Origin of the sequence: Mycobacterium sp. E136 (genome assembly GCF_001666865.1) — a bacterium.
In the GTDB taxonomy this organism is placed as follows: Bacteria; Actinomycetota; Actinomycetes; order Mycobacteriales; family Mycobacteriaceae; genus Mycobacterium.
In genome coordinates this window covers 1-51,447 of sequence record NZ_LZJE01000243.1, presented here as the reverse complement: position 1 = coordinate 51,447, position 51,447 = coordinate 1, and the positions used below count along the sequence as shown (strand labels likewise).

Genomic DNA, 51,447 nt, shown 5'->3' with positions numbered 1-51,447 from the left:
GGCCACCGGAGGTGACGATGCGGCCGTCGACGAACACGTGCACGAACTGCGGCTGGATGTAACGCAGGATGCGGGTGTAGTGGGTGATCAACAGCACGCCGCCGTTCTCGCTCTCGGCGTACCGGTTGACACCCTCGCTGACCACCCGCAGCGCGTCGACGTCCAGGCCGGAGTCGGTCTCGTCGAGGATCGCGATCTTCGGCTTGAGCAGGGCCAGCTGCAGGATCTCGTGGCGCTTCTTCTCACCACCCGAGAAGCCCTCATTGACACTGCGTTCGGAGAAGGACGCGTCGATGTCGAGGTCGGTCATCGCGGACTTGACCTCTTTGACCCAGTGCCGCAGCTTCGGCGCCTCACCACGCACGGCTGTCGCGGCGGTGCGCAGGAAGTTCGACATCGAGACGCCGGGCACCTCGACCGGGTACTGCATCGCGAGGAACAGGCCCGCGCGGGCGCGCTCGTCGATGCTCATCTCCAGCACATCCTGCCCGTCGAGCGTGATCGAACCGGACGTCACCGTGTACTTGGGGTGACCGGCGATCGCGTAGGACAGCGTCGACTTGCCGGAACCGTTCGGCCCCATCACCGCGTGGGTCTCCCCCGACTTCACGGTCAGGTCGACACCCTTGAGGATCGGGATCTCGGTCTGCTCGGGAGTCTGCACCGAGACGTGCAGGCCTTTGATTTCCAGTGTGGTCATGATTGGGCTGTTCTCGATTCCGTGATCGCTAGTTCTCGTTCAATTGCTTCGGTCAGGCGCTCGCGCACCGCGGGCACGGCGATCTTGGCGATGATCTCGTTGAAGAATCCGCGCACCACCAGGCGTCGCGCCTGATCCTCGGGGATTCCGCGGGCCCGCAGATAGAACAACTGCTCGTCGTCGAAACGTCCGGTGGCACTTGCGTGCCCGGCGCCGACGATCTCGCCCGTCTCGATTTCGAGGTTGGGCACCGAGTCGGCGCGCGCGCCGTCGGTGAGCAGCAGGTTGCGGTTCACCTCGAACGTGTCGGTGCCGGTGGCCTCCGCACGGATCAGCACGTCGCCGACCCACACCGTGTGCGCATCCGGCCGGTTGGACTCCGGATCACCCTGCAGCGCACCCTTGTACAGCACGTCGGACTTGCAGTTCGGGTGGGCGTGGTCGACCAGCAACCGCGACTCGAAGTGCTGACCGTCGTCGGCGAAGTAGGTGCCGAGCAGTTTGGCGTCGCCGCCGGGCGCGGTGAAGCGCACCGTCGCCGCCGTCCGGACCACGTCCCCGCCGAGCGTCACGTTGACGTGCCCCAGCACCGCGTCCTTGCCCAGACGCGCGTGATGCGCGCTGACGTGCACCATGTCGTCGGCCCAGTCGGCGATCCAGATCACGCCGAGACCGGCCGAGTCGCCGACGATGATCTCGACGTTGTCGGCGTAGGTCCCGCTGCCGCGCAGGTCCACGACGACGATCGCGCGCGAGAGTTCCTCGACGCGGATCTGCAGATGCCCGTAGGCCACCGCGTCCTCGCCCGGGCCGGTGATGTCGATCTCGATCGGTTCGGCGATCTCTGTGTCGCGGGCGACCGTGACGATCGTCGCGCTGTCGAACGACGAATACGCCTGCGCGGCAACGCGGTCAGCGGGCACACCGCCTTGGCCGAGCCGCTCGTCGTCACGCCCGACTGTTTCCACGGTGACTCCGGGGCGTTCACTCACGGCGATCGTCGCGCTACCCGAGGCGACCGCGGAGCCGTCGTGCAGACCGCGCAGGCGCTTCAACGGCGTGAACCGCCAGATCTCGTCGCGACCGCCGGGCACCTCGAAGGCGTTCACGTCGAAGGAGGTGAAGATCTCGCCCTTGTTGAGTGCCGACCCGGCCGGTGTCCCCTCGATCGCAGTGGTTAATTCCGACGACGCCACTAGCCCACCGCGCCTTCCATCTGCAGCTCGATCAGCCGGTTGAGCTCCAGCGCGTACTCCATCGGAAGCTCCTTGGCGATCGGCTCGACGAAGCCACGCACCACCATCGCCATCGCCTCGTCCTCGGTCAGGCCGCGGCTCATCAGGTAGAACAGCTGATCCTCGCTGACCTTCGACACGGTGGCCTCATGGCCCATCGTCACGTCGTCCTCGCGGATGTCGACGTACGGGTAGGTGTCGGAGCGGCTGATCGTATCGACAAGCAGCGCATCGCATTTCACGCTCGAGCGTGATCCGTGCGCGCCCTTGTTGACCTGGACCAGGCCACGGTACGAGGCACGACCGCCGCCACGGGCGACGGACTTGGACACGATGTTGCTCGACGTGTTGGGCGCCAGGTGCAGCATCTTGGCGCCGGTGTCCTGGTGCTGGCCCTCGCCGGCGAACGCCACCGAGAGCACCTCGCCGCGGGCGTACTCACCGGTCATCCACACCGCGGGGTACTTCATCGTGACCTTGGAGCCGATGTTGCCGTCGACCCACTCCATGGTCGCGCCGGCCTCGGCCCGGGCGCGCTTGGTGACCAGGTTGTAGACGTTGCTCGACCAGTTCTGGATGGTCGTGTACCGGCAGCGCCCGCCCGCCTTGACGATGATCTCCACGACCGCCGAGTGCAGCGAGTCGCTCTTGTAGATCGGCGCCGTGCAGCCCTCGACGTAGTGCACATAGGCACCCTCGTCGACGATGATCAGCGTTCGTTCGAACTGGCCCATGTTCTCGGTGTTGATCCGGAAGTAGGCCTGCAGCGGGATGTCGACGTGCACGCCGGGCGGCACGTAGATGAACGAGCCACCCGACCACACGGCGGTGTTCAGCGCGGAGAACTTGTTGTCGCCGGCCGGGATCACCGTGCCGAAGTACTGCTTGAAAATCTCCGGATGCTCGCGCAGCGCGGTGTCCGTGTCGAGGAAGATGACGCCTTGAGCCTCCAGGTCCTCGCGGATCTGGTGGTAGACGACCTCGGACTCGTACTGAGCCGCGACACCGGAAACCAGGCGCTGCTTCTCCGCCTCGGGGATGCCCAGCTTGTCGTAGGTGTTGCGGATGTCCTCGGGCAGGTCGTCCCACGTGGCGGCCTGCTTCTCCGTCGACCGCACGAAGTACTTGATGTTGTCGAAGTCGATGCCCTCGAGGTTGGAGCCCCAGTTCGGCATCGGCTTCTTATCGAAGGTGCGCAGCGCCTTCAGCCGGATGTCGAGCATCCACTGCGGCTCGTTCTTCTTCGCGGAGATGTCTCGAACCACCGCCTCCGACAGCCCGCGCTGCGCGCTGGCGCCCGCGACGTCGGAGTCCACCCAGCCGTAGCCGTAGCGGCTCAGCGAAGCAATTGCCTCGTCCTGGCTGAGCGGCTCGCCTACCTTGTGGACCTCGGGTGTCGTCGTCATCTCGACGCTCCTTGCTTGTTAGTGGGGGCTGATTGGGCTGAAGCACTGATCTTTTCGACCAGCGGTACGTGCGTCGTGCAGGCGAAGTCGCCGTTGACGATCGTGGCGAGCCTCTGCACGTGAGTTCCCAGAATCTCGGCGAAGGCCTCCCGCTCGGTCTCGCACAACTCGGGGAACTCCTCCGCGACGTGTGAGACCGGACAGTGATGTTGACACAGCTGGATTCCGTGGATGGATCCGGCAGGTGTCACCGATGTCACAGTCGTCGCGTAGCCGGCCTTGGTCAGCGCGTCGGCGACCCGGTCGGCCTTAGATGCAACGTCATCGGGGCCTTCGGTTACTCCCGCCAGGATTCCGTCGATCCGGCGGCGCGCGAATGTCCGCACGGCGTCGTCACCGCCGATCTCGCGCAGTTGGCGGAGAGCCGCCACGGCCAGATCGTCGTAGGCGTGGCCGAGCTTGGCGCGCCCCGCCGCGGTGAGGCGGTAACGCTTCGCCGGCCTGCCCCGGCCGGTGTGCTGCCAGGCCGCCGCGGCGCTGGCCTGCGCCTCTCCGGCCTCCATCAACGCGTCGAGGTGACGACGCACGCCCGCGGCCGAGATTCCGAGCTGTTCGCCGATCTCACCGGCGGTGATGGGTCCGGATTCGAGCAGCAATTGCACGATCGCCCCACGGGTGTGGCGATCGGCTCCCGCCTCCGGACTGAATTTCACAACACTATTGTGACGGAATTCGGAAAGTGGTGTAAAGCAAGGGCACCCTTAGCGTGACAAGAGCCATAACATGGGCGGTTACGCTGCTGAGGTGGCAGCCCGCCTCCCCTCCTTCAGCACGTCGATCGCCCGTTGGCACGCCGACGAACGCCCCGTGGGCTCGCCCCTCAACGATGCCGAAGTCATCGCGCTGCGCCGGACGCGGCTCTTCGGGGCGACCGGCACCGTCCTGATGGCGATCGGCGCCCTGGGAGTCGGGGCCAGGCCGGTCGTGCAGGATCCGACGTTCGGTGTGCGGCTGCTCAACCTTCCATCGCGCATACAGACGGTGTCGTTGACCATGACCACCACAGGCGCGGTCATGATGGCGCTGGCCTGGCTGATGCTGGGGCGGTTCGCGCTCGGTGACCGGCGGATGTCGCGTAGTCAGCTGGACCGGCTGCTGTGGCTGTGGGTGTTGCCGCTGCTCCTCGCACCGCCCATGTACAGCCGCGACGTGTACTCCTACCTCGCGCAAAGCGAGATCGGCATCAAGGGTTTGGATCCGTACCGGGTCGGCCCGGCCACCGGCCTGGGCCTGGACCACGTGTTCACCCTCTCGGTGCCCAACATGTGGCGCGAGACGCCAGCACCGTACGGGCCGCTGTTCCTGTGGATCGGCCAGGGCATCTCCGCGCTGACCGGCGAGAACATCGTGGCCGCGGTGTTGTGTCACCGGCTGGTCGTGCTGCTCGGTGTGGGGTTGATCGTCTGGGCGACGCCGCGACTCGCGCGCCGCTGCGGTGTTGCCGAGGTGAGCGCGCTGTGGCTGGGCGCAGCCAACCCGCTGCTGATCATGCATCTGGTCGGTGGCATCCACAACGAGGCCCTGATGCTGGGCCTGATGCTGGCGGGCACCGAGTTCGCGCTGCGCGGCGTCAGCAAAATTTCAGCCGCCACCCCGCTCCTTCCCAGACCGTTGTCCTGGCCCCACGACCGCGAGCAGTGGGCGCGATGGTGGCCCCTGGCGATGCTGTTGGTCGGCGTGGTCTTGATCACCCTGTCCTCGCAGGTCAAGCTGCCGTCGCTGCTGGCGCTCGGCTTCGTGGCGATGGCGCTGGCCTGCCGGTGGGGCGGGACCGTCAAGGCGTTCTTCTTGGCGGTCGGGTCGCTGACGGCCGTATCCGTCGTGGTGATGGCGCTGATCGGATGGGCCAGCGGCCTCGGGTTCGGCTGGCTCAACACGCTGGGCACCGCGAACGTCGTGCGCAGTTGGATGTCGCTGCCGACCCTGTTGGCGCTGGGCACCGGGCAGGTCGGCATCCTGCTGGGGCTGGGCGACCACACCACCGCCGTGCTGGGCCTGACCCGTGCGATCGGCGTGTTCATCATCGCGATCCTGGTGACCTGGCTGTTGTTGTCGGTCCTGCGCGGGCGCCTGCATCCGGTGGGCGGGCTCGGCGTCGCGCTCGGCGTGACCGTGCTGCTGTTCCCGGTGGTCCAGCCCTGGTACGTGCTGTGGGCGGTGCTGCCGCTCGCGGCGTGGGCCACCCGGCCGGCGTTCCGCAGCACCACGATCGTCGTGACGCTGGCCGTCGGCATCTTCGGGCCGACCGCGAACGGCGACCGGTTCACGGTCTTCCAGATCCTGCTCGCGACCGCGGCGAGCACGGTCATCGTCGTCGCGCTCATCCTGCTGACCTACAACCGCTTGCCCTGGCGCAGCGTCACAAGCCCACCGCACGAGCAACCGCCGCCACCGCCGCCCCAACCGGTGCGGCCCGACGCCTACGCTGAGTCCCCGTGACCCACTCTGTATCCGGGGCGTCCCCGGCGGCCCCCGTGCGCCTGAGCGGAGTCACCAAGCGGTACGGGTCGACGGTCGCCGTCTCCGAACTCGATCTCGAGGTGCAGGCGGCCGAGGTCTTCGCGCTTCTCGGGCCGAACGGCGCAGGCAAGACCACGACCGTCGAGATGTGCGAAGGCTTCATCAGGCCCGACTCGGGAACCATCAGGATCCTCGGGCTAGACCCGTTCGGCGACAACGCCCGGTTGCGTGAACGCATCGGCGTCATGCTGCAGGGCGGCGGCGGATATCCGGCCGCCCGTGCAGGCGAGATGCTCAACCTCGTCGCCTCCTACGCGGCCAACCCGCTCGACCCCGCCTGGCTGATGGACACTCTCGGGCTGACCGAGGCGGCGCGTACGACGTACCGACGACTGTCCGGCGGCCAGCAGCAGCGGCTGGCGCTCGCGTGCGCAGTGGTCGGTCGCCCGGAGCTGGTGTTTCTCGACGAGCCCACCGCGGGCATGGACGCGCATGCGCGAATCGTGGTGTGGGAGTTGATCGATGGATTGCGGCGCGACGGCGTGACCGTGGTGCTGACGACCCATCAGCTCACCGAGGCCGAGGAGCTGGCCGACCGCATCATGATCATCGACCACGGCGTTCCGGTCGCCACCGGGACGCCCGAGGAGCTGATGCGCAGCGGCGCCGAGAACCAGCTGCGGTTCCGCGCCCCGCGCAAGCTCGACCTGTCGCTGCTCGTGTCCGCGTTGCCGGAGAGCTACAAGGCCACCGAGACCGCCCCAGGCGAATACCTGGTTGAGGGTGCGATCAACCCGCAGGTGCTGGCGACGGTGACGGCGTGGTGCGCACGTCTCGACGTCTTGGCCACCGACATGCGGGTCGAACAACGAAGCCTCGAGGACGTGTTCCTCGACCTGACCGGGCGGGAGTTGCGGTCGTGACGACGAATCGCTTTGCGCCGGGCACCTTCTCACCCGATCCGGGACCGGCCACGGTGCAGAAGATGCTCGCCGCGCAGTTCGGCCTGGAGCTGCGGCTGCTGCTGCGCAACGGCGAACAGCTGCTGCTGACGATGTTCATCCCGATCACGTTGCTGGTGGGGCTGACGCTTCTCCCCTTGGGCTCGTTCGGCGACAACCGCGCCGCCACTTTCGTCCCTGCGATCATGGCGCTGGCCGTGATCTCGACGGCCTTCACCGGGCAGGCGATCGCGGTGGCGTTCGACCGCCGCTACGGTGCGCTGAAACGGCTTGGCGCCACGGCGCTTCCGGTGTGGGGAATCATTGCGGGCAAGTCGCTGGCGGTGGTCGCGGTCGTCTTCCTGCAGTCGATCGTTCTGGGCGGCATCGGTTTCGCACTGGGCTGGCGCCCACACCTCGCGGGCCTGGCGCTCGGCGCGGCGATCATCGCGTTGGGCACAGCGGGTTTCGCCGCGCTGGGCCTACTGCTGGGCGGCACGCTTCGCGCCGAGATCGTGCTCGCGTTGGCCAACCTGCTGTGGTTCGTGTTCGCGGGGCTCGGCGCGCTGACGCTCGAGGGCGGCATGGTGCCGTCTGGGGCACAGTGGGTGGCCCGGCTGACGCCGTCGGGCGCCCTGACCGAGGCGCTGACCCAGGCGATGACGTTGTCAGTGGACTGGTTCGGCATCCTGGTGCTCGCGGTGTGGGGTGCCGTCGCCGCGTTGTGTGCGCTGCGCTGGTTCCGCTTCACGTAAGTAGCCCGCTACTACGGCTTGTAGTTGCGCTGCTCTACGATCGAGTGCGTGCGACGCGCCTTTCTGCGGCTGGTCGATCTCCTGCCGCTGCCCAGCCTGCGGGCTCAGCGCGTCATCGCCTTCCTCGTCATCCTGACTCAGGGCGGTATCGCGGTGACGGGCGCGATCGTTCGCGTCACCGCGTCGGGACTGGGTTGCCCGACGTGGCCGCAGTGCTTCCCGGGTAGCTTCACGCCGGTTCCGGTCGCCGAGGTGCCGGTCGTGCACCAGGCGGTCGAGTTCGGCAACCGCATGGTCACCTTCCTGGTCGTGCTCACCGCGGCGGCCGCGGTGCTGGCCGTGACCCGGGCCCGCCGCCGCCGCGAGGTGCTGATCTACGCGTGGTTGATGCCGGCGTCGACGGTGGTCCAGGCGGTCATCGGCGGCATCACGGTGCTGACCGGTCTGCTGTGGTGGACGGTCGCGGTCCACCTGCTGGCGTCGATGACCATGGTCTGGCTGTCGGTGCTGTTGTTCGTCAAGATCGGCGAGCCCGACGACGGGGTACCGGTCCGGCGGGCGCCGAAAGCGTTGCGGCAACTGGCCCTGCTCAGCGCCGTGGCGCTGTCCGCCGTGCTGGTGACGGGCACCCTGGTGACCGGCGCGGGCCCGCATGCCGGGGACAAGAGCGTCGACCGCACGATTCCGCGGCTGGAGGTCGAGATCACCACGCTGGTGCACACGCACTCGGCGCTGATGGTGTCCTACCTGTCGCTGCTGATCGGCCTCGGGTTCGGCCTGTTGGCCGTGCGCGCACTCCGTCCGGTGCTCCTGCGGCTCGGCGTTCTCGTCGTCCTGGTCGTGGCCCAGGGTCTGGTCGGCACGGTGCAGTTCTTCACCGGTGTGCCCGCCGCACTGGTGGCCGTGCACGTCGCGGGTGCCGCAGCCTGTACCGCCGCGACCGCCGCCCTATGGGCGTCGATGCGAGAGCGGGCCGAGCCCGAACCGGTCGAGAGCTGACTCCACGGCGACGACGAACGCGCGCTGCTGGCGTTCCCGTGTCGATTCGTCCAGTTGCATCCAGCCCAGCGACGGCTCGACGAGCTCGACCTCGAGCACCCGCGGATCGCTGCGCCCGCCGATGACGTCGACCCGCGCGTAGAGCAGCTCCTCGGTCGTCAGGTCCAGATGCGCTGAGGCTGCCGCCAACGCCGCGTGTCCGACGTCCCACACCTCGAAGTCGGGGTCCGCCGGGCTCAGCGTCTCCTGGGCGTAAGTGCCCGACGCGTCGAACCGCGGGGCCTGGCCGGGCTGCTGCAGAATCGGCCCCTTCGTGAAGGCGTGCGACTGTGCGCCGCCGATGAACACCAGCGCGGTCTCGCCGTCCTCGATGCGCGGGTCGTAGGGCTGCACCAGCACGGCGCGGCCCGCGTCCAGCAACCGGGCGGCGTGCCGCCGCGCGTCGTCGTGATCTGAAAAACGCAGCGTGTCAACCGATCCCACGCCGACGGTGGGTTTGACCACAACTCCGTCGCTGTTCGGCAGTCGCACCGTCTCCCCCGGTTCGAAGAATCGGCTCGGCACCGTCGGCACACCCGCCGCGGCCAGGTCGGCCAGATAGCGCTTGTCGGTGTTCCACGGCACCACGCGGGCCGGGTTGAGTAGATTGCGGACCCGCTGCGCCCATTCGAGGAACTCATCGAGCCGGTCGATGTAGTCCCACGTCGCCCGCAGGATCACCAGATCCGCGTCCAGCGTCGCGGGGTCGTCCCAGGACAACCAGCGTGCGTGCAACCCGTGCTTACCCAGCGCCGCGACCAGTCCGGCGTCGTCGCCGTCGCCCTCCGGCAGCGCCGGGCACCCAGCCAACACGATGCGCGGATGGAACAGGTTGGGCCGCGCGAGCTTCATAGTTGGCACGATAGAGCTATGCATGCCATCGAAGTCGCCGAGACCGGCGGACCCGAAGTCCTCACCTACGTCGAGAAGCCGCAACCGACTCCGGGCCCCGGCGAGGTGCTCATCAAGGCCGAAGCCATCGGCGTGAACTTCCTCGACACGTACTTCCGGTCCGGTCAGTACCCGCGGGAGACGCCGTTCGTCGTCGGCAACGAGGTGTGCGGCACCGTGGAGGCGGTCGGCGAAGATGTCGCCGCGTTGAAGGTCGGCGACCGCGTCGTCACCGCTCAGGCCAATGGAGCCTATGCCGAATACAGCGTCGCTCCAGCCGATTTCGTGGCCTACGTACCCGACGGCGTGAGCCCCGAGGCGGCTGCCGCATCTCTACTCAAGGGCATGACCGCGCATTACCTGATCAAGTCGCTGTACCCGGTGCAGCAGGGCGACTCGGTGCTGGTGCACGCGGGGGCGGGCGGCGTCGGGCTCATCCTCACCCAGTGGGCGACCAGCATGGCGGTGCGGGTGATCACCACGGTGTCGACGCCGGAGAAGGCCGAGTTGTCGCGCCAGGCGGGCGCGGTGCGGGTGCTCGACTACCCGACCGACGCCGCGGCGTTCGGCGCCGAGATCAAGGAGATGACGGAGGGTGGCGTCGCCGCCGTGTACGACGGCGTCGGGGCCGCCACCTTCGAGGCCAGCCTGGCCAGCCTGCGGGTGCGGGGCACGCTGGCGCTGTTCGGGGCGTCGAGCGGGCCGGTTCCGCCGTTCGACCCGCAGCGCCTCAACGCGGCGGGTTCGCTGTTCCTCACCCGGCCGACCCTGGTGCACTACACCCGCACGGCCGACGAATTCGCCTGGCGTGCGGGCGAACTTCTCGACGCGATCGCCCAGGGCTCGCTGACGATCACCGTCAGCGAGCGGTACCGCCTCGCCGACGCCGAACAGGCCCACCGGGACCTGCATGGACGCAAGACCGTCGGCTCGGTGGTGTTGGTGCCCTAGCAGCGGCTAGAAGACCGTGGGCAGCGCCAGCACGGAGTCGACGGCGAGGGCCAGGAACACGACGGCCAGGTAGTTGTTCGACTGCAGGAACAGCCGCAGCGGCTTGACCGCCTCGCCGCGGCGCACACCGTTGTAGAGCTGGTGCGCCATCACCAGGAACCATCCGCCCGCCAGCAGCGCCACGGAGGCGTACAGCCAGCCGGTGACGGGTGTGAGCGCCAGCGTCGCGGCGACCGTGAGCCACGTGTAGATCAGGATCTGCTTGGTGACCTGACGTTCGGTGGCGACGGCCGGCAGCATCGGGACGCCCGCGGCGCGGTAGTCCTCCTTGTAGCGCATCGCCAGCGCCCAGGTGTGCGGCGGCGTCCAGAAGAAGATGATCGCGAACATGACCACTGCGGGCCAGGCGATGGTTCCGGTGACCGCGGACCAGCCGATCATCACCGGCATGCAGCCGGCCGCGCCACCCCACACCACGTTCTGCGAGGTGCGGCGCTTGAGCAGCAGCGTGTAGACCAGCACGTAAAACGCGATCGTCGCGCCCGCGAGATGGGCCGACAGCATGTTCGTCGTCCACCACAGCCAGAAGAACGAACCGACGGACAGCGCCAGCCCGAAGATCAGCGCGTGGCTGCGCGGGACCGTGGCCCGCGCCAGCGGCCTGCGCTCGGTGCGCTTCATCACCTTGTCGATGTCGGCGTCGGCCACGCAGTTCAGCGCGTTCGCACCCGCCGCCGCCAATAGCCCGCCGACCAGGGTGTTCATGATGAGTAGCGGGTCGACGGAGCCGCGGCTGGCCAGCAGCATGGCCGGGATCGTCGTGACCAGAAGCAGTTCGATGACGCGCGGCTTGGTCAGTGAAACGTAACCGAGGAGGATGTCGCGGATCCGCGTCCGGAGCGGCCCCGACGACGACATCCGCTCCCCGCCGACGAGGTGGCCGTCGTCGCGAACTCTCACGCAGATACTCCTGTCGAAATCGTCCCAGCGCGGGCGCTTCTACTACAGACGATGGTAGACCGCAGGGCAACGCCGACCTAATCCCGCCCGGCATCTCGCGCCGAGCGGCCTGCATTGGACGACCATCCCGCACTAGGGTGGATGAACGTGCAGCTGAGAAGAGCTCTATGCCGACCAGGAGTGCGCCTGTGACCACACTCGAAGAAATTTCCGCGCTGACCCGCCCGAACCACCCCGACGATTGGACCGAGGTGGACTCGCTGGCGGTCGACACCGTCCGGGTGCTGGCGGCGGACGCGGTGCAGAAGGTCGGCAACGGCCACCCCGGAACCGCGATGAGCCTGGCCCCGTTGGCCTACACGCTCTTCCAGCGCCAGATGCGCCACGACCCGAGCGACGTGCACTGGCTCGGCCGGGACCGGTTCGTGCTGTCGTGCGGACACTCCAGCCTGACCCTCTACATCCAGCTGTATCTCGGTGGATTCGGGCTGGAGCTGAACGACATCGAGTCCCTGCGGACGTTCAAGTCCAAGACCCCCGGCCACCCGGAGTTCCGGCACACCAAGGGTGTCGAGATCACCACCGGCCCCCTCGGACAGGGCCTGGCATCGGCGGTCGGCATGGCGATGGCCTCGCGCTACGAGCGCGGCCTGTTCGACCCCGACACCCCCTGGGGCGAGAGCCCGTTCGACCACTACATCTACGTGATCGCCTCGGACGGCGACATCGAGGAGGGTGTCACCAGCGAGGCGTCGTCGCTGGCAGGCACCCAGCAGCTTGGCAACCTGATCGTCTTCTACGACAAGAACCAGATCTCGATCGAGCACGACACCAACATCGCGCTGTCGGAAGACGTCGCGGCCCGCTACCGCGCCTACGGCTGGCATGTGCAGGAGGTCGAGGGCGGTGAGAACGTCGTCGGTATCGAGCAGGCCATCGCCGAGGCGAAGAAGGTCACCGACAAGCCGTCATTCATCGCGCTGCGGACGATCATCGGATATCCCGCGCCGAACAAGATGAACACGGGCGGCGTGCACGGTTCGGCGCTCGGCGAGGAGGAGGTCGCGGCCACCAAGAAGATCCTCGGCTTCGACCCCGACAAGACCTTCGAGGTGCGCCCCGAGGTCATCGAGCACACCCGCAAGCTCGTGGAGCGCGGGAAGGAGGCACACGCCAAGTGGCAGACCGACTTCGACGCCTGGGCCGAGCGTGAGCCCGAGCGCAAAGAGCTGCTCGACCGACTGCTCGCCCAGAAGCTGCCCGACGGTTGGGATTCCGACCTGACCTACTGGGAGCCGGGCTCCAAGCCGCTGGCGACCCGCGCCGCGTTCGGTCAGGTGCTCAACGACATCGCACCCAAGCTGCCCGAATTGTGGGGTGGTTCAGCAGATCTCGCCGGCAGCAACAACACCACGATCAAGGGTGTGAAGTCGTTTGGCCCGCCGTCGATTTCAACGTCCGACTTCACGGCGGACTGGTACGGCCGGGTGCTGCACTTCGGTGTCCGCGAACACGCGATGGGCGCCATCCTGTCGGGCATCGTGCTGCACGGCCCGACCCGCGCGTTCGGCGGCACGTTCCTACAGTTCTCGGACTACATGCGGCCTTCGGTACGGCTCGCGTCGCTGATGGACATCGACACCATCTACATCTGGACGCACGACTCCATCGGCCTCGGCGAGGACGGCCCGACGCATCAGCCGATCGAGCATCTCGCTGCGCTGCGCGCGATTCCGAACCTGTCCGTGGTTCGCCCGGGTGACCCGAACGAAACCGCGTACGCCTGGCGCAGCATCATCGCCCGCGGCAACGGCAGCGGTCCGGTCGGCTTCATCCTGACGCGCCAGGGCATCCCGGTGCTGGAGGGCACCGACGCCGACGGCGTGGCGCGCGGCGGGTACGTGCTCGGCGGCGGCAACCCCGACGACGCCGACGTGATCATCATCGCCACGGGTTCGGAACTGCAGCTCGCGGTGGAGGCCAGGAAGCAGTTGGCGGAGAAGGACATCACGGCATACGTGGTGTCGATGCCGTGTGTGGAGTGGTTCGAGTCGCAGCCGCAGGAGTACCGCGATTCGGTTCTGCCGCCCCGTGTTTCGGCGCGTGTCGCGGTGGAGGCCGCCGTCGCGCAGAGCTGGTACAAGCTCGTCGGCGACACCGGGGAGATCGTCTCGATCGAGCACTACGGCGAGTCCGCCGACGACAAGACGTTGTTCCGCGAGTTCGGGTTCACCCCCGAGGCCGTGGTGGCCGCCGCGGAGCGATCGATAGACAACTAGTGATCGAAAGGTCTGGAAAGGCATCGGGAAAGGCACAGAAATGGCTCAGAATCCGAATCTCGCAGCGTTATCCGACGCGGGCGTGTCGGTGTGGCTCGACGACCTGTCGCGCGACCGGCTACAGACCGGCAACCTGCAGGAGCTGATCGACACCAGAAGCGTCGTCGGGGTGACCACCAACCCGTCGATCTTCCAGGCCGCGTTGTCGAAGGGCCACGCCTACGACGATCAGGTCAAGGAACTGGCCGAACGGGGTGCCGATGTTGACGCCACCATTCGCACCGTCACCACCGACGACGTCCGCAACGCCTGCGACGTGTTGGCCAAGCAGTACGAGCTCTCCGACGGTGTCGATGGCCGGGTCTCCATCGAGGTCGACCCGCGGCTGGCCCACGACACCGACAAGACCATCCTGCAGGCGATCGAGCTGTGGAAGATCGTCGACCGGCCCAACCTGCTGATCAAGATCCCCGCGACCGAGGCCGGCATCCCCGCAATCGCCTCCGTTCTCGCCGAAGGCATTTCGGTCAACGTCACCTTGATCTTCTCCGTCGAGCGCTACCGCCTCGTGATGGACGCCTACCTGCAGGGTCTGGAGAAGGCCAAGGAGGCCGGCCATGACGTGTCGAAGATCCACTCCGTCGCATCGTTCTTCGTTTCGCGCGTCGACACCGAGATCGACAAGCGGCTGGAGAAGATCGGTTCTGACGAGGCGATGAAGTTGCGGGGCAAGGCAGGTGTGGCCAACGCCCGGCTCGCCTACGCCGCCTACGAAGAGGTGTTCGTCGGCGGAAAGCGCTTCGAGGCGCTCAAGGCCTCCAGCGCCCGCGTCCAGCGTCCGCTGTGGGCGTCGACCGGCGTGAAGAACCCGGACTACTCGGACACCTTGTACGTCACCGAGTTGGTGGCTCCGAACACGGTGAACACCATGCCGGAGAAGACGATCGAGGCCGTGGCCGACCACGGCGTCATCACCGGTGACACGGTCACGGGCACGGCCGAGGAGTCGCAGGCGGTGTTCGATCAGCTCTCGTCGATCGGGATCGATCTGCCCGACGTGTTCCGGCTCCTCGAGGACGAGGGTGTGGAGAAGTTCGAGAAGTCGTGGCTCGAGTTGCTCGAGGCGACGCAGGAACAGCTCAACGCCGCCAAGAAATGACAGACTGGGTGAATCCGCTCCGCGACAAACGCGACAAGCGGATGCCCCGTATCGCGGGGCCGTGCGGGATCGTCATCTTCGGTGTCACCGGTGACCTGTCGCGCAAGAAGCTGATGCCGGCGATCTACGACCTCGCCAACCGAGGTCTGCTGCCTGCGTCGTTCTCGCTGATCGGGTTCGCCCGCAGAGACTGGGCCGACGAGGATTTCGGCCAGGTCGTCTATGAGGCGGTCAAACAGCACGCCCGCACACCGTTTCGCCAGGAGGTGTGGGACCGGCTCGCCGAGGGCTTCCGTTTCGTCCAGGGCACGTTCGACGACGATGCGGCGTTCGCCCGGCTCGCCGAGACGCTCGAGAAGCTCGATGCCGAGCGCGGGACGGGCGGCAATCACGCGTTCTACCTGTCGATTCCGCCGAAGGCCTTCCAGCAGGTGTGCGAGCAGCTGCACAAGTCGGGGCTCGCCAACCCGCAGGAGGGCCGGTGGAGCCGGGTGGTGATCGAGAAGCCGTTCGGTCACGACCTGGCGAGCGCTCGTGAGCTCAACGCCGTCGTCAACAGTGTGTTCCCCGAGGAGTCGGTGTTCCGCATCGACCACTACCTCGGTAAGGAGACCGTCCAGAACATCCTCGCGCTGCGGTTCGCCAACGAGTTGTACGAGCCGATATGGAACAACAACTACGTCGACAGCGTGCAGATCACGATGGCCGAGGACATCGGGCTCGGCGGCCGTGCAGGCTATTACGACGGCGTCGGCGCGGCGCGTGACGTCATCCAGAACCACCTGCTGCAACTGTTGGCGTTGACCGCGATGGAGGAGCCGGTCAGCTTCGGGCCCAAGGAGTTACAGGTCGAGAAGATCAAGGTGTTCTCGGCGACGCAGCCCATGCAGCCGCTGGACCAGACCACCGCTCGCGGGCAGTACGCCGCGGGGTGGCAGGGCAGCGAGAAGGTGGTCGGCCTGCTCGAGGAGGAAGGGTTCTCAAAGGACTCGACGACCGAGACCTACGCGGCCATCACCCTGGAGGTCGACACCCGGCGCTGGGCCGGGGTGCCGTTCTTCCTGCGCACCGGAAAGCGGTTGGGCCGCAGGGTGACCGAGATCGCACTGATCTTCAAGCGGGCGCCGCACCTGCCGTTCGACAAGACGATGACCGAGGAACTCGGCCAGAACGCTCTGGTGATCCGGGTGCAGCCCGACGAGGGCATCACCACCCGGTTCGGATCGAAGGTTCCCGGAAGCGCGATGGAGGTCCGCGACGTGAACATGGACTTCTCCTACGGTTCGGCGTTCGCCGAGGACTCCCCCGAGGCCTACGAGCGGCTGATCCTCGATGTGCTGCTCGGCGAGCCGTCGCTGTTTCCGGTGAACCGCGAAGTCGAATTGTCCTGGGAGATCCTCGATCCCGTGCTCGACCACTGGGCGGCCGGCGGGAAGCCCGAGGCATACGAGGCAGGGACCTGGGGTCCGACGTCCGCCGATGAGATGTTGCATCGCATGGGCCGGGAATGGAGGCGGCCGTGACGAGCGCTAGGAGGCACCACCTGTGATCGTCGATCTGCCGGATACCACCACCAACGACATCAACAAGAAGATCACCGGCCTGCGCGAAGAGGGCGGCGCGATCACGTTGAGCCGGGTGCTCACGCTCGTCATCTCCCTGCACAGCGATGAACTGCTGGAGGATTCGATCGAGGCGGCGAATTTCGCCAGCCGCGAGCACCCCTGCCGGGTGATCGTCGTCGTGCCCGGCGATCGCGATGCGGCCAAGGCCCGACTCGATGCGCAACTGCGAGTCGGCGGGGACGCGGGGGCGGGAGAAGTCGTCTCGCTACGCCTGCACGGGGAACTCGCCGACCACGCCAACAGCGTGGTGCTGCCGTTCCTACTGCCCGATACCCCGGTGGTGGCGTGGTGGCCCGCAGGCGGGCCCCCTGTCCCGGCGAAGGATCCCCTGGGGCGGTTGGCCATTCGACGGATCACCAACGCCACGCAGTGCCCGGATCCGCTGGCGGCCATCAAGAGCCGACTCGAGGGTTATACCGCGGGCGACACCGACCTCTGCTGGGCACGGATCACGTACTGGCGGGCGCTGCTGGCGGCGGCCGTCGATCAGGCCCCGCACGAACCGATCACGTCGGCGGTGGTGTCCGGCCTGCGCGACGAACCGTCGCTCGACGTTCTGGCCGGATGGCTCGCAGCCAGGATCGATGCGCCCGTGCAACGAGTGGTGGGCGATCTGAAGGTCGAGCTCATGCGAAAGAGCGAGACCATCACGCTGACACGGCCCCAGACCGGTGTCACCGCGACTCTGAGCCGCACGAGCAAGCCGGAGGCTCGGCTTCCGTTGGCGCGCAGGGAGGCCAAGGAATGTCTGGCCGAGGATCTGCGCAGGCTCGACGCCGACGAGATCTATTACGAAGCTCTCCAAGGCATCGAGAAGGTGCAGTACGCATGAGCGCGACCGTCGAGCGGTATCCGGACACCGCGGCGCTGGTTGCGGCCGCGGGTGATCGCCTGGTCGCGGCCATCGTGGAGGCGATCGGTGAGCGGGGGTCGGCGCAGATCGTCCTGACCGGCGGCGGCAGCGGTACCGGGTTGCTCAAACGGGTTGCCGAGAGCAGCGCGCGGATCGACTGGTCCAAGGTCCATTTGTATTGGGGCGACGACCGTTTCGTGCCCGAGGATGACGACGAGCGCAACTACAAGCAGGCCCGCGAGGCGCTGCTGGACCACATCGACATCCCGGCGGACAACGTGCATCCGATGGCCGCCAGCGGTGCGGAGTTCGGCGACGACCTCGATGCCGCCGCTGCGGACTACGAGCGTGTGTTGGCCGCGAACGCCGACACCGGTGAACCCGCACCGGACTTCGACGTGCATCTCCTGGGCATGGGCGGTGAGGGACACATCAACTCGCTTTTCCCCCACACTCCCGCCGTGCGCGAAACCGAACGCCTGGTCGTCGGTGTCGAGGACTCCCCCAAGCCACCTCCTCGCCGAATCACGTTGACACTGCCTGCGGTTCGACGCTCGCGGGAGGTGTGGTTCATCGTGTCCGGAGACGCGAAGGCCGACGCGGTGGCGGCGGCCATCGGAGGAGCCGATGCTGATGACGTGCCGGCTGCGGGCGCCGTGGGCCGCGAAGCGACCGTGTGGCTGCTCGACGAGGCTGCGGCAAGCAAGCTCTGAAGCTCAGGCCCCGATCCGCTGCCGAAGAGTCGGTAGCCCCGGGCCGTCGAGCGTCGACAAGAGTGGTCTGCGACCGAGGACGCTCATCAGCAATGAGGCGGCCGGACCGCGGACTTCATCGCCTCGGCCCCACGACTGTTCGATGTCGGTGGCGTGCAGGCGCAGACCCTTGAGCCGGCTGCGAGGGAGGAAGCCGTACGCCTTCGGCCCCGTCAGGAACTCGAGCGCCGGCGCGATGCGTTCGGGGGCCGGTTCGTAGGCGACGCCGAGGGGGATCTTGATGTCGCCGTCGTGCGCAAGGATGTCGGTGAGCCCGGACATGGGACCCGTCACCGGCGGACTGAGGCGATGGTGTGCGCGCCTGCGGAGGGTGTCGGCGATCTCGGCGGCCGGCTGTTGGGCTCGGCGGCGCGCCAACTCGTCGATGGCCCGGCTGATGCCGCCGCGGCGAAGCGCGGTGAGTTGAAACGTCCAGAACCCGTCGGCGAACACGCTCACGATGTGGGCTGCGACCGTCTTGACGCTCCATCCCTCACAGAGGCTGGGAGTCGCCAGCTGTGCGTCGTCGAGGCCGTCGATGAGAGCCGCGATCTGCAGTCGCTCGTCGGCCACCGCCTCGAATACGAATTCGCGGTCCACGGGCATGTCGTCCTCCCTGAGTGCGTCCGATCAGTCGTGTTTCGCCTCGTATCGCAGCAGTACCGTGCCACCGGGGAAGGTGCGATTCTCCAACAGCCGCAGCGTGATCCACGACGGCAGGCTCGGGAAGAACCGAGTGCCACCTCCCACCAGGGTGGGCGCGACGACGATCCGGTACTCGTCCACGAGTCCAGCCTGCACGACGGGTGCGGCCAGCGTCGCACCGGCCACCTCCAGGCTGCCGTCGGTCTCGGCCTTCAGCTTCCTGACCACCTCGACGGGGTCCCCGCGTTCCAGGCGGGAGTTCCAGTCGACGAACTTCAGGGTCCGCGAGAACACGACCTTGGGCATGTCGCGCCAGACGCGCGCGTAGTCGACGGTCACCGGATCGGCGTCCGGAGCTTCGTCCGCGGTCGGCCAGTACGCCGCCATCAGCTCGTACAGTCGCCGACCGTAGAACGACAGCGCGGTCTCGCGCTCGAAGTCGTTCCAGTACTGGTGCAGTTCTTGGCTCGGCTCGGACCAGTCGATGCTGCCTTGTGCGTCGGCGATGTAGCCGTCGACGGACACATTGAAGCCATAGATGAGTTTGCCCACGCGGATCAGACTGCACCCGCGAGAGAAACTCATCGCGACGCCACGCGAGGATCCGACGATCCTCAGTGCCGTTCTAAGACGAACGCCTCGATCCGCCGCTCACCGGCCCAGACTTCTTCCTTGCGCAGAGCCGGATACATGTTCACGCCCCATGCCCAGATGCTCTCTCGCTCCTCCGGTGTGGCGAGCCTGGCGGTGGCATCCCAGGTGTCGCCCGCAATCGTGATCCTCGCCTGCGGGTATGCCCTCAGGTTGTAGTACCAGCCTGGGTGTCTGCTGCCGCCGTAATTGGTCGCGACCACCGCCACGCCGTCGGGGTGCGGAATTCCCAAAAGTGCTACCGTCCGCGGCTTTCCAGATTTGGCGCCGGTGGTGGTGAGGATGACTGTGGGAAGCCCGGCCGCGATTCCGGCGAAGCTGTATCGCCCTCCGCTGATCTTGTTGACCAACAGATCGAGGCGGTGTGCCGTCGGACGAAAGACCACACGGCCGGCCTTCGTTCCGGCAACGCGGCGCAACACCCGATGGAACGGACTTGCGTCGTCGAAGGAGCCAACAGCCATACCGGAATTCTTCCGCCAGCACCGCGACGTGTCAGTGCGTCCGAGTAATATCGCACACATGTTCGAGAGCTGTGATGACGCGGCGGTGGTCGGGACCATCACCGCGGCGTCGCGCGAGCAGAGCGCAGCCTGCGGCCGCGAACTCATGGCCATCGGCGAGCTCTACGCCCGTCGTGCCCCCGAGGACGATCGCGAACGGCTGAACTGGGCCATCGACGGCCACGCGAACGTGGTGGCCGAGGTTGCGGCGGCGTTGAACATCAGTCGGGGCCGCGCGGCGGGCCGCCTTCGCTACGCGATCGACCTGCGCGAGCGCTTGCCCAAGGTCGCTGAGGTTTTCGCTAACGGGCAGATCGACTTCAGGATGATGGCCGCGCTGGTCAGCCGCAGCTCCAATGTCGAGGAGGACGACTGCCTTGCCCGCCTCGACGCGGCGTTCGCGAAATGGGCACCGAAGTGGATGAAGTTGTCCGGCCCCAAACTTCACGAACGCATCGACATGTGGGTGGAGAAGTTCGATCCGGCGGGTGTGCGCGAACCCAAGCCTGAGAGCGATGGTCGGTACGTGCACGTCGGACCGATGGGCAAGGGGATGGTCGGGGTGTGGGCGCGGCTCACCTTCGAGGAGGGTGTCGCGTTCGATACCCGCGTCGACCAGGTCGTGGCCACCGTCTGCGAAGACGACCCGCGCACCCAGGATCAGCGGCGTGTCGACGCGATGATGGCGATGTCCGAAGGCCGGATGTATCTCGTGTGCGGTTGCGGCGCCGAGAATTGCCAAAGCGGTGCCAGCGCTGAGCCGTCCACCCAGATCGTCATCAACGTGCTCGCCGAGCAGGCAACGATCGAAGGCCGGTCGAACAACCCGGGCTTTCTGCCGGGCTACGGTGCGGTGCCGGCGGCGATGCTGCGCGAACAGCTGACGACAGCCAAGTTGCGTCCGGTCACGCTTCCCGAACCCTGCGCCGAGGCTGGGTACCGGCCGTCGGCGGCGCTGGCCCGCTTCATCCGGTGGCGCGACCTGACGTGCCGGTTCCCGGGGTGCGACGTCCCCGCTGAGCAATGCCAGATCGACCACACGATCCCCTGGCCGATAGGACCGACTCACCCGTCAAACCTCAAGCTGCTGTGCGTGTTTCATCATCTGCTGAAGACGTTCTGGATCGGCGAGGGCGGCTGGAGCGACCAGCAGTTGCCCGACGGAACGGTGATCTGGCGAGCGCCGAGTGGGCGGACGTACACCACGACACCGGCCGGTGCGGAGTTCTTCCAGCAGCTGGCGGTGCCTACCGGCCAGGTCGAGATCACGCAGTCGAACCCACCGGCTTCCGGACACCGCGGAGCGATGATGCCGCTGCGTCGTCACAGCCGGGCCGAGGACAGGGCCTACCGCATCGCGCTCGAGCGGCAACACAATGCCGCGCGGATCGCCCGAAAACAACTACTCCTCTCTGAGCGCATCGCCAGGGACGACGAACCGCCGCCCTTCTGACAAATCGTCGGTGCCATCACGGAAACCCGCCTCGTAGTCCACCGAGGTAGATCGGACCGTGACGTTGCGTGGGTCCATCACGCATTGCCGAGACGTGGACGCTCTATGGCTCATATCTGTTCAGACGACGGGTTCCGCCCGGCGGTTCCACCGACTGCGGTCATAATGGCCGTCATGGCAGACAAGGGTGGTCGGCCGGTGCGCACCGGACCCGAACGGATCAGGAAGCTCGCACAGGCGGCGCTGAACGCCGACGTCACAGTCGAGCAGGTCGACACCATCCTGGAGGGGCTGAGCGAGACGCTCGAGGACCTCAACAGCTCGACGGCCAACCTCGATGCCACCCTGGAGCGCTTCAACGAGACGATCAACCAAATCAACGAGTTGGCGCCACGCCTCAACGGCGTCGTCGACCGCATGGAAGGCATCGTCAGTCGCGTCGAGCGGATCGTCGGTCTTGGCGAGTCCGTGATCTCTCCACTGGCCGCGACCGAACAGGTGGTGCGCGGCGCGGTGAACAGGGTGCGCCGGTCCGCCGGCCTCTGATCGCCGGTCTAGCCGCTGTTGCGCAGCGCGGTCGCCAAACCGCTCATCGTCAACAGAATCCCCCGCTGCACAAGTTCGTCGTCATCCCCGGATCGATAGCGACGCAACAACTCAACCTGTAGGTGGTTTAGCGGTTCGAGATACGGGAAACGATTGAACACCGAACGCGCCAGCGCCGGGTTGTCCGCCAGCAGATCGTCCTGACCGGTGATCAGCTTGTGCATCCGGATCGTCCGGTCGTGTTCGTCAACGATCTTGTCGAACACCCGCCGCCGCAGCTCCTCGTCGTCGACCAGTTCGGAATACCGCGCCGCCAGTCCGAGATCGGATTTCGCCAGCACCTGCGCCATGTTCGACAGCACGGTGCGGAAGAACGGCCACCGCCGGTACAGGTCCCGCAAGACCTCGACGCGCTCCTCCTCCGACTCGGGCCCCTCGGCGATCCACTCCTCGAAGGCCTTCCCGGTGCCGTACCACCCGGGTAGCATCACCCGCGACTGGCTCCACGCCAACACCCACGGGATCGCTCGCAGGTCCGCGATCGACGTCGTCGGCTTGCGCGACGACGGCCGGCTCCCGATGTTCAGTGCGCCGATCTCACTCACCGGCGTCGACGCCTTGAAATAGTCGACGAAACCCGGTGTCTCGTGCACCAATTCGGCGTACGCCCGCTGCGCTCGCGCAGCCAGGTCGTCGAGCACCTCATACGCCGGGCCCGCTTCGTCGCCGAGTCCCTCGACATCGAGCAGTGTGGCCTCCAACGTGGCGGCCAGGAGGGTCTCGAGGTTGCGAGACGCCACCTGCGGCTCCGCGTATTTCGCCGCGATCACCTCGCCCTGCTCGGTGAGCCGCAGCGACCCGTTCACCGCGCCGGGCGGCTGGGCCAGGATGGCGTCATAGCTGGGACCGCCGCCCCGACCCACGGTGCCACCGCGACCGTGGAAGAGCCGCAACCGGATTCCGGTCTTGCGCGCCGACTCCACCAGGTCGAGTTCGGCCCGGTACAGCGCCCAGTTGGCCGCCAGGTACCCGCCATCCTTGTTCGAGTCGGAGTAGCCGAGCATCACCTCTTGGCTCTCGCTGCGCGCCGAGACGATCGAGCGGTACACCGGAAGGTCCAGCGCCGCTTCGAGGATCGAGGAGCCGCGCTGCAGATCGTCGATGGTCTCGAACAGCGGCACGATGCCCACCGGGGCGTACGGCTTCTCCCCCGACACATCGAGCAGCCCGGCCTCCTTGAGCAGGATCGCCGCCTCCAGCATGTCCGACACCGACTCGCACATCGAGATGATGTAGTTCGGCACCGCCCGCGCACCGAGGACCCGCACCGCCCGCGCCGCCGCCGCGACGATGTCGAGTTCCTTGCGGGCCAGTTCGGACAGCTCCGCACCGTCCTTGACCAGCGGCCTACGGGTCGACAGCTCGCCGGCCAGCAGCTCGACGCGGTCGGCTTCCGTCAGCGAGCCGTAGTCGGGGTGCACGCCCGCCCAGGCCAGGAGCTCGGCGATGACTTCCTCGTGAACCTCGGAGTTCTGCCGCATGTCGAGACCGCAGAGGTGAAATCCGAAGGTGCGCACGGCCTCCCGCAGTCGGGCCACGCGATCGTCGGCCAGCACCGCGCTGCCGTTGGTCCGCAACGATTCGTCGACCACGTCCAGATCGGAAAGCAACTCCGCGGGCGACTCGTAGCGCTCGAGCCCTAGATCGAGTTCGTGCTCGGGCTGCTCGTCGAGGATTTCCTTCGCCGTCGACGTCAGCCGGGAGTGGATCACCCGCAACGCTCGGCGATACGGCTCGTCGGCCCGCGCGGGTTCCTCGCAACGCGCGGCCAACGCTTCGAGCCCCTCGCTGATCCGGACCAGCCGCGCCGACATCGACAGCTCCTCTTCCAGCGCTGTGATCTCGGCGAAGTAGTGGTCGAACGCCGTATAGGCCGCCCGGCCGGTCGCGAGCCGGACGACCTCGGCGGTGACGTTGGGGTTGCCATCCCGATCCCCGCCGATCCACGACCCGGGCCGCACGATCGGTTCGTCCAGCAGCCCGACGTCGGGCCAACGAGATTGCAACTCGGTGCGCACATCGGCGTTCACCCGAGGAATGACCTCGAAGAACGCGGCCGGGTAATACCGCAGGCCCGTTTCGATCTCGTCCTGAATCTTTAACCGCGACAACCGAACCAGTGCCGTCTGCCACATCGTCAGGATGTGGCGGCGCAGCTCGCTCTCGATGTCTCGGCCGTCGGCCTGCTCATGCCCGTGTAGCCGCAGCCGCATCAGCTCGGTGATGCGGTGCTGCGTGTCGAAGATCGTGCGTCGCCTGGTCTCGGTCGGGTGCGCGGTGATCACCGGCGACACCATCGCACCGGTGAGGGCCTCGGCAACAGTATCGGCGTCGAGGTCGACCGCGTCGAGCTTAGCGTAGGTCGCAGCGAGGGTGCTGTTTTGCGGCGGCTCCCCTGCTGCGACATGGATGGCGCGGCGCCGCTCCCGGTGGATGTCCTCGGCGACGTTCGCGAGCAGCGCGAAATGGGTGAACGCGCGGATCACCGGGATCGCCTGGCGGACCTCAATCCCGTCAAACATGTCCGCCAGCTCCGCGCGGTCGATTTCCGAGCGGCGCACCCGGAACGATTCGACGCGGGCGCGCTCGACCAGATCGAAGACCTCGTCACCGTTCTGTTCACGGACGGTGTCGCCGAGGATGGTGCCGAGGAGTCGGATGTCCTCACGCATCGGCTCGGTGGCGTCGCGACCGACCTTGGTCCGCCTGACCGCGCCTATCGGTTCGAGTCCGGCGACTTCAGCCATGAGTCAAGTATCGACGGCTCCGGGCCGGGCCGCACAGCGAGGTGCGCAGAATCAGCTGTACTTGATCAGAAGTGCGACGCCGACGATCGAGACGAGCCAGATGCCGGTCACGAACAGCGTCAACCGGTCGAGGTTCTTCTCCACGACCGTCGAGCCCGACAGGCTGGACTGAACGCCGCCGCCGAACAGCGTGGACAGGCCGCCGCCCTTGGCGCGATGCAGCAGCACCAGGAGCACAACCAAGACACTGGTCACTACCAGGGTGATCTGCAGGGCCAATTCCATGGGCGCAAGACTACCTAATCGACGACGACGCTCACTAATCGGCGCGCTACGGCAGGGGCCCGCCGGCCGCGATGGCCGACAGCGTGGCGAACTGCTCGCCGTCGAGCGACGCGCCGCCGACCAGGGCTCCGTCGATGTCCTCCTGCGCCACGATGTCGCCGACGTTCTTGGCGTTGACCGACCCGCCGTACAGCACCCGAACCCCGGCAGCCACCTGCGGCGACGCCAGCTTGCCCAGCTCGTCGCGGATCGCCTTGCAGACCTCCTGGGCGTCGGCCGCGCTGGCCACCCGGCCGGTGCCGATGGCCCACACCGGCTCGTAGGCGATCACGGCCTGCCCGATCTGCTCGGCCGTCAGGCCCGCCAGCGACCCCCGCAGCGACTCCACGTTGTGCTCGACGTGGTTACCCGCCTCACGGACCTCGAGTTGCTCACCGATGCAGATGATCGGCACCAGCCCGTGCCGGAAGGCGGCCGCCGCCTTGGCGGCCACGATCGCGTCGTCCTCGTGGTGGTAGGTGCGTCGTTCGGAGTGTCCGACGACGACGAAGGTGCATCCCAGCTTGGCCAGGAACGCGCCGCTGATGTCGCCGGTGTAAGCGCCCGAATCGTGCTGTGAGAGATCCTGCGCGCCGTACGTCAGCAGCAGCTTGTCGCCGTCGACGAGGGTCTGGACGCTGCGCAGATCGGTGAACGGCGGGATCACCGTCACGTCGACCTTGTCGAAGTACTTCGCCGGCAGGGCGAATGCGATCTTCTGTACCAGCGCGATCGCCTCGAAGTGGTTGAGGTTCATCTTCCAGTTGCCGGCGATCAGCGGCTTACGGCTCACGATTCGAGTACCTCTCACTCTTCCAAAACAGCGATACCGGGCAGTTTCTTGCCTTCAAGGTATTCCAGCGAGGCCCCGCCCCCGGTCGAAATGTGGGAGAAGCCCTCTTCGTCCAGTCCGAGCTGCCGGACCGCGGCCGCGGAATCGCCTCCGCCGACGACGCTGAAGGCGCCCTTGCCGGTCGCGGTAATGATCGCCTCGGCGACGCCCTTGGTGCCCGCTGCGAACGCCGGGAATTCGAACACGCCCATCGGGCCGTTCCAGAACACGGTCTTGGCGTTGGACAGCAGCGTGGTGAAGCGCTTTACCGAACCCGGGCCGATGTCGAGACCCATCTTGTCCTCGGGAATCTTGTCGGCGGCGACGACGTCGGCCGTCGCGTCCGCGGCGAACTTGTCGGCCACCACGATGTCGACCGGGACGTGGATCACGTCGGCGTAGGTGTCGAGCAGCTTGCGGCAGGTCTCGATCATGCCCTCTTCCAGCAGCGAGGTACCGACCGAAACACCCTGTGAGGCAAGGAATGTGAAGCACATGCCGCCGCCGATGATCAGGCTGTCCGCCTTTTCCGCCAACGACTCGATGACCGCCAGCTTGTCGGAGACCTTCGACCCGCCGAGCACCACCGCGTAAGGCTTGTCGGTCGAGGTGGTCAGCTGCTCGAGCACCTTCACCTCGGCGGCCACCAGCGTGCCCGCATAGTGCGGGAGCAGGGTCGCGACGTCGTACACCGACGCCTGCTTGCGGTGCACCACGCCGAAACCGTCGGAGACGAAAGCTCCGTCGTCGCCGACGAGTTCGACGAGCTGCTTGGCCAGCGCCAGGCGTTCGGCGTCGTCCTCGCTGGTCTCGCGGGCATCGAAGCGGATGTTCTCGAGCAGCAGGATGTCGCCGTCGGTCAGTCCTTCGGCACGGGCGAGCGCGTCGGTGCCGACGACGTCACCGGCCAGCTGAACGTGGCGACCGAGCTGCTCCCCCAACGCCTTCGCGACCGGAGCCAGCGACAGCTTCGGATCGGGCTCACCCTTGGGCCGGCCCAGGTGCGCGGTGACGATCACCTTGGCACCCGCGTCGGAAAGCGCCTTCAGCGTGGGCACCGACGCGGTGATACGACCCGGGTCGGTGATGTTGCCGTCGTCGTCGAGCGGGACGTTCAGATCCGAGCGGACCAGCACGCCGCGATCCGAAACACCTTCGCCGAGAAGGTCTTCCAGAGTCTTGATGCCCACGGCGTCAGAGCGACTTGCCGACAAGCGCGACCAGGTCGACCAGCCGGTTGGAGTAACCCCACTCGTTGTCGTACCAGGACACGGTCTTGGCCTGGTTGTCGATCACCTTGGTCAGGCCGGCATCGAAGATCGAGCTGTGCGGATCGGTGACGATGTCGCTGGAGACGATGGGTGCGTCGTAGTACTTGAGAATGCCCTTGAGCGGACCGTCCGCAGCCGCCTTGAACGCCGCGTTGATCTCATCGGCCGTGGCCGACTTCGACAGCTCGGCGGTCAGGTCGGTGCACGAACCCGTGGGGATCGGCACGCGCAGCGCGTAGCCGTCGAGCTTGCCCTTGAGTTCGGGGAGCACCAAGCCGATCGCCTTGGCGGCGCCGGTGGAGGTCGGGACGATGTTCAGGGCGGCGGCGCGAGCGCGGCGCAGGTCCTTGTGCGGACCGTCCTGCAGGTTCTGGTCCTGGGTGTAGGCGTGGACCGTCGTCATCAAGCCCTTGACGATGCCGAACTCGTCGTTGAGCACCTTGGCCAGCGGGCCGAGGCAGTTCGTGGTGCACGAGGCGTTGGAGATGATGTTCTGGCTGCCGTCGTACTTGTCGTCGTTGACGCCGAGAACGATCGTGATGTCCTCATCGGTGGCGGGCGCGGAGATGATGACCTTCTTGGCGCCGGCGTCCAGGTGGCCCTGCGCCTTGTCGCGCTTGGTGAAGATGCCGGTCGACTCGACGACCACGTCGACCCCGAGATCGCCCCAGGGCAGGGCCGACGGGCCTTCCTTGACCTCGAGCGCCTTGATCTTCTGATCGCCGATGACGATGGTGTCGTCGCCCTCGAGGCTGATCTCGGCGGGGAACCGGCCGAGGATCGAGTCGAATTTCAGCAGGTGCGCCAAGCTGGCGTTGTCGGTGAGGTCGTTGACGGCAACGATCTCGATGTCGGTGCTCTTGCCCTCGGCCTTCTGCGCGGCGAGCGCCCGGTAGAAGTTGCGCCCGATGCGGCCGAAGCCGTTAACGCCAACCCGGATGGTCACTGGTCTCTCCCTTAGTTGCCTCAGCGTGTAGTGCTCGACCGCCAGCCTAGTGGTGTGATAGCGGCCACGTGCCACTTGGTCAGCCATGATCAGCGGGCGCTCGGTACCGGGGACCTCTGCGGGGTGCATTTGTGACCTTCGTCCCTGCCCGCTGGGCACGCGACACTCGGATATTTTCTCTATGACGGTCGATGACCAGCGCTCTCTCGGCGACGACGCTAAAGCGGCAGCCGCCAAACGCGCGGCGGAACTTCGCGACCTCAACGCCCGATTGGCGGTGGGCCGGCGAGTCGACGCGGCCGACGTGGAACACGCCACCTTGCGCGCCCACGAAGCCCACGCCCGCGCACGCATGGCGCATCTCGCCGCTGCCGAGCGTCACCGACTCGCGGCTGAGGCCCATGAGCGTGCCGCCCAAGTGCACCGACGTGCTGCAGCGAAGGGGATCGGCGACGTCGCCACCCATCTGAAGGCCGTCGCGATCCATGAAGCCGCCCGCGACGCTGACTATGAGGGCGCCGAGGTGGCCATGCGAATGGCACGCGGGGAGTAGACGCCGACGGTCACAGCACCGCGAGGTTCTGGTCTGCGTATGGGTTGCCGAGCCATTTCCGACGAATTCGCTGGAGGGTCCCGTCGGCCTCCAGTTCGGCCTGCGCGACGGTGAGCCGCCCGAGCAGCGCCTGATCCCCGAGCGAAACCGCGATGGCGATGTCCTCGACGGTGATGCCGCGCTGGACCACCTCGACACCTGGAATCGATCTCGCCAGCTCGGTCAGCACCGGCGCGAGCTTCATCACGGCGTCGCAGTCACCGCTGGACAGGTCGGTCAACGCGTCGCGAATCGAGCCGTAGTCATAGAGGCGGACGGTGCTCGCCTTGCCCTCCGCGACAAGCCGCTCGGCGATCCGCTGGCTGGTGCTGCCCCGCTGCACGCCGATGGTCTGGCCCTCCAGGTCGTCGACGGAGGTGACGCCCGGCAGCCGACGAGTGTCGACGGCCAGCGACTGACCGGAGATGAGGTACGGCGGCAGGAACGTCGCCTTCTGCTCGCGCTCGGGCGTGACGGTGGTCCCGGCGGCGACGCAGTCGTATCCCGATCCCAGCGCATCGAAGATGCCGTCGAAGTCGGCGCCCTCATAGGACACGAATTCGACTGTCGCGCCGACCTTGTCGCCGAGCGCTCGCATCAGGTCGATGTCGAGGCCACCGTCGTCGGGCATCCCGTTGAAGGGCGGGTCGGGCTTGGCCACGCCGACTTTCAGTGTCTCCATGAAACTCATTCTCCCCGACTGCAGCGCTCGAAGAACCCGCTAGAGCCAAACCGTGAATCAAGCCACGCCGATTACACCTTGACGGCCCGAACCCAGGTGTTATTGGTCGATGTGGTCGTAGGCGTAGGTCGCAATTGACGCAACGGTCATGGCGGCGCCCTTCCGAGCCAGATACTCGTACTCATCTGCCCGAGGACTTCGCGCATGTGCGCAGTCCCGAGGCTGGACTTGAGATACGTTGAGCGGCCGGGGCAGTCACGAAGCATGCAGAGTCCGAGCTCGACTCGACCGCCGAGTCTCGTCAGCGACGTCGGCGTCATCGGCGGCACGGCTGAGCACCGTCCCGAAGTAATCGTTGTCGCGAAGTTCGGCTTCACCGGGCGGGATGCCCATCGATTTGCAGCTTCTATGGCGGCTCCTGGCGAGGCGAATGCCGCATACACCGTCGCCAGTGTGCTTGAACAGGAGGCCATCATGGTCTCGATCGCCGATCGCAACACCTTGCCGTGCACCGCGAGCGCCGCGCGCATCTCATCCGGTCGGACTCCCATCGTCGTGTCAAGCCCTCGATGTCGGCGAACAAGAAGGTCACGACGTCACGGGGTTTCACGTCGCGCGCTCGAGTTCTGCTCGCGCTCGGTCGATCTGGTCGTAGGCGTACGTCACCATCGCTGACGGCGTCATCGTCTCACCTTTCGTGACAAGCGCTTCGTATGTCTGCAGGTCGAGATGTTCCCGAATACGCGCGACTGTGGTACTTATCTGCGGGTTGGCAACGGTGGCCATGGGGTTGAGCGCGGCAAAGCTCGAGACAACGGCGGCCGCGGCTAACTGCCCTACCCGCTCAAGGATCGTTGCGAGCGTGATGAGCGGCGAATGCGGGAAGGCGACACTGCCCGCATTGAGGTAGTTCCGCAACGCCAGCGTGATGTGATCCAGCGCAGCCAGGGGATCGCCATGGTCGACCTCGAGCGACGCCAGGATCGCCGCCATGTGTGATTCGTTGAAGCGGTTGCCGGTTTCTCGCGTTGTGACCAGCCCGCGCCGCGCGGTGTAAAGCGCCCGGAGGGGGTCGGCGTCGCGATAGGCCCACGCTGTTGAGAGCAGCGCATATGAGAGCGCCCACGGATTGGCCGTGGCTTCAGCGGCCTCGACAAGACCGTCCGCCGCGGTGATTGCCTCTTCGGCACGGCCGGCGAACACTAGCGCGTTCACCATCGCCGACCTGGTGAACCCATGCGTGTCCTTGCCGCCCTCGACGAATTCGCAGCACCACTCGAGATACCGCTCCGGCTGGCCGATCATTATGTAGGCGCCACCTGCCAGACCGTCAAGGCCAAACGGGATATCTACGCAGGCAGGTCGTTTCGCTTTTGGTATCTCCTCGGTGTAGGCGAGACCCTGCTCGGTTCGACCGGTCTGGTAGCACAGCGATGCCACCTGAAGCAGGTATGCGAGCCGGGGGTGGGCGACCGCGCGGGCGTTTTCGATCAGTTCCTCGGCCCACGTGGACGGTTCGTAGTTCTCGGCGAGAGTACCCACGAGTCCGACGAATGTGGCGATGGTTGCGGCGGTATCGATGTCGTCGTGGTCCGCCGCCCAACGAAATGCCGTGCGCATATTCCCCAGCTCCGTGAGGATCCATTCATATGCCTCACGCTGCCGTGGGCCGTCCCACAGAGTCATGACGAAGTCTTCCCGGCCCGCGAAGTACCGAGCGTGGATTGCTCGGACCTCATCTGCCGCGTCCGACTCAACGAGGTGGTCCTCGGCGAACTGCCGGATGGTCTCCAACATCGAGTACCTGGTTCGCCCACCCACTCGATCCGCGATGAGTAACGACTTTCGCACCAGTGTATCCAGGCGGCCCAGCACGGCGTATTCGTCGTCCGCGAGTTGTGCCACGGCGCATGCGCTGTCGAGGTCAAATCCGCCGGCGAAGACCGAACATCGATTCAGCAGCGACTTCTCCGCACCCTCGAGAAGCTCGTACGACCAGGCGACCGCGTGGCGCAATGTCTGGTGACGTTCCATGCCTCGACGAGAACCCACGAGTAACTTGAATCGCTGTCCGAGGCGATCTCGCACCTCGGTCGCCGTCATCGAGGCCATCCGCGATGCCGCCAATTCGATCGCCAACGGAATGCGGTCGAGGCGTCGGCATATCTCTTCGACGGCTTCCGGCTCGTCTGCCGAAAAGGTCGGTGCGACACTGCGAGCGCGTTCAATGAACAAATCGACGGCGGAGTCGATGTCGAGCGATCGCAGCGGCCATACCTGCTCCTCCGTGACGCCCAATCCTTCTCGACTGGTGGCGAGGATCTGCACCGTCGATGAGGCAGTGAGAATCGCTTCGACCAAGTCGGCAGCCGCATCGAGAACATGCTCGCAGTTGTCGAAGACAAGAAGGCGCACGCGACCGTCGAGTGCAGAGGCCACCGATTCTGAGACGTTCATGCCCGGCTGAACGGTAATGCCCAGCACCGCGGCGACCACGTCTGGCACCGCATCGGGATCCAAGACGGCTGCTAGCTCGAAGATCCATGTGCCGTCGGGGAATTCGGGGGACAGCTGCGCGGCAGCCTCGAGTGCCAGCCGTGTCTTGCCGACTCCCCCGACTCCGGTCAAGGTGACGAGACGCCGTGACCGGATGGCCGCCATGATGTCGACAAGCTCGCCATCGCGCCCCACCAGGTTGGACGTGGCGCGCGGCAAGTTTCCCGGGGTCGGATCGACTGTCCGAAGGGGCGGGAAATCATCCTGCAGGCCCGGTACCCGCAGCTGGTGCACGGTGACCGGGCTGGCGACATCGCGCAGCCGTCGGGGTCCCAGATTCACCAGCTCGATCCCGCTGAGCAGACCGGCCGTCGAGTCGGCGACAAGGATTTGACCACCGTGCCCAGCCGCCATCACCCGCGCGGCACGATTGAGCACCGTTCCGAAGTAATCGTTGTCGCGTAGCTCGGCTTCACCGGTCGCGATCCCCATCCGAACCGGCAGCTGCAACTCCCGTTGTGCATCGATCGCCGCCCGCACCGCCGCCACTGGCGATTCGAACGCAGCAGCCATCCCATCCCCGGAATGGCTGAACACAAAACCGTCATGCGCCTCAATCGCCGACCGCAACACCTTGTCGTGCACCGCAAGAGCAGCCCGCATCGCATCCGGATCGGACTCCCACCGACGCGTCGACCCCTCGATATCGGTGAACAGAAACGTCACTACCCCCGACGGTTTCACGTCGCTCGCTCGAGATCTGCTCACGCCTCGTCGATCCGCTCGTAAGCGTAGGTGGCCATGGCGCCGGCGGTCATCGATGCGCCTTTCCTGGCCAACAATTCGTACGTCGAGTCGCCGAGAACTTCGCGTAGGTGCGCGATCACCTTGTCGAGGTTCGGAAACGAAGCCGCCATCACGCGTGCCGCGCGGTTGAGCACCGTGCCGAAGTAGTCTCCGTCGCGAACCTCGGCCTCCCCGGTCGCGATCCCCATGCGCACCGGCAGTTGCAATTCCCGTTGTGCATCGATGGCGGCCTCGACGGCGGCGCTGGGCGAAGCGAACGCGGCGGCCACGCCGTCCCCGCTGTGGCTGAACAGGAATCCGTCGCGCGCCTCGATTGCCGACCGCAGCAGTTTGTCGTGAGCGGCCAAGGCAACGCGCATCGCGACTGGATCGGCCTCCCATCGACGGGTCGAGCCCTCTACATCGGTGAACAGGAACGTCACGACGCCCGACGGCGCATTCATCATGACCGCCCGAGTTCTGCTCGCGCCTGGTCGATTTGGTCGTAGGCGAAGGCCGCCACAGCCGATGCCGTCATCGACTTACCATGCTGGGCCAGGTCTTCGTACCGTTCGTCCCCCAGCAAGTCGCGTAGATGCGCAACCGTGGCCTCGATTTCCGGGATGGTGACCATGGTGATGGGACTGTGCGCGAAACCCAGAAGTGTCGCGGCCTCCTCATACCTCCCACGTCGGTCCAGCAGAACGGCGAGATTGGCCAACGGCACCCCAATCACGGCGATGTTGCCGGAGTCGCGGTAATTGCGGACGGCCAATGCGATGCAGTCCAGCGCAGCCAGGGGATCACCATGTTCGGCTTCTACGCGGCCCAGTGTCATCGCCAGGATCGATCCGTTCGCGCGAACGCCATTGTCCCGCGCGACTCTCAACCCACGGCGCAGCGCCTCGAGGGCCGCCGCTGGATTAGTGTCCCGCCATACGTATCCGTATGCCAAGAGCGCGTACGACATCGCGAACGGATTCCGTTGAGTCTCGGGGTTCTCGAGCAGGTCGGCCGTGACGGCCATGGCCTCGGCCGGACGATCGGCGATGGCCAGCGCCATGGCAAGGGACGACCTGACGAAGGCGTGTGTGTCAGGACTCAAAGCAAGCTCTGCACGACACAATTCGACCCACAGGTCGGCACGTCCGACAGATAAATAGGCGCCACCGAGATTGCAGTAGACGGCGCCTAACGGTCCATTCCACTTCAAACCGTCGCGGACATCGCGAAGCGCCATGTGGCCCGCCTCGCCGTAGCGCAGACCGTCCTCAATCCGTCCCATGAAGTAGCAGAACGAGGCGATGACGTACAGGTATCCGAGGTGCGGGTTACGAGACACCTTGGCCGCTTCGAGGATCTCCTCGGCCCACGACGTCGACTCGTAGTTCTCGATGCACATGCCGAGGAAGCCGGCGAATGTCGTGATGGCGGCGGCGGTATCGATGTCCGCGTGGTCAGCGGCCCAGCGGAAGGCGATGCGCAGATCGGGCAGTTCTGTCATGAACCATTGGTAGGACTCGCTTTGGCGCGGGCTGTCCCACAGATCCAGGACACGCTCCGACCGCGTCGCAAAGTGTTGTGCGTGCGCGTTTCGCGCTTCCTCGGCATGTCCCGCACCGGCCAGTCGTTCCTCCGCGAACTCACGAATAGTCTCGAGCATGGAGAAGCGCGTCGGCACCACAGCGTGGTCGGCCGTCAGCAAGGACTTACGAACCAGCGAATCCAACAGGTCGAGGACCGTGTACTCGTCCGCCCCATCGACTCCGCCGACCGCACAAGCACTTTCGAGGTTAAAGCCTCCCGCGAATACGGAACACCGCTCGAGCAATCTCTTTTCCGCCTCTGCGAGCAGGTCGTAGGACCATGCCACCGCGTTGCGCAGCGTTTGGTGACGACCCAAAGCTCTACGGGATCCGACGAGAAGCGCGAATCGCCGGTCAAGATGATCTCGGATTTCTTCGATGCCTATGGACGAAGTCCGTGACGCAGCCAGTTCGATCGCCAACGGCAGGCAGTCGAGACGCCGGCAGACTTCGCGAACGATGGGCCCGTCGTCGAGCGCCATGCCTGGCGCAACGTTGTGGGCACGCTGGATGAACAGATCGACCGCGGCTGCGAGTTCGAGCGATCGCACTGGCCACACCTGCTCATCGTTCAGCGCCAGGCCTTCACGGCTTGTGGCGAGCACCTTGACAGTCGATGAGGCTCCGAGAATGGTTTCGATGAGATCTGCAGTCGCATCGAGTACATGCTCGCAATTGTCGAATACCAGCAGGCGCAGGCGACCTTCGAGGGTGCTCGCTACCGAATCGGCCATGGTCCTGCCGGGTTGCTGGGTGACACCGAGCACCGCCGCGACGGCATCGGGCACTGCGGCCTCGTCGTTCACGGCCCCGAGTTCGAAAAGCCACACCCCATCTGGAAATTCGTTCGACAACTGTTCAGCGACCTCCAACGCCAGCCGTGTTTTTCCCACCCCTCCCACGCCGGTCAACGTAAGCAACCGTCGAGCCCGGATGGCGCCGGCGAGCTCCGCCACCTCAGCCTCACGTCCCACCAACGGAGCCGGGACGCGACGCAGGTTTCCCGATCCGGAGTCGAGTGCCCGAAGCGGCGGGAAGTCAGCGCGCAGACCCGGTGCTCGCAGCTGAAAAAGCGTTACCGGCACCGACACATCGCGCAACCGCCGCGGGCCCATATCGATGAGTTCGACGCCGTCGAGCAGAACCGCCGTCGAACCGGCGACCAGAATCTGACCGCCGTGCCCGGCCGCCATGACCCGCGCCGCACGATTGAGCACAGCCCCGAAGTAGTCATTGTCGCGAAACTCGGCCTCACCGGTCGCGATACCCATGCGCACCGGCAATTCCAACTCCCGCTGGGCGTCGACGGCGGCCCCGACGGCAGCGCTCGGCGACGCGAACGCGGCCGCAAGACCATCACCGCTGTGGCTGAACACGAACCCGTCACGCGCTTCGATGGCCGACCGCAACACCTTGTCATGGCAAGCGAGCGCCACCCGCATGGCATCCGCGTCGGACTCCCACCGACGAGTAGAACCCTCGATATCGGTGAACAGGAACGTCACGACTCCGGTGGGCGGGTCACCCGCGGACACAACTGAAGTGTCGGCCGAGTGGCCGCTTGTCACACGCTTTTCGCCGAAATGGCTGCCGTGTGGCGACTCGAGCTAAGCGTCCTCGAGCAGGTCCGGCGTGACGGCCGACTCGGTGTCCGGAATTCCGTCCTGCTTGGCCTTGCGGTCGGCCATCGACAGCAACCGTCGAATACGGCCCGCCACAGCGTCCTTCGTCATCGGCGGTTCCGCGAGCCGGCCCAACTCCTCCAACGACGCCTGCCGATGTTCCACCCGCAGCTTGCCCGCGGCGGCGAGGTGATCGGGCACCGTATCGCCCAGGATCTCCAGCGCCCGTTCCACTCGAGCGGCCGCGGCGACCGCCGCACGTGCCGAGCGACGCAGGTTGGCGTCGTCGAAATTGGCCAGCCGGTTGGCCGTGGCCCGCACCTCGCGTCGCATCCGACGCTCTTCCCACGTCAACCGGGTGTCCTGCGCACCCATCCGGGTGAGCAGGGCGCCGATCGCCTCGCCGTCGCGCACCACCACCCGATCGGTTCCGCGCACCTCGCGCGCCTTGGCACTGACCCCCAACCTGCGGGCAGCGCCGACGAGTGCCAGCGCTGCCTCCGGACCAGGGCAGCTGACTTCCAACGCCGACGACCGCCCCGGCTCGGTGAGCGACCCGTGCGCCAGAAATGCGCCGCGCCAGGCTGCTTCGGCGTCGGCCACACTGCCGCCGACCACCTGCGCGGGCAGCCCCCGCACGGGCCTGCCGCGCAGATCGAGCAGACCGGTCTGCCTGGCCAGCGCCTCGCCGTCCTTGGCCACCCGTACCACATACCGGGTGCTCTTGCGGATTCCGCTGGCCGATACGACGTGGACCGAGGCGTTGTAGCCGTACAGGTCGTAGATGTCTTTGCGCAGCCGCCGGGCGATGATGCCGAGGTCGACCTCCGCCTCCACCACCACGCGTCCCGAGACGATGTGCAGCCCGCCCGCGAAGCGCAACAGGGAGGCCACCTCGGCGCGTCGAGCACTGACCGAATTGACGACCAGCCGACTCAACTCATCCTTGACCTCGGCTGTCATCGCCACGGGTCGTCACCTCTCGGTCCATTCGCTCTCGACGTGGGCACTGCCGGCGCCGGGTCGGCGGCGCCGCGAAGACGCACACCTTCCAGCGCCGCGGCCAACCGCGCCGGGTCATGTAAAGGTGTACCAGGTCTGGACACGTCAGCAAACTGAACTTGAGCACGAAGGATGTTCGCGGTTCGACGCAATTGCTCACGTTCACGCTCGCTGGGCACTCGGCTCGCGTCGACGATGATGTCGTGCACGGTGAAGTCGGGGGCGTGCTGCGCCAGCACATGGATGTGCCGCTCGACCGAGAAGCCGGCCGTCTCCCCCGGTTCGGCCACCAGGTTGAGCACCAGCGCGCGCCGCGCCGCGGTCGCCTGCAGCGCCGCCGCGAGCTCGGGAACGAGCACATGCGGAATGACGCTGGTGAACCAGGAGCCGGGGCCCAGCACCACCAGGTCCGCCGCCATGATCGCGTCGACGGCCTGCCGGGTGGCCGGCGGATCACCCGGCAGCAGCCGCACACGGCGGACCTTGCCCACGGTCGTGGCGATAGCCACCTGGCCGCGGATCACGCGGCTCATCCGCGGATCGGATTCCAGACCCGCCACGTCGGCCTCGATGCCCAGCCCCATCGGACACATCGGCAGCACGCGGCCCTTCACGCCGAGGATGCGGCCCAGTTCGTCGAGCGCGGCCACGGGGTCGGCCAGAACCTCGCTGAGACCCGCGAGCAGCAGGTTGCCGATCGGATGCCCCGCGAGCGCCCCGCTGCCACCGAACCGGTGCTGGATGATCGTTGCCCACAGTCGGCCGTGCGGGCTGTCAGATGCCAACGCCGCCAACGCCATTCGTAGATCACCGGGTGGCACGACGTCGAGTTCGTTGCGCAGCCGGCCCGAGGAACCGCCGTCGTCGGCAACCGTGACGATGGCCGTCACGTGCGGCGTCAGCCGGCGCGCCGCCGACAGGGTTGCGTATAGTCCGTGGCCACCACCGAGTGCGACGATCCGCACCGCGGCGAGCCGCGAATCAGATGAAGTCATTCGCGACCCAGATCCCGGTGCAGCACCCGCACCGTGAGGTCATCACCGTCCTGCAGCCGCGCCGCCAGCGCCTCGGCGATCGCCACGCTTCGATGTTTGCCGCCGGTGCATCCGATGGCGACGGTCATATATCGCTTCCCCTCGCGACGGTATCCGTCGATGACTACGTCGAGCAGACGATGATAGGTCTCCAGGAAGTCCCCTGCACCCGGCTGCCCGAGAACGTAGTCGCGAACCGCGGGATGCTGCCCGGTGTGCGGGCGCAGGTCGTCTACCCAGTGCGGGTTCGGCAGAAACCGGACGTCCATCACGGTGTCGGCGTCCATCGGCAACCCGTACTTGTAGCCGAAGGACTCCACCGTGACGTTCGTGTGGGCGACGGTCTCGCCGCCGAAGGCGCGTTCGATGCTCTCGCGTAGCGCGGGCACCGACATCGCCGAGGTGTCGATCACCAGATCGGCCGACGCACGCACCGGAGCCAGCAGCGCGCGCTCGGCCGCAATGCCTTCTGCCAGCGTCTGATTGCCCTGCAGCGGGTGACTGCGACGGTTTTGCTCGTATCGGCGCACCAGGCTCTCGTCCGAGGCCTCCAGGAACAACACCCGCGGCGCGATGTTGCGGGTCGCGAGCTCGTTGCGCACCCAATCCAGGTCCCCGGTGAAACCCCGCGACCGCACGTCCATCACCACCGCCAGCTGGGTGATCCGCGATCCGGCGGCGAGCCCCAACTCGACCATCTGCGCGATCAGCTCCGGGGGCAAATTATCGGCGACATACCAACCGAGATCCTCGAGCACCTTGGCCGCCGTTCCCCGGCCCGCCCCCGAAAGGCCGGTGACGAGAACCACGTCGATACCGGAGTCGGCGCTGGCCCCATCCCGAAGATCCGCGTGCATTCCCTGGTCCGTCATCCCGATACCTTGCTCTGATGATTGCCGATCGCTGCGTCGGGCGCGTCACTTTCGGACGGTACGCCCAGCGCGTCGAGCACGGCGCGCGCGGTGGCGACCCCGATACCGGGTACCGCGGTGATCTCCTCGATCGATGCCTCCTTCAGTCGTGCCACCGAGCCGAAGTGGGTGACCAGCGCTTTGCGCCGATGCTCACCGAGCCCCCGGACCGAGTCCAGCGCCGACGCAGTCATCCGCTTCGATCGCTTGCTGCGGTGGTAGGCGATGGCGAACCGGTGCGCCTCGTCACGCACGCGCTGCAACAGATAGAGCCCTTCGCTGTTGCGCGGCATGATCAGCGGGTCCGGCTCGGACGGAACCCACACCTCCTCCAGGCGCTTGGCCAATCCGATCACCGCCACGTCGGTGATGCCGAGCTCGTCGAGCACCGATTGCGCGGCATTGACCTGCGGCGCACCACCGTCGACGACGTACAGGTTGGGTGGATACGCGAACTTGCGCGACTTACCTTCCGGCGCAAGCTCGGTCGGATGCTGGAGGTCGTGCAGGTGACGATAGAAACGCCGCCTGGTCACCTCGGCGATGGAGGCGACGTCGTCGGAGCGGCCCTCGCCCGCGGCCTCCCGGATCGCGTAGTGCCGGTAGTCGGACTTGCGCGGCAAGCCGTCTTCGAAAACCACCAGCGAGGCCACCACATCGGTGCCCTGCACATGGCTGATGTCGACGCATTCGATGCGTAGCGGTGCGTCGGCCAGCCCGAGCGCATCCTGAATGCTTTGCAGTGCAGCGGTTCTCGCGGTGAAGTCACCCGCCCGCTTGAGTTTGTGCTGGGTGAGCGCGTCCTGCGCGTTGCGACGCACGGTCTCGGCGAGCGCACGCTTGTCGCCGCGCTGGGGAACCCGAAGCATCACCCGCGACCCTCGCAGCTGGGTCAGCCAGGCGGAAAGCTCGTCGGAGTTGCTCGGCAGGCACGGAACCAGTACCTGGCGCGGCACGGGGTTGGTCGACTCGTCGCCGCCGCTGTCACTGGCCCCGCCCAATTCGGCTTGATCGCCGTAGAACTGGGTCAGGAATTGTTCGACCAGGTGTTCCTGGCTGGTTTCTCCGGGCTCACCGGACTTCTCGACGATCCACCCGCGCTGGCCACGAACCCGGCCACCGCGGACGTGGAAAACCTGCACCGCCGCTTCGAGTTCGTCGTCGGCGAACGCGACCACGTCGGCGTCGGTGCCGTCACCGAACACCACAGCCTGCTTCTCCAGCGCACGTTTGAGCGCGCCGATGTCGTCGCGCAGGCGTGCGGCCCTCTCGAAGTCCAGTTGTTCGGCGGCCTCGTTCATCTGCTGTTCCATGTCGCGCACCAGCCGGTCGGTCTTGCCCGCGAGGAAATCGCAGAAGTCGAGGACGATCTGGCGATGCTCGTCGGCGCTCACCCGTCCGATGCACGGCGCCGAGCACTTGTCGATGTAGCCCAGCAGACAGGGCCGGTCGATTTGCCTGTGCCGCTTGAAGACTCCCGCAGAGCAGGTCCGCGCCGGGAACACCCGCATGAGGAGGTCGAGTGTTTCGCGGATCGCCCACGCATGCGAGTAGGGACCGAAGTAGCGGACGCCCCTACGCCGCGCACCGCGGTACACCATCAGCCGCGGGTACTCCTCGTTGAGCGTCACTGCCAGCACTGGATACGACTTGTCGTCGCGGTACCTGATGTTGAACCGCGGATCGAACTCCTTGATCCAGTTGTATTCGAGCTGCAGCGCCTCGACTTCGGTGTTGACCACCGTCCACTCGACGCTGCCCGCCGACATCACCATCTGACGCGTGCGCGGCGCCAGGTTCGCGATGTCGGCGAAGTAGGAGTTCAGTCGGCTGCGCAGGCTCTTGGCCTTGCCGACGTAGATCACCCGGCCGTGTGGGTCGCGGAACCGATAGACGCCCGGTTCGACGGGAATCGACCCGGGGGCGGGTCGGTACGTCGATGGATCGGGCACGGATTCCAGGTTACTGCCGCCTCCCGACGGCCCCGATCCACTACCGTCGAGTGATGCGGATCTCCTCTGTGACGAGGGTGATGGCCCCGCTGACCGGGTTGGTGCTGGTGTTGGCCGGATGCTCCGCAGACGAGCGCACCGAATCCGAAGCCTCGGGACCTTGCGCGATCGTCGAGAACGGCACCCCGGTGGTCAAGACCACCGCCGCAGCCTCCCCCGGTTCCCCTCCCACCTCCAGGGACATCTCCACCAACCCCGAGGTGGCCACGGGCTACCGCAGCGACATGACGCCGGTGCGCACCAGCAGCTTCTCCGTCGCCACCGCAAATCCGTTGGCCACCCAGGCCGCGTGCGAAGTGCTGCGCGACGGCGGCACGGCGGCGGACGCGCTCGTCACCGCGCAAGCCGTGCTCGGCCTCGTCGAGCCACAGGCTTCCGGCCTTGGCGGCGGAGGCTTCCTGCTCTACTTCGACGCGGCGTCCGGAAGGGTCCAGGCGTACGACGGGCGTGAGGTCGCGCCGGCCGCCGCGACCGAGAACTATCTGCGCTGGGTCTCCGATGCCGACCGCACGGAACCCAAGCCGGACGCCAGGGCCTCCGGACGCTCGATCGGCGTACCGGGCATTCTGCGGATGCTGACCGACGTCCACGCCGAGCACGGCAAGACGGGCTGGCGCGACCTTTTCGCCCCCGCCGTCCGGCTGGCCGACGACGGCTTCGACATCAGCGCCCGGCTCGCGGCGGCCATCGAGGACGCGGCACCTGAGCTCAAGCTCGACCGCGAAGCCGCCGAATACTTTCTCGAATCCGACGGCAGCCCCAAAACGGAGGGCACCCAGCTGACCAACCCCGCATACTCGAAAACGTTGGGCGTCATCGCAACCGACCCCCAGTCGTTCTACACCGGCGTGATCGCCCGCGACATCGTCGCGGCGGCGACCGACGGCTCCGGCGGCCGCACACCCAGCCTGATGACCGCCGAGGACCTCGCCGGCTATACGGCCAAGAAACGTGAACCGCTGTGTGCGCCGTACCGCGGCCGGGAGGTGTGCGGGATGCCGCCACCGTCGTCCGGCGGCATCGCGGTCCTGGCCACGCTCGGCATCCTCGAACACTTCCCGATGGCAGATCACAAGCCCACCGACATCGATCGCAACGGCGGTCGGCCCTCCGTCATGGGCGTGCACCTGATCTCCGAGGCGGAACGGCTGGCCTACGCCGACCGCGACAAGTATGTCGCGGACACCGATTTCGTTCCGCTGCCCGGCGGTTCCCCCGAGACGCTGCTCGGCAGCGACTACCTCGCCGGGCGCGCCGCGCTGATCTCCGAACAGCACAGCATGGGCACCGCCAAAGCCGGCGAGTTCGGGCCGCCGACCAGTCCGGCGCCGCCGGTTCCCGAACACGGCACCAGCCAGGTCAGCATCGTCGACTCGCAGGGCAACGCCGCGTCGTTGACCACCACGGTGGAATCCGCGTTCGGCTCGTTCCACATGGTCGACGGGTTCATCCTCAACAACCAGCTCACCGACTTCTCGGCCGAACCCACCGGCCCTGACGGAACATCGGTCGCCAACCGCGTCCAGCCCGGAAAGCGGCCCCGCAGCACGATGGCGCCGACGCTGATCTTCGACCAGGCGCGGGGTGGACAACGTGGCGACCTGTACGCCGTGCTCGGTTCGCCCGGCGGCGCGGTGATCATCCAGTTCGTGGCGAAAACAATTGTGGGGATGCTGGATTGGGGGCTCGATCCGCAGCAGGCCGTGTCGATGGTCGACTTCGGTGCCGCCAACACGCCGAAGACCAATATCGGCGGCGAGCATCCGATCATCGACATCTCCGGCCCACCAGGATTGGCTGGCGACCATGACCCGCTCGTGCGGGGCTTGCGCGAACTCGGCCACCAGGTGGATCTGGCCGACCAATCGAGCGGCCTGTCGGCGATCACCCGAGACAGCGCGGGCCTCATCGGTGGTGCGGATCCGCGCCGGGAAGGGTTGGTCATGGGCGACACCCGATGACCGAACGCATTGCCCGCCTGGGCGAAACCGACTGGCGGGTCTTCGCCGCCGTTCGGATGAGGGCGCTGGCCGACTCGCTGGGCGAGAACGACCCGAGCTATCGCGACGAGGCCGCCTTCACCGCCGCGCAGTGGCGCCGACGGCTACGCGACCATGCGCAGTTCGTCGCCCTGATCGGCGAGCGTCCAGTCGGCCTGATCGGGGCGCAACAGGAGAACGCCGAGACCGTGTACCTGTACTCGCTGTGGCTCGATCCGGCGGTCCGCGGGCGCGGGCTGGCGAAGCAGTTGGTCGCGGCGGCGCTCGACTGGGCGCGCAGCAGCAACGTGCACACCGTCCGGTTGCGCGTGGCGACCGACAACGCGGCGGCGCGCCAGGTGTACGAGAGCATCGGGTTCACGGTCGCAGAGGATCAAACCACGTCCATCGCCGACGAACTGGCAATGAGGCTCAGCGTGAGTTGAGGCCCTTGTAGTGCTCGAGCACGCCGCGTACGCGGTCCATCGCGTCCACCGCGCGGTCCTTGTCGACGGCCTGGATCGCCATGATCGGGATGTACTCGTCGTCGGGCAGATCCACACGGGCCCACCGCGCACCCCGCGGGAACGAGATGTCGACGACCTCGGACCAGGGAATCACCTTGTCGGCAACCAGATTTCGTACCGCCACACCCGATGCGCCCGCCCGCAGCCGGGGACGCGCGAACATCAACACCACCGCGGCGATGACGACACCGAGCAGCGCGATCGCAACCTGGTCGGCGGTGCGGAAGATCACCCCGGTGGAGCCCACCTTCAGCAGCGCGCCGACTGTGACATGCGCGATGAGGATCAGCGCTGCGGCCGTGTAAGCGAAATACGGTGCCAGGTGAGGGCGTACCTCGACATCCCAGTCGGTCATGAGCCCGAACGCAGGTTCCGCAACGTCAGCGCGGTGGACAGGGCCGCGGCCGCCGCCTGCGCGCCCTTGTCTTCGGACGACGAGGGCAGGCCGGCCCGGTCGAGGGCCTGCTGTTCGGTGTTCGTCGTCAGCACGCCATTGGCCACCGGCGTCGACGCGTCCAGCGACACCCGGGTCAAACCCTGGGTCACCGCGTCGCACACGTAGTCGAAATGCGGTGTCTCACCGCGGATCACCACACCGAGCGCCACGACCGCGTCATGAGTGGCCGCCAAAGCCTGTGCCACGACGGGAATCTCGATCGCACCGAGCACCCGCACGACCGTGGGATTGTCGAGGCCGGCATCCGCAGCGACCTTGAGCGCGCCGTCGAGCAGGGCATCGCAGATGGTCTCGTGCCAGGTGCTGGCCACGACGGCGAGCTTGAGTCCCGATCCGTCGATGTGGGGGAGATCGGGTACGCCCGTACCGCTCACAGGGCTCCGCCGAGATCGGTCGGCCGGCGGTCACCGAGCAGGTACACGCCCTCGTCGTAGTCGGCCATGGTAGTCGCCTCGTGGTAATCGTCGAGGCCGCTCAGGTCGTGGCCCATCCGGTCGCGCTTGGTCATCAGGTAGCGGATGTTCTCTTTGTTGGCGCGCACCGGCAGCGGCACACGTTCGATGATGTGCAGCCCGTAGCCATCGAGCCCGACGCGCTTGGCGGGGTTGTTGGTCAGCAGCCGCATCGACCGCACACCGAGATCGACGAGGATCTGCGCGCCGATGCCGTAGTCGCGGGCGTCGGCGGGCAGGCCGAGTTTGAGGTTGGCGTCGACGGTGTCGTCGCCGGCGTCCTGGAGTTGATAGGCCTGCAGCTTGTGCATGAGGCCGATGCCGCGACCCTCATGCCCGCGCATGTACAGCACGATGCCGCGGCCTTCGCGGGCGACCATCGCCATCGCCGCGTCGAGTTGGGGTCCGCAGTCGCAGCGCTGGGAACCGAACACGTCGCCGGTGAGGCATTCGGAGTGCACGCGCACCAGCACGTCGTGGCCGTCGCTGGTCGGACCCGCGACGTCACCCTTGACCAGCGCGACGTGCTCGACGTCGTCATAGATGCTGGTGTAGCCGACGGCGCGGAATTCGCCGTGGCGGGTCGGAATCCGGGCCTCGGCGATGCGCTCGATGTGCTTCTCATGCTTGCGCCGCCACTCGATCAGGTCGGCGATCGAGATCAGCGCGAGGTCGTGTTCGTCGGCGAAGATGCGCAGCTCGTCGGTCTGCGCCATCGAGCCTTCGTCTTTCTGGCTGACGATCTCGCAGATCGCACCGGCGGGTTGCAGCCCGGCGAGTCGCGCCAGGTCGACCGCGGCCTCGGTGTGGCCTGGGCGGCGCAGCACCCCACCGTCCTTCGCGCGCAGCGGCACGACGTGCCCCGGTTTGGTGAAATCGTCGGCGATGCTCGACGGATCCGCCAGCAGGCGCATCGTCGTCGCCCGGTCCGCGGCTGAGATACCAGTCCCCACACCGTTTTTCGCGTCGACGGTGACGGTGTAGGCGGTGCCGTGCTTGTCCTGGTTGACCGCGTACATCGGCAGCAGGCCGAGCTTGTCGCAGATCGCCCCGTCGAGCGGCACACAGAGATAACCGGAGGTGTAGCGGACCATGAACGCGACGAGTTCGGGGGTCGCTTTTTCGGCGGCGAAGATGAGGTCGCCCTCGTTCTCGCGATCCTCATCGTCGATCACGACGACGGCCTTGCCCGCGGCGATATCGGCCACCGCGCGCTCAACAGTGTCAAGCCTCGTCACCACATCAGTATGAACCACCAGGGCCCAAAACTTATTGCCGGCCCGCTGACCTGGAGGTATACCGGTGTAGTCGGTGCCGGGCGGCCTGGCCCGGCGAGCTGTTTTCGTAATCGCCCTCGGCCCACGTCGCCTGACGCCTACGCTAATTTTCCCGGTCATTTCGAAGAGGACACATATGAAAGCGTCACGTCTCACCGCCCCGAGGCTGCTGATCGCCGCGTGTCATGTGGCCGCCTCCGGGTTCCTCTTCGCCTCTGCTCCCGCGGCCGCCGAGCCGTTCGATCCGGCCCCACACGGGCCTTCCGCCGGTGGGTCCGACGTGATCCCGGCGGTCGGGGTGCTCGAAGGCATGTGGCGTCAGTACGTGCCCCGCGACGCCGCCCCGCCCGACCAGATGGCGTCAGTTGATCGGTTCTTCAGCGATTTCGTACCGAAGCCCGCGCAAATCGGCGACTTGTTCGCATTCCTTGAACACTTCCGTGGGCCCATGACGAACCCGGGGGGCATCTCCTAAGGAGGGCGCGGCTACAGGACGGTCTCCAGCGTCGTGGTGCGTACGGGTATGGGAAAGATAGGCGCCTGACCCTCGAGCAAATCAAGACGCGGTGGCAGGAGCCATCTGGACCATTTGCGTCCTCCAATCGGAGGAGAGTGCTTTCCACCCGGAGACCGGCCGATCAGCCGACACGCTCGGGTATCGATCAGCAATACGTTCGTGACGATTCGTCATCGCTTTACACATTCGAAAGGAACATCCGATGACCGACATGAACACGATGCACGATCACTACACCGTAGTGAGCAACACCGGCGGCGTCCGCATCTCCCGCGTCGTAATTGCAGCGAACTCCAGCGACGCAGCCGAGACGCACCGTCTGCACTATCCCGGCGGCGACATCATCAGCATTCGGCAGGCTACGGCGTCGATACAGCTGACTGCATAGGACGCATGGAAGGCCCCCGAAGTCGCGCTTAATCAATCGGTTTCGGGCGAGAGCAGACGCTCGACATACTTGGCGATCACGTCCACCTCGAGATTGACCAGCGTGCCGACCTCGGCACGGCCGAGAATCGTGAGATCGAGCGTCGTGGGGATCAACGACACCTCGAACCAGTCGTGGCCGAGCCCGGACACTGTCAGCGAAACACCGTCGACGGTGATGGAGCCTTTCTCGACGACGTACCGCGACAGTGCGGTCGGCAGTGCGATACGCATCACGGTCCAGTGCTGCGACGGCGTGCGCGCGATGAGGTGCCCCGTGCCGTCGACGTGTCCCTGAACGATGTGCCCGCCGAGGCGGCTGTTCACAGCCGCGGCCCGCTCGAGGTTGACCTTGCTGCCCACCCCGAGTCGGCCCAGGCTCGACCGGTCCAGCGTCTCGCCGATCACATCGGTGGTGAACGTCGCTTCCGGTTGCACCTCGACGACGGTGAGGCAGACACCGTTCACCGAAATCGAGTCACCGTGGCGGGCGTCGGAGGTGACGAGGGGCCCGCGGATGGCGAGCCGGGAGAAATCGCCGAGATCCTCTTTGCCGACGACCTCGCCGACCTCTTCGACGATTCCGGTGAACACGCCGCCAGACTATAGGGTGCGGACTACTTTCCGGGGTGACGGCTTCCGCAGGAACATCTCGCCGCTACACCCGCCGATGCGACTTCTCCGAAACTCCAAAAAAGTCGAGGTTAGGAGTCATGTTCGGGTACACGCCCATGCCCGCGGACCGCACCCGTGCACCCGCACCCTCTACCATGCAGTCATGCCCAAGCGCCTCGTATTGATCTTGTTAGCCCTCGCCACCGCCGTCCTTGTCTTCGCGGGGTGCTCCAAGTCCGAGGAGCCCGCCAAGGACCTGCCGGATGCTGCGACGCTCCTGCAGCAATCGAGCCAGACCACTAAGAACCAGACAAGCGCGCATATCAAGCTGACAGTTGACGGTAAAAGCGAAAAGCTGCCGATCGAGATGCTGGAGGGCGATCTGAGCAACGCTCCAACGTTCACGGCGGAAGGAAAAGTCAATCTTCTAATGATGGGTCAGCGCCTCGAGGGCGTGCAGTTCGCAGTCGTTGACGGCGATCTTTACGCCTCGATGACCCCGGGTGCCGGGTTGTCGAACTTCGGCCCCGCCGCGGACATCTACGACGCCTCGCTGATCCTCAACCCGCAGACTGGCGTTGGCAACGTGCTGGCCAACTTCTCCGACCCCAAGGCCGAGGGCCGAGAGGACCTCAACGAGGTCCGGACGGTGCGCATCACCGGAAACGTCAGCGCGGACGCGGTGAACAAGATCGCGCCGCAGATAGCAGCGACCGGCCCGGTGCCGGGGACCGCTTGGATCGCCGAAGACGGCGACCACAAGCTGGTCCAGGTGAAGTTGCAGACGGAGTCCGACTCCAGCGTCACCATGGCGTTGTCTGAGTGGGGCAAGCCGGTGACGGTCGCCAAGCCGCCGGCCGCCTGATGTCAATCTCAGAGTCCACGGGGACCGAAACCGCTGCGACGACGGCGTCGAACCGCCGGATCGCGATCAGTGCGGGCGGCCTCGCGGTGTTGCTCGGCGCACTCGACACGTACGTCGTCGTCGCCATCATCCGAGACATCATCGTCGACCTCAGCATCCCGCTGAACCAGCTGCAACGGGTCACACCCATCATCACGTGCTATCTGCTGGGCTATATCGCCGCGATGCCGCTGCTGGGCCGCGCCTCAGACAGGTTCGGCCGCAAGTTCATCCTTCAGCTGAGCCTGGCTGGGTTCGCGGTCGGCTCCGTCGTCACGGCCTTATCGAACGACCTCGTGCCGATGGTGATCGGCCGAACTATTCAGGGTGTCGCCAGCGGCGCGTTGCTGCCGGTAACGCTGGCACTGGCCGCTGATTTGTGGTCCACGCGTAACCGAGCGTCGGTGCTGGGCGGGATCGGCGCCGCCCAAGAACTCGGCAGCGTGCTGGGCCCGCTCTACGGCATCGCCGTCGTCGCGGCACTGAGCACGTGGCGCGACGTGTTCTGGATCAACGTCCCGCTTGCGGCTATCGCCATGCTGTTGATCCACTTCAGCCTGCCCGCCAGGCTGAAATCGGAACATCCGGAGCGTGTCGACGTGGTCGGCGGCGTTCTGCTGGCGGTCGCGCTCGGACTGACGGTGATCGGGTTGTACAACCCCGCGCCGGACGGCCGCAAGATTCTGCCGAGCTACGGGTTGCCGGTGCTCCTGGTTGCGGCGGTGTCCCTCGTGGCGTTCTTCGTGTGGGAGCGGTTCGCCCGCACGCGACTCATCGAACCGGCCGGTGTCCATTTCCGGCCGTTCCTGGCTGCCCTAGGCGCCTCGTTGTGCGCAGGTGCGGCGCTGATGGTGACGCTCGTCAACGTCGAGTTGTTCGGGCAGGGAGTGCTCGCCAAGGACCAGACCGGAGCTGTTCTTCTGCTGCTGCGCTTCTTGATCGCGCTCCCGATCGGCGCCGTGATCGGCGGGTGGATTGCGACCCGCGCGGGGGACAGACTGGTCGCCTTCGCTGGCCTGATGATCGCCGCAGGTGGTTACTGGTTGGTTTCAAACTGGGGCGTTGACGTACTGACCACCCATCACGACCTCGGCTTCATTGCCCTGCCGGTGCTCGACACGGATCTGGCGATCGCCGGCTTCGGCCTCGGTCTCGTGATCGGACCGCTCACGTCCGCGACGCTACGGGTGGTTCCTGCTGCTCAGCACGGCATCGCATCGGCTGCCGTCGTCGTGGCGCGGATGATCGGCATGTTGATCGGCCTGGCCGCCCTGACCGCCTGGGGGTTGTACAAGTTCAACCAGTATCTCCAGGAGCGCCTCGACGCCCTGCCTGCCCCGACGGCAGACACCCCCGGCGGGCTATTGGCCGCTCAGGCCGCCCGGGTGGCCCGGGCAAACGTGGAGGCATACACCATGCAATACGGCGTCATTTTCCTGGCGACAGCTGTCGTGTGCGTGGTCGGCGCTTTGCTCGGATTGGTAATCAGCGGACGGACCGAGCTCGCTGACGACAACGGAGTGCGTGGCTCCTAGCAGCGCTCGAGGCCGGGCTGAAGCAGCGCGGGCTCGGCCGGCCGGGCGTCCTGCTCGGCGGGTTGTGAGGTCGGGAGCCTCAAGGTGTCGCAGATCATCGCCTTGAGGGTCCGTGGATGCATCGGGCGATGAGTAAGCCAGTCCTGCAGTGCAGTCATGGGTCGTCCTTTGTTCGTGCTCACCAGCGCGCAAATCGTCGGTGAAGGCGCGATTGCGGCGGGCCCGTCGGGGCCCACTCTGGTACGAGTGTACCGAGGTAATCGCGCTGATTGACTCCTAGACGCGCGGGGTATGCGGGGCATCACACCTACCTCAACGGAGAAAGCTGATGGCAAGTTCACTGAATGGCAAGAAGATTGCATTTCTAGTCGCCCCCGAAGGTGTGGAGCAGGTCGAGCTGACCGAGCCGTGGAAGGCCGTCGAACAGGCCGGTGGCACCCCCGAACTGGTCTCGACGGAGGTCGGCAAGATCCAGGCGTTCAACCATTTGACCCCGGCCGACACGTTCGACGCCGAGAAGTCCGCCGACTCCGTGTCGGCGTCCGACTACGCCGCGCTGGTGCTGCCCGGCGGCGTCGCGAACCCCGACAATCTGCGGATGAACGGCGACGCGGTCGCGTTCGCCAAGAGCTTCTTCGATGCGGGAAAACCGGTCGCGGTGATCTGCCACGGGCCGTGGACGCTCATCGAGGCCGACGTGGTGCGGGGACGCACCATCACGTCGTGGCCCAGCGTGAAGACCGACCTGGTGAACGCCGGTGCCAATTGGGTCGACGACGAGGTCGTCGAATGCTCGCGTGGGCCAAACACTTTGGTGTCCAGCCGCAAGCCGGATGACCTGCCCGCATTCTGTAACACGTTGGTCAGCGCTTTCGCGAAGTAGCCGAAACCCGATACGTCGACCGTAGTAGCCGGGGTAACGTCGTCGACATGCTCATCGCCGCGCTGCGCGACATGCAGTGGCGAAGGCGACGTTTCGCCATCGCGGTGCTGTCCACGGCGATCATTTTCGGGATGACGCTGGCGCTCACGGGTCTGGCCAACGGTTTCCAGACCGAGGCCAGACGCACGGTCGACTCACTCGGTGTGGACCTGTTCATCGTCAAGGCGGGCGCGTCCGGTCCGTTCGTCGGCGCCACACCGTTCGCGCCGGTGGAATTGCGCCGCATTGCCGCGGCTCCCGGCGTCGACGTCGCCGCTCCCCTGGCTTATGCCGGCGGCACCGCGACGCTCGACGGGGATACCCGCAACGTCGACATCTTCGGCGCGCCCGAGCGCGGACCGGGGATGCCTCCGGTCATCGAAGGACGTGCGCCCACGGTCCCGGGTGAGGTCGCGGTGTCGACAACGCTGGGACGCGGCCTCGGCGATGAGGTCGAGATCGCCTCGCAGCGCCTGCGGATCGTCGGCCTGGTGGAAAACTCGACCGCATTGGCCAACCTGCCCAATGTGTTTCTCACCACAGAGGGTGCGCAGGAGCTGGTGTACGGCGGTGAGCCACTGGTCGCCTCCATCGGTGTGCGCGGTGCGCTGGAGCGCGTGCCGAACGGATATCGGGCGGTCGATCGCGCCGGGGCCATCGACGATCTGCTTCGACCGTTGAAGGTGGCGGTCAATTCGATCACGATCGTCGCGGTCCTGCTGTGGATCGTCGCGGCGCTGATCGTGGGGTCGGTGGTCTACCTGTCGGCGTTGGAGCGGCTGCGGGACTTCGCCGTTTTCAAGGCGATTGGGGTGCCGACTCGTTCGGTGATGGCCGGGCTCGCCCTGCAGGCGGTGATCGTGGCGCTGCTGGCCGCGCTGGCGATGAGGCCGATCACCACCGCGACCACCGGCAGCGCGACGAAGGCCTGTGTGGGGATGATCACCTGCATCGGGAACAGTGGTCCGAGCAATAACGAGAGCCCGGCCCCGACCAGCGCGGCCAGCAGCGCCACGATCACCGCCTGCAGGGCGAGCCCGGCCATCACCGAACGAGTCGGCACCCCAATC

47 protein-coding genes and 3 pseudogenes are annotated in these 51,447 nt (G+C 66.6%); 21 read left to right on the top strand and 29 right to left on the bottom strand.

The genetic code is table 11. The features are described 5' to 3' along the window. The 4 genes from sufC to A5698_RS16135 form a co-directional block, all read right to left on the bottom strand. The coding region (gene sufC / locus A5698_RS16150) for a Fe-S cluster assembly ATPase SufC (RefSeq protein WP_068298821.1) at window positions 1–700 on the bottom strand (700 nt) is incomplete at its 3' end. Beyond that, on the bottom strand, window positions 697–1,896 hold the full coding sequence (gene sufD, locus A5698_RS16145; RefSeq protein ID WP_068298818.1) for a Fe-S cluster assembly protein SufD: 1,200 nt from the start codon (window positions 1,894–1,896) through the stop codon (window positions 697–699). The genes sufC and sufD, both read right to left, overlap by 4 nt. After that, a complete protein-coding gene (sufB, locus tag A5698_RS16140; protein ID WP_068298816.1) occupies window positions 1,896–3,341 on the bottom strand; it encodes a Fe-S cluster assembly protein SufB in 1,446 nt (481 codons plus the stop codon). Before sufB ends, sufD begins: the two co-directional genes overlap by 1 nt. After that, window positions 3,338–4,054 (bottom strand): helix-turn-helix transcriptional regulator, encoded by a 717-nt coding sequence (locus tag A5698_RS16135; RefSeq protein ID WP_068298813.1) that lies wholly within the window; start codon window positions 4,052–4,054, stop codon window positions 3,338–3,340. Before A5698_RS16135 ends, sufB begins: the two co-directional genes overlap by 4 nt. Before the next feature lie 70 nt (window positions 4,055–4,124). Between A5698_RS16135 and mptB the strand changes: the two genes are divergently transcribed. The 4 genes from mptB (at window position 4,125) to A5698_RS16115 (ending at window position 8,556) form a co-directional block, all read left to right on the top strand. Next, window positions 4,125–5,840, top strand: a complete 1,716-nt coding sequence (mptB, locus tag A5698_RS16130; protein WP_156670779.1) for a polyprenol phosphomannose-dependent alpha 1,6 mannosyltransferase MptB — start codon at window positions 4,125–4,127, stop codon at window positions 5,838–5,840. 35 nt (window positions 5,841–5,875) lie between these two features. Continuing rightward, on the top strand, window positions 5,876–6,784 hold the full coding sequence (locus A5698_RS16125) for an ABC transporter ATP-binding protein (RefSeq protein WP_067085815.1): 909 nt from the start codon (window positions 5,876–5,878) through the stop codon (window positions 6,782–6,784). Then, window positions 6,781–7,557, top strand: a complete 777-nt coding sequence (locus A5698_RS16120) for an ABC transporter permease (RefSeq protein WP_068298810.1) — start codon at window positions 6,781–6,783, stop codon at window positions 7,555–7,557. Before A5698_RS16125 ends, A5698_RS16120 begins: the two co-directional genes overlap by 4 nt. A 69-nt stretch (window positions 7,558–7,626) precedes the next feature. Then, a complete protein-coding gene (locus A5698_RS16115; RefSeq protein WP_197506798.1) occupies window positions 7,627–8,556 on the top strand; it encodes a COX15/CtaA family protein in 930 nt (309 codons plus the stop codon). Here A5698_RS16115 and A5698_RS16110 read toward each other — a convergent pair. Continuing rightward, the gene (locus tag A5698_RS16110; RefSeq protein WP_068298803.1) at window positions 8,506–9,447 is read right to left on the bottom strand and encodes an ATP-grasp domain-containing protein; all 942 of its coding nucleotides are present in this window, start codon (window positions 9,445–9,447) and stop codon (window positions 8,506–8,508) included. The genes A5698_RS16115 and A5698_RS16110 overlap by 51 nt on opposite strands. A gap of 18 nt (window positions 9,448–9,465) precedes the next feature. On the opposite strand from A5698_RS16110, the gene A5698_RS16105 reads away from it, so the two are divergent. Then, window positions 9,466–10,437, top strand: a complete 972-nt coding sequence (locus A5698_RS16105; protein ID WP_068298801.1) for a quinone oxidoreductase family protein — start codon at window positions 9,466–9,468, stop codon at window positions 10,435–10,437. Window positions 10,438–10,443: 6 nt separating this feature from the next. Here A5698_RS16105 and A5698_RS16100 read toward each other — a convergent pair whose 3' ends face one another. Next, entirely contained in the window at window positions 10,444–11,355 is a 912-nt protein-coding gene (locus A5698_RS16100; protein ID WP_082963867.1) for a heme o synthase, read from the bottom strand. 230 nt (window positions 11,356–11,585) lie between these two features. On the opposite strand from A5698_RS16100, the gene tkt reads away from it, so the two are divergent. From tkt to pgl, 5 genes are read left to right on the top strand one after another with little or no spacing between them, the layout of a single operon-like run. Continuing rightward, the gene (gene tkt / locus A5698_RS16095) at window positions 11,586–13,676 is read left to right on the top strand and encodes a transketolase (protein WP_068298795.1); all 2,091 of its coding nucleotides are present in this window, start codon (window positions 11,586–11,588) and stop codon (window positions 13,674–13,676) included. 40 nt (window positions 13,677–13,716) lie between these two features. Continuing rightward, window positions 13,717–14,835, top strand: a complete 1,119-nt coding sequence (tal, locus tag A5698_RS16090; protein ID WP_068298792.1) for a transaldolase — start codon at window positions 13,717–13,719, stop codon at window positions 14,833–14,835. Further along, a complete protein-coding gene (zwf, locus tag A5698_RS16085) occupies window positions 14,832–16,358 on the top strand; it encodes a glucose-6-phosphate dehydrogenase (protein WP_068298790.1) in 1,527 nt (508 codons plus the stop codon). The genes tal and zwf overlap by 4 nt, the downstream gene beginning before the upstream one ends. 22 nt (window positions 16,359–16,380) lie before the next feature. Then, window positions 16,381–17,292: a glucose-6-phosphate dehydrogenase assembly protein OpcA gene (opcA, locus tag A5698_RS16080; RefSeq protein ID WP_067085827.1), complete on the top strand. Its 912-nt coding sequence runs from the start codon at window positions 16,381–16,383 to the stop codon at window positions 17,290–17,292. Then, complete coding sequence (gene pgl, locus A5698_RS16075; RefSeq protein ID WP_068298786.1) at window positions 17,289–18,026, top strand: 6-phosphogluconolactonase; 738 nt, start codon at window positions 17,289–17,291, stop codon at window positions 18,024–18,026. The genes opcA and pgl overlap by 4 nt, the downstream gene beginning before the upstream one ends. A gap of 3 nt (window positions 18,027–18,029) precedes the next feature. Here the strand turns inward: pgl and A5698_RS16070 are convergent, their stop codons facing one another. The 3 genes from A5698_RS16070 to A5698_RS16060 form a co-directional block, all read right to left on the bottom strand. Then, the gene (locus A5698_RS16070; protein WP_197506797.1) at window positions 18,030–18,665 is read right to left on the bottom strand and encodes a maleylpyruvate isomerase family mycothiol-dependent enzyme; all 636 of its coding nucleotides are present in this window, start codon (window positions 18,663–18,665) and stop codon (window positions 18,030–18,032) included. 30 nt (window positions 18,666–18,695) lie between these two features. After that, the gene (locus A5698_RS16065; protein WP_068298780.1) at window positions 18,696–19,262 is read right to left on the bottom strand and encodes a dihydrofolate reductase family protein; all 567 of its coding nucleotides are present in this window, start codon (window positions 19,260–19,262) and stop codon (window positions 18,696–18,698) included. A 62-nt stretch (window positions 19,263–19,324) separates the two neighbouring features. Continuing rightward, window positions 19,325–19,825 carry a nitroreductase family deazaflavin-dependent oxidoreductase gene (locus A5698_RS16060; protein WP_068298778.1) on the bottom strand — a complete coding sequence of 167 codons (501 nt, stop codon included), beginning with the start codon at window positions 19,823–19,825 and terminating at the stop codon, window positions 19,325–19,327. Between the two features lie 58 nt (window positions 19,826–19,883). Here A5698_RS16060 and A5698_RS16055 point away from each other — a divergent pair, with 58 nt between their 5' ends. Together A5698_RS16055 and A5698_RS16050 are read left to right on the top strand one after the other, a co-directional pair. Then, window positions 19,884–21,317 (top strand): HNH endonuclease signature motif containing protein, encoded by a 1,434-nt coding sequence (locus tag A5698_RS16055; RefSeq protein WP_068298775.1) that lies wholly within the window; start codon window positions 19,884–19,886, stop codon window positions 21,315–21,317. A gap of 174 nt (window positions 21,318–21,491) precedes the next feature. Then, a complete protein-coding gene (locus tag A5698_RS16050; RefSeq protein WP_068298835.1) occupies window positions 21,492–21,863 on the top strand; it encodes an ATPase in 372 nt (123 codons plus the stop codon). Window positions 21,864–21,871: 8 nt separating this feature from the next. On the opposite strand, the gene ppc is transcribed toward A5698_RS16050, so the two are convergent. Genes ppc through gap form a run of 5 tightly spaced genes read right to left on the bottom strand, consistent with a single transcriptional unit; the run spans window position 21,872 to window position 28,043 of the window. Beyond that, window positions 21,872–24,670 carry a phosphoenolpyruvate carboxylase gene (gene ppc / locus A5698_RS16045; RefSeq protein WP_068298772.1) on the bottom strand — a complete coding sequence of 933 codons (2,799 nt, stop codon included), beginning with the start codon at window positions 24,668–24,670 and terminating at the stop codon, window positions 21,872–21,874. Between the two features lie 51 nt (window positions 24,671–24,721). Continuing rightward, complete coding sequence (gene secG, locus A5698_RS16040; RefSeq protein ID WP_019348649.1) at window positions 24,722–24,955, bottom strand: preprotein translocase subunit SecG; 234 nt, start codon at window positions 24,953–24,955, stop codon at window positions 24,722–24,724. Between the two features lie 46 nt (window positions 24,956–25,001). After that, complete coding sequence (gene tpiA, locus A5698_RS16035) at window positions 25,002–25,787, bottom strand: triose-phosphate isomerase (protein WP_068298770.1); 786 nt, start codon at window positions 25,785–25,787, stop codon at window positions 25,002–25,004. Between the two features lie 14 nt (window positions 25,788–25,801). Continuing rightward, on the bottom strand, window positions 25,802–27,016 hold the full coding sequence (locus A5698_RS16030; protein ID WP_068298765.1) for a phosphoglycerate kinase: 1,215 nt from the start codon (window positions 27,014–27,016) through the stop codon (window positions 25,802–25,804). 4 nt (window positions 27,017–27,020) lie between these two features. Then, a complete protein-coding gene (gene gap / locus A5698_RS16025; RefSeq protein WP_064406061.1) occupies window positions 27,021–28,043 on the bottom strand; it encodes a type I glyceraldehyde-3-phosphate dehydrogenase in 1,023 nt (340 codons plus the stop codon). Between the two features lie 181 nt (window positions 28,044–28,224). Between gap and A5698_RS16020 the strand changes: the two genes are divergently transcribed. Continuing rightward, on the top strand, window positions 28,225–28,596 hold the full coding sequence (locus tag A5698_RS16020; RefSeq protein WP_068298762.1) for a hypothetical protein: 372 nt from the start codon (window positions 28,225–28,227) through the stop codon (window positions 28,594–28,596). Between the two features lie 10 nt (window positions 28,597–28,606). Here A5698_RS16020 and A5698_RS16015 read toward each other — a convergent pair whose 3' ends face one another. From A5698_RS16015 to uvrC, 9 genes and pseudogenes are all read right to left on the bottom strand, one after another. Next, window positions 28,607–29,317, bottom strand: a complete 711-nt coding sequence (locus A5698_RS16015) for an ABC transporter substrate-binding protein (protein ID WP_068298760.1) — start codon at window positions 29,315–29,317, stop codon at window positions 28,607–28,609. A 606-nt stretch (window positions 29,318–29,923) separates the two neighbouring features. After that, the gene (locus tag A5698_RS16010; protein ID WP_353651822.1) at window positions 29,924–31,813 is read right to left on the bottom strand and encodes an ATP-binding protein; all 1,890 of its coding nucleotides are present in this window, start codon (window positions 31,811–31,813) and stop codon (window positions 29,924–29,926) included. Between the two features lie 327 nt (window positions 31,814–32,140). Further along, a pseudogene (locus A5698_RS29875) lies at window positions 32,141–32,557 on the bottom strand (adenylate/guanylate cyclase domain-containing protein); the annotation flags it as partial. A 20-nt stretch (window positions 32,558–32,577) separates the two neighbouring features. Continuing rightward, window positions 32,578–33,063, bottom strand: coding sequence for an adenylate/guanylate cyclase domain-containing protein (locus tag A5698_RS16005; protein ID WP_068298747.1), 486 nt, complete (start codon window positions 33,061–33,063; stop codon window positions 32,578–32,580). Beyond that, window positions 33,063–35,462 carry an ATP-binding protein gene (locus A5698_RS16000; protein WP_502688935.1) on the bottom strand — a complete coding sequence of 800 codons (2,400 nt, stop codon included), beginning with the start codon at window positions 35,460–35,462 and terminating at the stop codon, window positions 33,063–33,065. Before A5698_RS16000 ends, A5698_RS16005 begins: the two co-directional genes overlap by 1 nt. A 330-nt stretch (window positions 35,463–35,792) precedes the next feature. After that, entirely contained in the window at window positions 35,793–36,770 is a 978-nt protein-coding gene (gene whiA, locus A5698_RS15995) for a DNA-binding protein WhiA (RefSeq protein WP_156670781.1), read from the bottom strand. Then, a complete protein-coding gene (yvcK, locus tag A5698_RS15990) occupies window positions 36,767–37,804 on the bottom strand; it encodes a uridine diphosphate-N-acetylglucosamine-binding protein YvcK (RefSeq protein ID WP_068298741.1) in 1,038 nt (345 codons plus the stop codon). Before yvcK ends, whiA begins: the two co-directional genes overlap by 4 nt. Next, window positions 37,801–38,700: an RNase adapter RapZ gene (gene rapZ / locus A5698_RS15985; RefSeq protein WP_197500650.1), complete on the bottom strand. Its 900-nt coding sequence runs from the start codon at window positions 38,698–38,700 to the stop codon at window positions 37,801–37,803. The genes yvcK and rapZ overlap by 4 nt, the downstream gene beginning before the upstream one ends. An 11-nt stretch (window positions 38,701–38,711) precedes the next feature. Further along, on the bottom strand, window positions 38,712–40,706 hold the full coding sequence (gene uvrC, locus A5698_RS15980; RefSeq protein ID WP_068298735.1) for an excinuclease ABC subunit UvrC: 1,995 nt from the start codon (window positions 40,704–40,706) through the stop codon (window positions 38,712–38,714). Between the two features lie 53 nt (window positions 40,707–40,759). On the opposite strand from uvrC, the gene A5698_RS15975 reads away from it, so the two are divergent. After that, on the top strand, window positions 40,760–42,727 hold the full coding sequence (locus A5698_RS15975) for a gamma-glutamyltransferase family protein (protein ID WP_197506796.1): 1,968 nt from the start codon (window positions 40,760–40,762) through the stop codon (window positions 42,725–42,727). Then, window positions 42,724–43,191 carry a GNAT family N-acetyltransferase gene (locus tag A5698_RS15970; RefSeq protein WP_068298731.1) on the top strand — a complete coding sequence of 156 codons (468 nt, stop codon included), beginning with the start codon at window positions 42,724–42,726 and terminating at the stop codon, window positions 43,189–43,191. Before A5698_RS15975 ends, A5698_RS15970 begins: the two co-directional genes overlap by 4 nt. On the opposite strand, the gene A5698_RS15965 is transcribed toward A5698_RS15970, so the two are convergent. From A5698_RS15965 to A5698_RS15955, 3 genes are read right to left on the bottom strand one after another with little or no spacing between them, the layout of a single operon-like run. Further along, complete coding sequence (locus tag A5698_RS15965; protein WP_067087611.1) at window positions 43,178–43,627, bottom strand: PH domain-containing protein; 450 nt, start codon at window positions 43,625–43,627, stop codon at window positions 43,178–43,180. The genes A5698_RS15970 and A5698_RS15965 overlap by 14 nt on opposite strands. After that, window positions 43,624–44,103 (bottom strand): 6,7-dimethyl-8-ribityllumazine synthase, encoded by a 480-nt coding sequence (gene ribH / locus A5698_RS15960; protein ID WP_067087609.1) that lies wholly within the window; start codon window positions 44,101–44,103, stop codon window positions 43,624–43,626. The genes A5698_RS15965 and ribH overlap by 4 nt, the downstream gene beginning before the upstream one ends. Continuing rightward, window positions 44,100–45,419 carry a bifunctional 3,4-dihydroxy-2-butanone-4-phosphate synthase/GTP cyclohydrolase II gene (locus A5698_RS15955; protein WP_067087638.1) on the bottom strand — a complete coding sequence of 440 codons (1,320 nt, stop codon included), beginning with the start codon at window positions 45,417–45,419 and terminating at the stop codon, window positions 44,100–44,102. Before A5698_RS15955 ends, ribH begins: the two co-directional genes overlap by 4 nt. A gap of 175 nt (window positions 45,420–45,594) precedes the next feature. Here A5698_RS15955 and A5698_RS15950 point away from each other — a divergent pair, with 175 nt between their 5' ends. Further along, complete coding sequence (locus A5698_RS15950) at window positions 45,595–45,933, top strand: hypothetical protein (protein ID WP_068298730.1); 339 nt, start codon at window positions 45,595–45,597, stop codon at window positions 45,931–45,933. 244 nt (window positions 45,934–46,177) lie between these two features. Next, window positions 46,178–46,363, top strand: a complete 186-nt coding sequence (locus tag A5698_RS15945) for a hypothetical protein (protein ID WP_068298727.1) — start codon at window positions 46,178–46,180, stop codon at window positions 46,361–46,363. 32 nt (window positions 46,364–46,395) lie between these two features. Here A5698_RS15945 and A5698_RS15940 read toward each other — a convergent pair whose 3' ends face one another. Then, window positions 46,396–46,995, bottom strand: a complete 600-nt coding sequence (locus tag A5698_RS15940) for a riboflavin synthase (RefSeq protein ID WP_068298724.1) — start codon at window positions 46,993–46,995, stop codon at window positions 46,396–46,398. 184 nt (window positions 46,996–47,179) lie between these two features. Here A5698_RS15940 and A5698_RS15935 point away from each other — a divergent pair, with 184 nt between their 5' ends. Continuing rightward, the gene (locus A5698_RS15935; RefSeq protein WP_068298723.1) at window positions 47,180–47,881 is read left to right on the top strand and encodes an LppX_LprAFG lipoprotein; all 702 of its coding nucleotides are present in this window, start codon (window positions 47,180–47,182) and stop codon (window positions 47,879–47,881) included. Then, entirely contained in the window at window positions 47,881–49,455 is a 1,575-nt protein-coding gene (locus A5698_RS15930) for an MFS transporter (RefSeq protein WP_068298827.1), read from the top strand. Before A5698_RS15935 ends, A5698_RS15930 begins: the two co-directional genes overlap by 1 nt. Here A5698_RS15930 and A5698_RS29030 read toward each other — a convergent pair. After that, window positions 49,452–49,613 (bottom strand): hypothetical protein, encoded by a 162-nt coding sequence (locus A5698_RS29030; RefSeq protein WP_197506795.1) that lies wholly within the window; start codon window positions 49,611–49,613, stop codon window positions 49,452–49,454. The genes A5698_RS15930 and A5698_RS29030 overlap by 4 nt on opposite strands. Window positions 49,614–49,783: 170 nt before the next feature. Here A5698_RS29030 and A5698_RS15925 point away from each other — a divergent pair, with 170 nt between their 5' ends. Together A5698_RS15925 and A5698_RS15920 are read left to right on the top strand one after the other, a co-directional pair. After that, window positions 49,784–50,338: a type 1 glutamine amidotransferase domain-containing protein gene (locus A5698_RS15925; RefSeq protein ID WP_197506794.1), complete on the top strand. Its 555-nt coding sequence runs from the start codon at window positions 49,784–49,786 to the stop codon at window positions 50,336–50,338. Between the two features lie 47 nt (window positions 50,339–50,385). Continuing rightward, window positions 50,386–51,258, top strand: a pseudogene (locus A5698_RS15920) (ABC transporter permease); the annotation flags it as partial. Window positions 51,259–51,293: 35 nt separating this feature from the next. Here A5698_RS15920 and A5698_RS30005 read toward each other — a convergent pair. Then, window positions 51,294–51,422: pseudogene (locus tag A5698_RS30005) on the bottom strand (ABC transporter permease); the annotation flags it as partial. Between the last annotated feature and the right edge of the window lie 25 nt (window positions 51,423–51,447).

What these genes read in the sequence shown, in the direction of transcription:
- sufB (WP_068298816.1), bottom strand. Translation starts at nt 3,341, where the DNA reads ATGACGACGACACCCGAGGTCCACAAGGTAGGCGAGCCGCTCAGCCAG.
- mptB (WP_156670779.1), top strand. Translation starts at nt 4,125, where the DNA reads ATGGGCGGTTACGCTGCTGAGGTGGCAGCCCGCCTCCCCTCCTTCAGC.
- A5698_RS16110 (WP_068298803.1), bottom strand. Translation starts at nt 9,447, where the DNA reads ATGAAGCTCGCGCGGCCCAACCTGTTCCATCCGCGCATCGTGTTGGCT.
- A5698_RS16105 (WP_068298801.1), top strand. Translation starts at nt 9,466, where the DNA reads ATGCATGCCATCGAAGTCGCCGAGACCGGCGGACCCGAAGTCCTCACC.
- A5698_RS16100 (WP_082963867.1), bottom strand. Translation starts at nt 11,355, where the DNA reads ATGTCGTCGTCGGGGCCGCTCCGGACGCGGATCCGCGACATCCTCCTC.
- tal (WP_068298792.1), top strand. Translation starts at nt 13,717, where the DNA reads ATGGCTCAGAATCCGAATCTCGCAGCGTTATCCGACGCGGGCGTGTCG.
- zwf (WP_068298790.1), top strand. Translation starts at nt 14,832, where the DNA reads ATGACAGACTGGGTGAATCCGCTCCGCGACAAACGCGACAAGCGGATG.
- pgl (WP_068298786.1), top strand. Translation starts at nt 17,289, where the DNA reads ATGAGCGCGACCGTCGAGCGGTATCCGGACACCGCGGCGCTGGTTGCG.
- A5698_RS16060 (WP_068298778.1), bottom strand. Translation starts at nt 19,825, where the DNA reads ATGGCTGTTGGCTCCTTCGACGACGCAAGTCCGTTCCATCGGGTGTTG.
- A5698_RS16055 (WP_068298775.1), top strand. Translation starts at nt 19,884, where the DNA reads ATGTTCGAGAGCTGTGATGACGCGGCGGTGGTCGGGACCATCACCGCG.
- A5698_RS16050 (WP_068298835.1), top strand. Translation starts at nt 21,492, where the DNA reads ATGGCAGACAAGGGTGGTCGGCCGGTGCGCACCGGACCCGAACGGATC.
- ppc (WP_068298772.1), bottom strand. Translation starts at nt 24,670, where the DNA reads ATGGCTGAAGTCGCCGGACTCGAACCGATAGGCGCGGTCAGGCGGACC.
- secG (WP_019348649.1), bottom strand. Translation starts at nt 24,955, where the DNA reads ATGGAATTGGCCCTGCAGATCACCCTGGTAGTGACCAGTGTCTTGGTT.
- A5698_RS16020 (WP_068298762.1), top strand. Translation starts at nt 28,225, where the DNA reads ATGACGGTCGATGACCAGCGCTCTCTCGGCGACGACGCTAAAGCGGCA.
- A5698_RS16015 (WP_068298760.1), bottom strand. Translation starts at nt 29,317, where the DNA reads ATGGAGACACTGAAAGTCGGCGTGGCCAAGCCCGACCCGCCCTTCAAC.
- A5698_RS16005 (WP_068298747.1), bottom strand. Translation starts at nt 33,063, where the DNA reads ATGAATGCGCCGTCGGGCGTCGTGACGTTCCTGTTCACCGATGTAGAG.
- whiA (WP_156670781.1), bottom strand. Translation starts at nt 36,770, where the DNA reads ATGACAGCCGAGGTCAAGGATGAGTTGAGTCGGCTGGTCGTCAATTCG.
- yvcK (WP_068298741.1), bottom strand. Translation starts at nt 37,804, where the DNA reads ATGACTTCATCTGATTCGCGGCTCGCCGCGGTGCGGATCGTCGCACTC.
- rapZ (WP_197500650.1), bottom strand. Translation starts at nt 38,700, where the DNA reads ATGCACGCGGATCTTCGGGATGGGGCCAGCGCCGACTCCGGTATCGAC.
- A5698_RS15975 (WP_197506796.1), top strand. Translation starts at nt 40,760, where the DNA reads ATGCGGATCTCCTCTGTGACGAGGGTGATGGCCCCGCTGACCGGGTTG.
- A5698_RS15970 (WP_068298731.1), top strand. Translation starts at nt 42,724, where the DNA reads ATGACCGAACGCATTGCCCGCCTGGGCGAAACCGACTGGCGGGTCTTC.
- A5698_RS15965 (WP_067087611.1), bottom strand. Translation starts at nt 43,627, where the DNA reads ATGACCGACTGGGATGTCGAGGTACGCCCTCACCTGGCACCGTATTTC.
- A5698_RS15950 (WP_068298730.1), top strand. Translation starts at nt 45,595, where the DNA reads ATGAAAGCGTCACGTCTCACCGCCCCGAGGCTGCTGATCGCCGCGTGT.
- A5698_RS15945 (WP_068298727.1), top strand. Translation starts at nt 46,178, where the DNA reads ATGACCGACATGAACACGATGCACGATCACTACACCGTAGTGAGCAAC.
- A5698_RS15935 (WP_068298723.1), top strand. Translation starts at nt 47,180, where the DNA reads ATGCCCAAGCGCCTCGTATTGATCTTGTTAGCCCTCGCCACCGCCGTC.
- A5698_RS15930 (WP_068298827.1), top strand. Translation starts at nt 47,881, where the DNA reads ATGTCAATCTCAGAGTCCACGGGGACCGAAACCGCTGCGACGACGGCG.
- A5698_RS29030 (WP_197506795.1), bottom strand. Translation starts at nt 49,613, where the DNA reads ATGACTGCACTGCAGGACTGGCTTACTCATCGCCCGATGCATCCACGG.
- A5698_RS15925 (WP_197506794.1), top strand. Translation starts at nt 49,784, where the DNA reads ATGGCAAGTTCACTGAATGGCAAGAAGATTGCATTTCTAGTCGCCCCC.